This is a genomic window from Seohaeicola saemankumensis (genome assembly GCF_021021435.1).
Classification (GTDB): Bacteria; Pseudomonadota; Alphaproteobacteria; order Rhodobacterales; family Rhodobacteraceae; genus Seohaeicola.
On record NZ_JAINWI010000009.1, the window covers coordinates 1 to 55955 of the forward strand.

Sequence of the window (55955 nt, forward strand, 5' to 3'; positions counted from 1 at the left end):
ATTTTCAGGCGCAATGCCCCAGTCCATATAGCGCTGCCGCAAAAAATCGGACGGCGCCACAAAATGGTCGATCGCGCTGAAATAGCTTTGATACCGGTGCTTTCGAAGCCAGAAATCCTGCGCCGGGATATCCGGAAAACAGCGATGGCAATCAGCAGGCGTTTCCCGAAAACACAGGCGGTTTGTGACAGGTTTGACCATCTGGCCGTTGTTGTAGCAAACCGCCAGAAATTCATGCAGCGTCAACACCAGTTTGATCTCTGGAAATTGGGTTCGAATAATCTGGAAATACTCCAGCCCCATCGGCCAGTAGTGATGCGCGTGCACAACAGTGGGCTGCAAAGCCCGTAGAAGATTTGCAAAATCCTCAAGCGTTCCGTCCGGCTTTGCAGCCCGCCCCATGAAAATGTTGCTCAGGCTCTGGTCCCAGAGAAACTCGTTCTCGCGCCGGATCGAGATCCGGCCCGTCGGCGGTTCTGTCGTCCCGTGTCTTGCCAGAAAAAAAGCCTGCGCCACAGCGGGATGTGCCTGATAGGCCTTATGCAGGTTGTAGGCCGCAATCTCGCCTCCGCCGAGGCTGAAATCCGGATGGGCATGGCTGATCGTCAGAATGCGGTGGGTCATAGTTGCTCACCCGCCAAGGCAGCTATGTCCGCCCCCCAGATCGCATTGAGCCGAGCGGCATTCAAAATCGCTATCTTGTTGTGAAACGCCTTGCCCCGCATGCCCGTCTTAGATGATCTTGATATCTGGGTCAGCATCGCATGCGGCTGCAGAACAACCCTGTGCCCCAATTGCCGAAGCCTCATCGAGAAGTCGAAATCAGCCCCAGTGCCGGGCAGATAGGACGTGTTCCACCCACCAACCTTGTCAAAAAGGTCTCGCGCCACCAACAAGCAGCCAGCACTCAATGCCGCAACAGTCGCCGCTTCAGTTTTGTGACCAAAATCTGCGGGAAGTCCGGCATTTCGAACACGGGGATACCAAATGCTCTCATTGTAAGGGTCCCAAACCTCATACCCATCGTGGCATATACTGCTATCTGTAGACAAAAGCCTCGCACCTACTGCGCCCGCAGTGTCATCACCATCAAGTGTGGCGAACAATGCATCAAGCCAGCCAAATCCCAAAGGGATCACCGAGCTATCCAAAAAAAGAAGATAATCACCTCGTGAATACTCAGAACCAGCATTATTCGCAGCACTTGCCCCACGCCTGTGGGAGTAATAGACAACCTTAAAAGCCACGCCATGAAGCCTGTGGCACAGCTCGGCCTCTTCAAGAAATTCGCTCCGAAGCATTGGATCGTCCAACACAAATATAATCTCTGTTTTTCTTAGAAAACTTTCATCTTTCGAAAACGCCATCAACTGACTTTCGAAGGCATCAAGGTTGCCACTCAGATAGATGACAATCGAGACCTTGGGGTCTTGAACACCTGACCCAAAAAAAATTGTTTTCGGTGATAGCGTTGCCCTACTTTGCTTTTTTTGTATCAGCGGCAAAAGAAGGGGCCAATCTATATCATTTGATCTTTGAGCAAGAAGCCTATCTTCCGTAAGCACATCAAACAATTTCTCAGCAGCCGCTAGTGGATCTTCAGACAACGTTTCCGCAGTATTTATCTCCCCCAGAGTAAAAAGTCCGCTGGCTGTAACTATCCGCAACTTTAACCGCAGCTTCGGGCCAGTATTTGGCAAAAACGCAATAAATCCTGCATCCATACCAGCTGAATGATGCTCCGAAAATGCCGCTATTATGTCACGTCTCTCTCGGCGGAAGGCTTTATCCAGCGGGTAAGTATTTTTTGCATCATCTTCAAACCAAAGGATTGAATCCACAAAATGCAGCGCCCATCCGAATACGACAACTCCCCCTTCGATACTAGCAAAAGCACCTTCTAGAAAACCGTAGCAGCCTATTGGCGGAGTATTACTTTCTGGGAGTTTATCGACAACATCCCACCAATCTTCTTCTCCAATCGATTTGCCGACTAAATCTTCGTACGTTTTAGTCAACAATTCTGGAAGAAGCCTGAATTCCCCATCGGTTAATTCTTCACTTTCAAGCAAAACACCAGTATTGATCTGCGCGCAGCGAGGAAGTGCGACACCGAGTTCAAACGGACTGCTATCAATTTGGGCGTCTGTTACTATAGTAAAGCCCAAGTTTTGATCCGAAGAGACCCCAAGGGCTGAGGCCACATCGTCCCGCCGGTAAAACTTTAATACGAGCGGCCAAACGTTACCATTTTGTCTTAATTCTAGTTTTAGAAGCGGTGACGTGCTCCATCCGAGCAAAACCAAGAGTTCACCTTGCCGCGACACTCTTTCTAGAAATACTTTCTGGATCTGTCCAAATCGATCGACTAACGACAAAATCTCGCTTTGAATTTTGGCTGGACCAAATGAGGTCTGCAGAGCCTCACCAGCAGGCAAAATAACGTCTTCATCTGCCGGCTTTACTTTTATCAGATTCGGGACACCAAACATTTTTCCACTCAACAACACACTTGCTACTATGAACTACGTCCAGATTATCCAGCAACCTGTCAAGGCGGGACAACCAGGGTTAAACCGAGTCGGTTAAAGCTTACGCGTAGGCGCACGACAAGTCACTTGCAAAGCAACCGGGGTCACCCCAAACTCTGGTTAAGAAATTGTGCTTAAGTTAAGATTAACTGCCGGGTAGTACTTGTGGGCCCGACGTCGTTGTTTCCGGCAAAAGGATCGTGGGCTTTGACCGTCCAGAGCATCAAGCAACTGCCGCTGAGGCTTCAGGTGTCGCATAAAAGCGATGTCCGGACCCAGTTTGCTGCTTTGTGCTACAGGATCGTCAAGAACAAGATCGAGATCCTGCTGGTGACAAGCCGCGGTTCGGGACGCTGGATCGTGCCGAAAGGCTGGCCGATGGACGGGATCACCCCTGCCCGCGCAGCCATGACTGAAGCCTGGGAAGAAGCCGGAGTCGAGGGGCGGGCCGATGATATCTGTCTTGGCATGTTCTCCTATTCCAAGGTGCTTGGCCCCGAAACCATGCTGCCTTGCGTCGCGATGGTTTATCCTGTCCGCGTGAGCCAGCTGGCCACGGATTATCCCGAAGCGGGCGCGCGGCGGCGCAAATGGTTCAGCCCCAAGAAGGCTGCCAAGCGCCTGCAGGAACCGGAACTGGCTCAGATCGTCCGCAACTTCGATCCGCGCAAGCTGCGGCGCTGACTTGATTTTGCCCCGCAAGCCGTTATCTGTTACGCACCCGACCCGCATACCATGATCCACAGGCTTCAAGCCGCCGGATTACAATTGCAGACAAGAATGCAGATCAGGCAGCATGATCCAGTTTACGCTCAAATGCAGTAACGACCATCGCTTCGACAGCTGGTTCCATTCGTCGGAAGCCTATGACAAACTTGAGAAATCAGGCCTTGTCACCTGCACAGTCTGCGGTGGCACCTCGATCACCAAGGCGGTGATGGCACCACGTGTGCGCCCTGCGCGCGATGCAGTGCCAAGCACCGGCACCGCTGCGCAAACGGCGCAACAGGGCCAGTTGACAGCACCCGCCTCAACCACAGAACAGGCATTGGCCAAGCTCAAGGCCCATATCGAAGCCACTGCCGACTATGTCGGACGCGATTTTGTTCGTGAGGCGCGCGCCATGCATGACGGCAGCGCGCCGGACCGCGCGATCTATGGCGAGGCGGCCCCCGAAGACGCGCGCCGTCTGATCGAGGACGGCGTGCCCATCGCCCCGCTACCTTTCGTGCCACGGCGCAAATCCAACTGACCCCACCCAAAAAGACAGGACATCGCATGCGTATCGTGATCACCGGCGCAAGCCGCGGCATCGGTCAGGCTATGATGAAAGCCTACCAGCGCGCTGGCCACGAGGTGACAGGCACGGGCAGACAGGCAGGCACGGACCTTTTCCCCCTTGATGTGACCGATCCCGCCAGCCCCGCGGTGCTTGCGGCCCATCTGGGCGCGCGGCCCGTCGATCTGCTGGTCTGCAATGCCGGTATCTATAGCGACAAGGGTCAAAACCTCGAGACGGGGTTTGCCGCCCCGCTCTGGGCCGAGGGTTTTGCCACCAATGTTACCGGAGTGTTCCTGACGATACAGGCCTTGCTACCGCATCTGCTGCGGGCGCCCGCTGCAAAAATCGCCATCATCTCCTCGCAGATGGGCAGCGACACGCGGGCTCCGGGGGGCAGCTATATCTACCGCGCGTCCAAGGCGGCGGCGCTCAATCTGGGGCGGAACCTTGCGGTCGATCTGCGCCCGCGTGGTATCGCCGTAGGGATCTACCATCCCGGCTGGGTGCAGACCGATATGGGCGGCTCTGCGGCTGATATCACGGTAGACGAATCCGCCAGCGGTCTTGTCGCGCGTTTTGCGGCCCTCGGTCTTGAGACAACAGGCTGTTTTGAAACATGGGACGGCCGCCCCCATCCCTTCTGAGCGCAATGGCACGGGCGTGCTGTTTCTTCTTGCCTCAAATATCCTGACGGGCCGCCTGCGTCACCGGACGACCAGATCGGATTTGATCCCGTCCAGATCTGTCCACCAGATCACCAGCCGACTGGCCAAGACCCGCGGCAGGCAGTCTTGAGATCACGGCAAGGTCGCAAACCTGATGGAACCCAAGCGTCTGCTCGCGCAGGCTTGCAAGCGTGTTTGGCCGCGCCGCGCAAACCGCTCAGATACCGGCGCTGATGCGATAGATATTGCGCGTGGCACAGCAAGGGATTACACGCGGGCGAGCTTGCGACCAAGGACAGACCATGCCCGTTCTCGTGATGAAATTCGGCGGCACTTCCGTCGCCAACCTCGACCGGATCAAGCGCGCCGCCAAACGGGTGGGCGTCGAGGTCGCCAAAGGCTATGACGTCATCGTTATTGTCTCGGCCATGTCCGGCAAAACCAATGAATTGGTGGGCTGGGTGCAGGAAATCTCGCCCTTCTATGACGCGCGGGAATATGATGCGGTGGTGTCCTCGGGCGAGAATGTGACAGCAGGCCTGATGGCACTGACGCTTCAGGAAATGGATGTCCCCGCGCGCAGTTGGCAGGGCTGGCAGGTGCCGCTGATCACCAATTCGGCGCATTCATCCGCACGGATCGAGGATATCCCGCCCGCGAATATCACCGCGAAATTTGCCGAAGGTATGAAGGTCGCCGTTGTCGCGGGCTTTCAGGGAATCTCGCCCGAAGGCCGGATCACCACGCTGGGACGTGGCGGATCAGATACAACGGCTGTGGCCTTTGCCGCAGCCTTCAACGCGGAACGGTGCGACATCTACACAGATGTGGACGGGGTCTATACGACCGATCCCCGCGTCAGCCCCAAGGCGCGCAAGCTGGACAAGATCGCCTTTGAAGAGATGCTGGAACTCGCAAGCCTTGGCGCCAAAGTGCTGCAAACCCGCTCGGTCGAGCTGGCGATGCGCTACAACGTCAAGCTGCGCGTGCTCAGCTCGTTTGAAGAACCCACAGATACGGCAGGCACATTGGTCTGCGACGAGGAGCTAATCATGGAATCCAAAGCCGTTTCAGGTATCGCCTTCTCGCGTGACGAGGCCAAACTGACCCTTGTCACCATCGAAGACCGGCCCGGTATCGCCGCAGCGATCTTTGGCCCTTTGGCCGATGCGGGTGTCAACGTGGATATGATCGTGCAGAACGTGTCCGAGACAAACTATCAAGGCCATGCCGGTGGCGTGACCGACATGACCTTCTCTTGCCCCATCGACCAGATGAAACGCGCCGAGAAAGCGCTGAACGACGCCCGCGAAGCAGGCTTGATCAAGTTCGACCGTCTTGAGGCCGATACCGAGGTTGCCAAGGTCTCTGTCGTGGGCATCGGGATGCGGAGCCATGCCGGTGTGGCGGCACGAATGTTCAAAACGCTCTCGGATGAAGGGATCAACATCAAGATCATTGCAACCTCCGAGATAAAAATTTCCGTCCTGATAGACAGGAAATACATGGAACTTGCGGTTCAGGCGCTGCATGATGCCTTCGAGTTGGAGAAATCGGCCTGAGATCAGGCGACCGGTAGCCTGCTTCGGCTGCCAGTCGGACCGGCAGATCGGGGCGCGGGCCAGCGCGTGACAAGGCGGGGGACAAGGCAGGCCAGATGCCCGAACAAACCGAATCCGAAAGCCGCAAACTGCTGCGACGCTTGCGCGACGCCATGGCGGAAGACAGCGCCGGACAGGCGCGGCTGGACAAGATCACGCATCTGACCGCCGATTCGATGGGCACTGAAGTCTGCTCGATCTATCTGTTCCGCGACCCCGAAACGCTCGAGCTTTGCGCCACTGAGGGTCTCAAGGCCGAAGCCGTCCACCAGACACGCATGAAAATGGGCGAGGGCCTTGTCGGGCGCGTTGCCAGATCCGGCAGCATTATCAACACCGCCAATGCACCGCAGGAAAAGGGCTTCCGCTTCATGCCCGAAACCGGTGAGGAGATATATTCCTCCTTCCTTGGTGTGCCGATCCAGCGATTGGGTGAAAAATTGGGCGTTTTGGTCGTCCAGTCCAAAGAGGCCCGCGAATTTTCCGGCGACGAGGTTTATGCGCTGGAAGTGGTCGCCATGGTGCTGGCGGAAATGACAGAACTGGGCGCGTTTCTGGGGGAAGGCGCTGCACTGTCGGCCCGCCATCAACAGCCTGTCCTGATCCGCGGCACCACCGCGCAGGAAGGCGCAGCCGAGGGCCATGTCTGGCTGCACGAACCGCGCGTTGTCGTGACCAATCCGATCTCGGACGATCCGCATAAGGAACTGGAACGCCTGCATGAAGCGGTTGAAACGTTGCGTGTCAGCGTCGACCAGATGCTGGCCGATACGGGCGACAAGGAACAGACGGAGGTGCTGGAAGCCTACCGGATGTTTGCCAATTCCAAAGGCTGGATGCGCCGCATGGAAGAGGATATCGCCCGCGGCCTGACAGCCGAGGCGGCGGTCGAGAAGGAACAATCCACCGCGCGCAACCGGATGGAACAGGTCACCGACGCCTATCTGCGCGAAAGGCTGCATGATCTGGACGACCTGTCTAACCGTCTGCTGCGCATACTGACCGGACAGGGCCGCGAGACAGGGGCGGAACTCCCCCCCGATCCGATCCTTGTTGCGCGCAATATCGGACCTGCGGAATTGCTGGATTACGGGCGCAGCCTGCGCGGCATAGTGCTGGAAGAAGGCTCGGTCGGCTCGCATGCCGCCATCGTGGCCCGCGCGCTGGCGATTCCGCTGGTGATCCGCGCAGGGCGTATCACGACCGAGGCGCTGAACGGCAATCTGATCATGGTCGACGGCGATCAGGGCGTGGTGCATCTACGACCCGATGAAACCGTGGCCTCCGCTTTCCGCGACAAGATCGCGATGCAGGCGCAGGCACAGGAACGCTATACCTCGATCCGCGACAAACAGGCGGAAACGCTATGCGGGCGCACGATAGGGTTGCATATGAACGCAGGTCTGATGGCCGATCTGCCCAGCCTTGCCGGATCAGGTGCCCAAGGCGTCGGCCTGTTCCGCACCGAATTGCAGTTTCTGGTTCGCAACCAGATGCCCAAACGCTCGGAACTTTCCGCGCTCTATTCCCGCGTGCTTGACGCTGCCCAAGGCAAGCGCGTGGTGTTCCGCACGCTGGATATCGGCTCGGACAAGGTGCTGCCCTACATGAAGCCCAATGACGAGCCGAACCCCGCCCTTGGCTGGCGCGCAATCCGCGTGGGTCTCGACAAACCGGGCGTCATGCGGATGCAGTTGCAAGCTCTGATCCGCGCGGCGCATGGCCGCCCGTTGACCGTGATGTTCCCCTTCGTCGCGCAATACGGTGAATACCTTGCCGCCAAGGCCGAGATGGACAAGGCGATGGAGCGCGAGCGGATTCTGGGCCACCCCTTGCCCGCCTCGCTGGAAGTAGGCGCGATGCTGGAAACCCCCAGCCTTGCCTTCGCGCCCGAGCGGTTTTTCGAGGAAGTGCAGTTCCTGTCCATCGGCGGCAACGACCTCAAACAGTTCTTTTTTGCTGCCGACCGCGAGAATGAACGCGTGCGCCGCCGCTATGACACACTGAATGTCAGCTTCCTGACATTTCTGGAAAACATCGTGGACCGGTGCCGCGCCACTAATACCCCGCTCAGTTTCTGCGGCGAGGATGCGGGTCGTCCAGTCGAGGCAGTATGTCTGGCTGCAATCGGGCTGGAAACGCTGTCGATGCGCCCTGCCTCAATCGGTCCGGTCAAGTCGATCCTGCGCCGCACCCATCTGGGCGAGTTGCGCGACGTGATTTACGCTGCCCGCGATCGCGGAGAAGAGACCGTGCGCCCCTCCGTGATGGACTACCTGCAACAGCAGTTATGATCTGCAGCAACAGACCCAAAAAACCGCGGGTGGCCACGCATTGGCAGCCACCCGCAGCAGTCAGGTTTTGCAAAGAGCGACGGATCAGTCGTTGGCGGGTCGCTCTTCTTCGGTATCCGTATCGGATTCCATCGTATCGGACCCGGAGGTGTCGGATGCAGGCGCGTCATCCGTCGTCGGGGCGTCCGTTTCCGGCTCCTCAGTCGCCGGTTCATCCGCCTCAGGAGCATCCGCCTCAGGTGCGTCCGCCTCAGGTGCTTCGGTTGCAGGAGCATCCGTGGCCGGTGCATCCGTAGCCGGTACTGCCACATCAGGTGTGTCGTCCATCAGGGTCGACAACTGCGTGTCGGCCGGCAGGGGTTCGCGGTCAGTGCCATCATATTCCGGCATCGCCTCAAGCTCTTCCCGCGTCAGGCTCACCGAAATAACCTGATCCGCCGCGTTATAGGACAGATCACTCAACGGCAGGGCCACATCATATTGCCCGATACCAAGGAAGCCGCCGATACCGACCACAGCTTCGCCGTCATTGGTTCCCTGAACCACATCCGTGATATTGCCAATCGAGTCGCCGTTGGCGTCCATCACATCCGTGCCGTTCAGATCACCGACCGTCATCTCGGAAAGGCTCTGCGGGGCCATCGTGTCTGTTGCACTGTCACCCGCCATAGGCGCGGTGTTGTCGGCAGGGGCCGTCGTGCTGTCGGTTTGTGCGATAGCCGAAGTTGCCAGCAGAAGGCTCAGGGCCGAAGTCGTCATCAGGGTCTTGATCGTCATGTCATCACCTCTTGGGTTGCGTCGTGTGACAGGACAACTGGGGCCGCGAGTTGCGGTTCCACGCTTTTGCATGGGATCGCGCCACAAACACCGCATGCGGCCTGAACTGGCAGAAATGCGCCTGACCAGAGGAGTGGTTTTCGGCAGTTTCACGCCCATCACCGCCGCAGAGCCTTTGTCAGTGCGACAGGCCAGCCGTGGCAATTCCTGAACACGCAAGACCAAGCCATTGAAATGCTTTGAGGTGCGAAATCTCCCGTCACGGGACATGACCTCGCCCCGCGCATCCATCTTGTGCAAACCATCGCCGTGGTGCATGAGCAGGCGAAACCCAGACAGCCAAGGGCAATGACATGGATTACGGAAAATCGGGCGCAGCCAAGTCGGCCAAGAACATGCCGCGCCACAAGGAACATAACGAAAAGGGGACAGACAAGAACCCCTATGGCAAATCCGCCCCCAAGGCGGAACTGCTGGCACGTATGAAAGCCGCGGCAGAGGCCAAGAAAAAAGGCTGAGCCCGATTTCAGAACGAGAGTGGGCTGCGGTAATCCGCAAGCGCCGACAGAACGCTCATTGCGGCCAGCGCCGATGTGCGCGGATTGTCGGGCAGTGTCTGGCCCGTGATGGAAAACCGCATGGTGCCGAAATCGCCAGCGGCCTCGATCTCGTGGATATTGCCCTGCGTCGCAGGGTCCGCGATCAGGCGCACGCGAGTCTGATCGAAACCCGCCCCTGCCAGTGCCACAGCCGCCGCAACATTGGCGTTCTTGGGATAACCTAGCGCCGCCTGCCGTGCCGATCCCTCGAAATGGGTGACAGGAGCAGAGAGCGGTGCCGAGAGGTCCAGCACCTCTTCTGCCCGCGACCCCACCCAACCGGCGGGCGGTTTGCGCCCCGTATAGGTCACGCTGTCCAGACGCCCCATCCGCGCTGCACGCAGAGCATCCAGCCCGCCCAGCGCACCGCTGCACAGGACCAGACGACTGCCACCGTCGCGGGCGGCCTGTGTCAACGCCGCCTCAAGCTGGCGGTCGGCCAAGGCACCCAGCGAGACCGTGACAAGCGGTATTCCGGCGCGCAGTATGTCCGTACCGTGCTGTGCCAACCCCTGATGACCCGCGCAATCCACCATGATATCGGGGCTATAGCCTTCTATCCCCTTGGACAACGCCACATCCGCGTCAGTGGCGATACGGGCCGCGTCACCACGCCCTTGACGGATCAGCACCAGTTCCAGCCGCCCCCCGATGGCGGGCAACCCCTGCGCCACATAGTGCGCGATTGCGCCCTGCCCGATCAGACCGACCCGCAAAGTCATGGTTCAGCCTTCGACCGGTCGCGCATAATCTTCATCGCTCACATGCTCCAGCCATGTCACAGCCGCGCCGTCCAGCGCCTCCTGCATGGCAAGATGCGTCATGGCCTTGGCGGGTGCCGCCCCGTGCCAGTGCTTTTCACCGGGCGCGAACCAGACGGTATCACCTGGACGGATCACCCGCACAGGTCCGCCCCAGCTTTGCGCAAGGCCTGTGCCGGACAGGACCAGCAGCGTTTGGCCCAACGGATGCGTATGCCACGCAGTGCGCGCCCCGGGTTCGAATGTCACGCGGACAGCGCGCAACCTTGCGGGGTCCGGCGCTGTGATGACAGGCTCCATACGGACGCGACCCGTGAAATACGCCTCCTCGCCCGGCCCTGACGGGCGTGCTCCGTCCGCTGTGATCTCCATGCAAGCGCCTCCCTCAAGCTGCCACCAGTGTTCTGCAGTGCTGCGCGCAAGGCAAGCGCGAATGACCTCAACGCCGGCGGAAGGGTGCGCGCGCCAGCCTGTCGCGCAACCGTTCCGTCAGTTCCGCCTGCGGAACGTCACCGTCAATGGCCAGTTTCCGCAGACCGAACTGAACATGCGCGATTTCCTGATAATAGCTGGTATAGGCGTAATTCGTCGCGGCCCCTGCGACAGCCCCCAGAACCGGCACGGTTTGCGCAGCGAGTTTCTGCCCCAGCACCGTGGCCAGTCGCGGGGCCACGCGGGCAATAATGCTTTGCACCGTCGGACCTGTGACTGCCAGACGTGTCGACACAAAGGCCAGATCGGCCCCGTCGTCGCGCGCCAGCGGACCTGCTGCGGAAAAGACCTGAACGCAATCGAACTGCACATTCTGTGCGGCCGGATCAAAGCCGTTCTCGGCCGCCACGCCTTGAATCGCGCGCAGCAGTATCGTTGTCGTGATCGGCAATTCCGCCATCGCTGAGGGCAGGCCGCCAAAGCCGCCCGCGGCACCCATTGCCGTTGTGACCGCCGTGTTCATCCAGCCCGGCTGATCGCCCACCAGCCCGCGCGAACCCTGTGCCGCGCGCATCGCCCAATGCAGCGCCGCCTCGGTCCCCTCGCCCAGACGGTCGCGGACGGGGGCTGGCAGCCGGTCCAGCAGCGATTCCGCGCGTCCGCCGATCAGGTTCAGAACCTGAATCCCCATCCCGCCCGCGCGGGCATAGCGTTGCGCCAGCCTGTCCAGCTCGGCTTCGACATCGACGGTGATCAGGGGGTTGGCGGTCATGGGCCTATCCTTTGTGCATCCCTGCATAGATTGGATGGCGCGCCGCCGCATTCAAGCGGTCAGGCTGCATTCGATCCTGCCAGTTCAATCCAGCCAGCGCGCCACGGTGCCTGAAACGCCATGCCATGCGCCTTCCGTCAATTCATGGCCCAACACGCGGTCAGGGTTGGTGGGGGGCGGCATCTCAACCCCCTCAAGCTTCCAGAAACCGAAGCGGTTGTAATAGGGCGCATCGCCCACCAGCATAACGCGGCTCCAGCCTGTGTCGCGCGCCCGTTCCAAACTGTCCTGTATCAGCAACGCGCCCAAACCTTCGCCCTGATGGGTGGGATGCACAGCGACCGGCCCCAGCAGCAGCGCGTCCTGCCCGCCCACATGCACCGGCCAGTAGCGGATGGCCCCTGCCAGAATACCCTCGCGGTCCCGCGCCACCAGCGACAAGCCCGGCACGGGCGGGATCTTGTCGCGCAACCGGTAGGATGACAGCGCCTCGCGCCCCGGTGCAAAGCACAGGTCGTAGAGCGCCTCGACCTCCCACCAATCGGCGGCGGACTCCTCGGTCAATTGAAACACCTGTGGCCGTCTCCGCGCGTCAATTCCAGTTTCCGGTGGAAACGCCCCTAGCATGGCGCTAGGTCAGGCACAAACCAAAGCGCGACCGATGACAGCATGGCGCGCAGATATCAGCCAGACACGAGGGTGCAGATGTTCTATCAGCCAAAAGACGGCCACGGCCTGCCGCATAATCCGTTCAACGCTATCGTGACGCCCCGCCCTATCGGATGGATTTCATCACGCGGGCTGGACGGTGTCGACAATCTGGCACCCTATTCCTTTTTCAATGCTGTAGCCTACACGCCGCCACAGGTCATGTTTGCCTCGACCGGCACCAAGGTCGATCGCAACGGCACCAAGGATTCCGTGGCCAATATCATCGAAACCGGTGTTTTCTGCGTAAATATCGTGGAATTCGCGATGCGCGACGCAATGAACGCCTCGTCCAAGACATTGCCCGCAAACCAGTCCGAGTTCGACCACGCAAAGCTGGAGCGCGCAGAATGTGACACCATCGCCTGCGCTCGCGTCGCCGCCGCTCCTGCCGCACTGGAATGCCGCCTGACCCAGATTGTGCCGTTGGAGGGTGAGGGCAACAGTCTGGTGCTGGGTGAGGTCACAGGCGTGCACATGCGCGACGACTGTCTTGTGGACGGAGTGTTCGACGTGACCACCTTCCGCCCGCTATCGCGTCTGGGCTACCGCGACTACGCGGTTATTACCGAGCTTTTCGACCTCAAACGACCCGATGACTGAGGGATAGACCCACTCTGCGCTTGCAGCCCCGTGCTGCTTGGCTAACCTTGTTCAAGATGCGGGCAACACAGGGCAGGCAGAATAATGCAGACGCGGATCGGGATCATCGGAGGTTCGGGCCTTTACCAGTTGGACAGCCTGCAAGAGCCCGAATGGGTCAGCGTGGCGACACCTTGGGGGGATCCCTCGGACCAGATCCTGACCGGCATGCTGTACGGTGTGCCGATGGCCTTTCTGCCGCGTCACGGGCGCGGCCATATCCATGCGCCATCCGATGTGCCCTACCGCGCCAATATCGACGCCCTCAAACGGCTGGGCGTGACCGATGTGATTACCGTCAGCGCCTGCGGCTCGTTCCGCGAAGAGATGGCACCGGGTGATTTCGTTATCGTGGACCAGTTCATCGACCGCACGCGGGGCCGCGTTTCCAGCTTTTTCGGATCGGGCTGCGTGGCCCATGTCAGCCTTGCCCATCCCACCTGCCCGCACCTGTCGGCGGCCTGCGCCACAGCCGCCCGCGGTGCAGGTGTGACCGTGCACGAGGGCGGCACTTATCTGGCCATGGAAGGCCCGCAGTTTTCCACCCTTGCCGAAAGCCGGATGTATCGCGAGGTCTGGGGCTGTGATGTGATCGGCATGACCAATATGCCTGAGGCAAAGCTCGCGCGCGAGGCCGAGCTTTGCTATGCCAGTGTCGCGATGGTGACCGATTATGATTGCTGGCATCCCGACCATGACGAGGTGGATGTGGCCCAAGTGATCGCTACGCTGGGTGCAAATGCCGCCCATGCCCGCGCGCTGGTGGCGGGATTACCGGCGTTGTTGGGGGCAGATCGCGCACCCTGCCCGCATGGTTGCGACCGCGCGCTGGAGCACGCGATCATGACCGCCCCTGACAAACGCGACCCTGCCCTTCTGGCGCGGCTTGATGCGGTGGCTGGCCGCGTTCTATAGCTAGCCCAACCTTTCAACAGCCGGAGCCCCCATGAAAACCGTCAAGGATTATATCCGCACGATCGTCGATTTCCCGCATGAGGGGATTCTCTTCCGCGATGTCACCACGCTTTTTGCCGATCCACGCGGATTTCGCATGGCGGTAGACCAGATGCTGCACCCCTATGCTGGCATGCGGATCGACGCCGTTGTCGGACTTGAGGCGCGGGGTTTCATCCTTGGCGGGGCGATCGCGCATCAGCTTGGCACAGGTTTCGTGCCGATCCGGAAAAAGGGCAAGTTGCCCGGCACGACGATCAGCCAAGATTACAAGCTGGAATATGGCGAGGCGATAGTCGAGATCCATGACGACGCGCTTGACGCCGGACAGCGCGTGCTGGTCGTGGATGACCTGCTGGCCACAGGCGGCACCGCCGAGGCGGGTATCAAGCTGGTTGAACGGCTGGGCGGCGTGATTGTCGGCTGCGCTTTTATTGTCGATCTGCCCGAATTGGGTGGCCGCAAACGGCTTGAGGCATTGGGCATGGATGTGCATGCACTTTGCGATTTCGAAGGTCTGTAAAGGGGGGCTGTCCGCCCCCCCCAACGTCGAACCCCGTTCGACGCCCCCCCGAGGATATTTGCGGCAAGAAGAAACCTAGACTTGGCGCAGCACCGCACCGGGATTGAGGATGCCGTTAGGGTCGAACATATCCTTGATCTGGCGCATCAGCGCCAGTTTGACCGGATCGGCATAACGCTCCAGATCGTCGATCTTGAGGCGGCCTATCCCGTGTTCGGCACTGACCGAGCCGCCCATTTCGTGAACCAGATCATGCAGCGCGTGTTTGACATGGTCGCGCTGGTTCAGATGGTCCGCGACCGTGCGGCCCTTCTGCGGGAATACATTGTAATGCAGGTTGCCATCGCCCAAGTGACCGAAACAGTTGATCCGGAAATCCCCGATACCGGCGATCAGCGCATCCGCACGCGCGATATATTCTGGCACCAGTCCCGTCGGTAGCGAAATGTCATGGCTTGAGACCGATCCCACGCGGCGGTTCGCCTCGGGGATCTGTTCGCGCACTTCCCAAAGCTGGTGGCGCTGCGTCTCGTTCTGGGCGATGATGCCGTCGCTCAGCAATCCGGCCTCGAAACCCCGCTCGAACAGGGTTTCCAGAGTATGAGCCGGATTCAGACCATCTGCCAGACCCACATCAATCAGCACCATCCATTCGGGCGCGGTATCGAAGGGTTGACGGATATCAGGCAAAGTCTCGGTCAGGAAATGCAGGCCGTTGGCATGGATCAACTCGAAGGCGCTGACCCCCTCGCCCATCATGTCGCGCGCCATCGCCAGCATGGTAATGGCAGCGGCGGGGCTGTCGACCACCAGCATCGCCGTGCCCTCGTCCGCGGGACGCGCCACCAGTTTGAGACTGGTCGCCGTGATAATGCCCAATGTCCCCTCGGACCCGATCATCAGGTTACGCAGGTCATAGCCCGTATTGTCCTTGCGCAACCGCGACAGCCCGTTCCAGATGCGGCCATCGGCAAAAACCACTTCGAGCCCCAGACACAGATCGCGCGCATTGCCATAGCGCAGCACATTCACGCCGCCGGCATTGGTCGCAAGGTTGCCGCCGATCCGCGCCGATCCCTTGGCGGCAATGCTGAGAGGGAAAAGACGGTTCACCGCCAGTGCCGCATCATGGATATCCGACAGGATCGCACCAGCCTCGGCGATCAATACATTCTCTTCGGGATAGACCGCGCGGATCGCGGTCATCCGCTCCAGTGACAGCAGCAGCGGCGCAGGCCCGTCCGGCATGATCTGACCGCCCACCAGACCGGTGCCCCCGCCATAGGGCAGCACACCGATGCGCGCGTCATTCGCCGCGCGCATCACGGTTGCGACCTGATCCACCGTTTCGGGGGCAATCACCAGTCCCGCATGGCCCGCCCAGCGGCCGCGCGGCTCTTCCAGATAGGCGGGTGTCACCTCGCGGAAGGCGCGTTCAGGCAGATGGTCGCGCAGCGCGCGGGCGAGGTCGGGTGTGGCGGGATTCAGCGTCATGCGATATGTCTATCACGCCGCTCCGCGCCGTCCAGTGATCACGCGTCAGTCAGCATCGCGCAGCAGTTCGGGACGCAGCACCACGATCGTCGGCTGGCGCGGCAAACTGCGAAGGGACAACTCGATGCTGCTCTCGCCCGCCTCAACGACAGCAAATTCTCCGCGCATCCCCTCGACAAAACGGCGCAGGGTGCTGTCTCCGAACCAGTGCATGGGGATCACCACGGACGACCGCAGCCGCCCGACCACCCGCATCATCGTGTCCAGATCCAGCGTCATACCGCCATCGACGGGCGCCATGACAACATCCAGCCGTCCGATGGCCGCATATTGCTCGGGGTCCGGTTCATGATGCAAATGCCCCAGATGGCCGATGCACAGACCTGCCACCTCGAAGATGAAAATGGAATTACCCCGCGGCTCGACCCCGCCGAAGGACCGGATATCGGTGGGCACATTGCGTACCAGCATCTCGCCCAGATCAAGATGGTGCTCGACACCTGCCCCGAAACTTTCGCCCCAGCCGCGCAGGACATGGGGAATCGCAGGGTCCGGTGCCGAGGTCCAATGCGTGGAATGAGCGTGGTTCATCGTGACCACATCGGGGATCAGATCGACATTGCCGATAAAGCCTGTGAAATCTGTCACCACGTTCAACCCGCCGGTTGTCTGGATCAGGAAAGAGGCGTGATCGAGATAGTTGATCCGCACAGTATGATCCGGCAGCGGATCGCGGAAACTGGCCTTGTGCAGATATTCCAGCCCCGGTGCCGATTGCGCGACAGCGATACAGTGGCTTGGGGTGCGATCCTGTGCGGCAGCGCCCGTTGCCAGCATCGCGAATGACAGGGCAAGGGCAGGTATCATCGGAACCATGGCTTATCCTCCTGCGCACAAGGATAGCGCAAAGGCTTGGTCTGTCACTTCACAGGGCTGTTTCTTCTTGCCCGAAATATCCAAATCGCATCGCTTGCCAGCAAAAACGCCTCTGCTTTGGGCATTCCGTCAGCCGGCATCCGTGCGCCCGCGCCGGTCAGCCCTGAGCGACGCATAGAGCACATGGGTGCGCCAGCGCCCCCCGATTTGCAGGTAGCTTTGCGCGACACCTTCATATTTGAAGCCGCAGCTTTCCAGCAATCCGCGCGAGGGCGTGTTTTCGGGCAGGCAAGCAGCCTCGATCCGGCTGAGGTCAAGCCGCTGGAAAGCGTGATGCACAACCGCCTCGATCGCCTCGCGCATGAAGCCCTGACGGGCGTGGCTGCGGCCCACCCAATAGCCAAGCGTGCCTGCCTGCGCGGGCCCGCGCCGGACATTATCCAGCGTGATCGCGCCCAGAAGCACGTTGTCGGCGCGCCGGATCAGGAACAGCGGCAAGGCCGAGCCGTTGCCGATGGACCGCTGCGCCCAGTAGACGCGGTTGGTAAAGGCTTTGCGGGACAGATGGTCGGCAGCCCAAGTAGGCTCCCACCGTGTCAGGAAATCCTCACTGTCGCGGCGCAGGCTGACCCAGTCGCGAAAATCGGCATGCAAGGGCGGGCGCAGGGTCAGACGCTCGGTCTCGATCCTGATTTTCCGACGCCCCAACAGCATCAGGCGACGCGCCTGTCCTGAACGCTCTGCCAGTCCGGTGCCGTCGCGATCGGGCCATACAGCGCCAGCGCCGAGGGTGCGGTGCTGATCATATGCGCTGCCATCGCGCGCACATCCTGGACCGTGACCGCGTCGATATGGTCAACCACTTCGGACAGCGGCGGAATGCGGCCCCAGACCTGCATCTGCCGCGCCAGACGCTCGGCGCGGTTCGAGGGGCTTTCCAGCCCCATCAGCAGGCCCGCCTTCATCTGCGCCCGCGCGCGCGCCACTTCGGCCTCGGACATGTCGTCGGCGGCGCGTTTCATCTCGTCCAGCGTGATCGTGGTAAGATCACCCAGGTCTTCGGCAGACGTGCCTGCATAGATCGTCATCATGCCGGTATCGGCATGGGCACCGGCCTGCGCGAAGATCGTGTAGCATAGGCCCCGTTTTTCGCGCACTTCCTGAAACAGACGGCTCGACATGCCACCACCAAGAGCCGAGGAATAGATCTGCGCGGTATAGATCGCGGGGTCGGTATAATCCGGTCCCTCGAATGCCAGCGCGAAATGGGCCTGTTCAAGATCCTTCTCGACACGGTGTTCGCCGCCGATGAAATGGGCAGGTGTCGGATGATGCAGCCGTCCTTTGGGCAACGCGCCAAAGATAGTTTCTGCGGCTTTCACGATCGCATCGTGATCCACAGCGCCTGCCGCCGACAGAACCATATTCGCGGGGCTGTAATGCTCGGCCACGAAGCCTTGCAAGTCTTGCCGGTCAAAGGCTTTGATCCGTTCGACTGGCCCCAGAATGGTGCGGCCAAGCGCCTGATCAGGATAGGCTTTTTCCTGCAACCAGTCAAAGATCACATCATCCGGTGTGTCCAGCGCCTGACCGATTTCCTGCAGGATCACACCGCGCTCGACCTCGATTTCGGAGGGATCGAAAATCGGGTTCAGCACGATATCCGAGACAACATCCAACGCCAGCGGCACATCCGCTTCAAGCACGCGGGCGTAATAGGCCGTGGCCTCGCGCGATGTATAGGCGTTGATATAGCCGCCCACATCCTCGATCACCTCGGCGATGTCCAGCGCGGTGCGGCGTTTGGTGCCTTTGAAAGCCATATGTTCCAGAAAATGCGCGATACCGTTCTGTTCGAGGCGCTCGTGGCGTCCGCCGGACAGGACCCAGATACCGATCGCGGCGGATTGCAGCCCGTCCATCCGTTCGGTCACGATACGCAGGCCGTTTTCAAGAGTGTGGGTGCGGACGGTCAATTGGCAATACGCTCTCTGATCAGGGATTCGATGGCGGCAAGGTCGTTGCCGATCCGCGTAACGCGCTCGGGCCGGTCGTAAAGATCGGCCATGCGCGGCGGCAGGGGCGGACGGATGCCTGTGGCCGCCTCGACCGCGTCGGGGAATTTTGCGGGATGCGCGGTGGCCAGCGTGATCATCGGCACGGCAGGATCGCGTAATGCCTCGGCCACATGGACACCCACGGCACTATGCGGGCAAAGCAGTTCACCAGTCGTTTTCAGCGTGCGCCCGATGGTGGCACTGGTCTCGTCCTCGCCGCAGCGGCCGGAATCAAACACTTCGCGCAGCGCTTGCAGCGCGCCCTGGCTGACGCTGAAGCCACCGGCCTTCAACTCGTCCATCAGTTGCGCCACGGCGGCACCGTCCTGATGATAGGCATAAAACAGCGCGCGTTCGAAATTCGAGCTGACCTGAATATCCATCGAGGGGCTGATCGAGGGAATCACCCCGTCAGGGTGGTAGTCTCCCGCCGACAGGCAGCGGTGCAGGATATCGTTATGGTTGGTGGCCACGACCAGACGCTCGATAGGCAGGCCCATGCGTTTCGCAATGTAGCCAGCGAAAATGTCACCAAAATTGCCGGTTGGCACGGTAAAGCTGACCTTGCGGTCAGGTGCACCAAGGCTGACGGCAGACGAAAAGTAATAGACCACCTGCGCCAGCACCCGCGCCCAGTTGATCGAATTGACACCCGCCAGACGCACACCGTCGCGGAAGTCGAAATCGTTAAACATGTCTTTCACGCGGGCCTGCGCATCGTCAAAATGTCCGTCGATGGCCAGCGCGTGGACATTCGCCTCGGCGGGCGTGGTCATCTGGCGGCGCTGCACTTCGGAGACACGACCATGCGGGTAGAGGATGAAAACGTCCACCGCATCCAGCCCTCTGAACGCCTCGATCGCCGCCGATCCGGTGTCGCCGCTGGTGGCCCCCACGATAGTGACCCGCTCACCGGAACGCGCCAGTGCTGTCTGGAACATCTGGCCGATCAATTGCATGGCGAAGTCCTTGAACGCCAGCGTCGGGCCATGGAACAGTTCCAGCAGGTGGTGGTTGCTATCCAGTTGCACCAAAGGCGCGCGGGCGGCATGGCCGAAACCGGCATAGGCGCGTGTGATGATGTCGCCGAATTCCGACTCCGTGAACGTGTCGCCGGTAAAGGGCCGCATGATGCGGAAGGCGACCTCCTCATAGGGCAGGCCCGCCAGCGCGCGTATATCGGCAAGGGACAGGGTGGGGATGCTTTGCGGCAGATAAAGTCCGCCATCACGTGCCAGCCCTGTCAGCATCGCCTGCTCAAAGCTCAGCACGGGGGCCGCGCCACGGGTCGAGATATATTGCACTGTCTTCAGCCTTTCACGGGTTTACGCATGCGCCATAACAGGAATCCGGTCATCACGACCCAGACAATGGCCAGACCGAACCATGTCACGGCATAGCCCAGATGATCGTTCGGGATGCCCGATGTGTCGACAGGCAAAGGTCGCAGGGCAGTGTCGGGCAGATCGGTCTGACGTGCCACGACCAGAACCGGCTCGGTGTCCAGATAGGCCGCCATGCGCGGCAAATCGCGGGCAAACCAGATATCGGCGCCCAGATCGGGTTCGGGTGTATAGCTGTCCACTTCGTCCGGCCAATGCAGGTTGCCCAGAACAGTCACGGGCGCGGCTCCGGCCTCGGGCTGGGCGGCCTGCACCGGAAGAAAGCCCAGATCGACCATCACACGCCGGCCATCAACCTCAAGCGGGCGGATGATACGATAGCCTGCGCCGACCTGCTTCTGGCTGACCAGCACGCGGATCGCGGGTTCCAGCAAAACGCCCGTGACACTGACGGGCAGATACCGGTCCATCTGTGCGTCGGGGGCGGCAGGCAGGGCCACAGGCGCGGCCACGATGCGCGCCTCGATATCGGCAAGGATCGCTTCCTTCCAGTCCAGCCGCTGCACCTGCCAAAGGCCAAGACCGACCAGCACCGCCGTGCCGAGCAGTCCGAATATCAGGGGAAGGATAAGACGCGCCAAAACGGATAGGCCCCTTGAACGTGGAAAGCGCGCGGATGCCGCGCGCTTTGCTTTCTTTCGCTTTGTCCGCCGGAATTCAACCGCTAATGCGCGATTGCGGCCGGACCTGCCGGATCAGCCGCCCCAGACATAGACCGCGGCGAACAGGAACAGCCAGACCACATCGACGAAGTGCCAGTACCATGCAGCGGCCTCGAAACCGACATGCTTTTCCTGACTGAAATGGCCGCGCTGCAGGCGGATCAGACAGACCAGCAGGAAGATCGTACCGATCACCACGTGAAAGCCATGGAACCCAGTCGCCATGAAGAAGTTGGCACCGTAGATGTTGCCTGCAAAGCCGAAGGCCGCGTGGCTGTATTCATAGGCCTGAAAGCCGGTAAAGATCACACCCAGAGCGACCGCAAGGATCAGGCCCCACTTCATGTCTTCACGGTTGTTCTCGTGCACCAGCGCGTGGTGGGCCCACGTCGCCGCCGCGCCCGAGCACAGCAGGATCAGCGTGTTGATCAGCGGCAGGTGCCATGGATCGAATGTCTCGATCCCTGCGGGGGGCCAGATGCCGTCCACGGCAGGGCTAAGCGGGCCCATCGGATACATGGCATGCTTGAAGAAGCTCCAGAACCATGCAGCAAAGAACATCACTTCGGACATGATGAACAGGATGAAGCCATAGCGCAGACCGATCCGCACGACGGGTGTATGATCACCCACCTGGCTTTCGGCTACGACATCGGCCCACCAGCCGAACATGACGTAAAGCACGCCGACAAAGCCTGCGAGGAACATCCAGGGCATCCCCTGCGACATCCACATGACCGCGCCGTACAGCATGACAAAGCCCGCAACGGCCCCAAGCAAAGGCCACAATGACGGGGCCAGGATGTGATAATCGTGATTTTTCTCGTGCGCCATCTCGTTTCCCTCGTTGGAAGGCTTCTTAGTTAAGTGTGGTATCGTTTCCGGCGGGGGCTGCGTCAAGGGCTGCCTGTTCCTCGGGAAGATCTGTTTCGTAGAAAGTGTAAGACAGCGTGATCTGTTTCACATACTGCCCGTCGCGGTCGGTCGCAATCGCGGGATCGACGAAGAACGTTACTGGCATCATCACACGCTCTCCTGGCTGCAAAACCTGCTGCTCGAAGCAGAAACACTGGATCTTGCTGAAGAAACCGCCTGCTTCATAGGGGGTGACGTTATAGCTGGCTGTGCCTGCAATGGCGCGGTCTGTCGGGTTATAGGCCTCATAGAAGGCAAGCCCTGTCTCGCCGATCTTGATCTCCATGCTGCGCTCGACGGGTTTGAACTCCCACGGCATGCCGCGTTCTTTGGAAGCGTCAAAGCGCACGATGATCGTCTGGTCCAGCACCTGTTCTGGTCCGGCTTCCGCGATCATGGTTGTGCCGCCAAATCCTGTGACACGGCAAAACCAATCGTAAAAGGGCACCGATGCCCAGGCCAGGCTGCCCATCACGACAACAAGACCCATGGTCTGGACGACGGTTTTCGATTTGGGGGACAAAGGCATTCTCAGTCTCCTGTAGCCGGGGCTGCTTGGGGTAAAAGATCCGTCCGCGGCGCATGATCAAAAGCCTGCATCGGATCGCCGCTGGTCACCTTGGCGACGGTCAATCCGAAGACGATGGCGATAAAGGCCAGCAGAACCAGTGCAAGACCTATATTGCGACCCGACCGGCGGTGATGCAACTCATGTGTGGCGCGAAAGCTCATCCCCAGCCTCCAAGTCCATAGGGGCGCAACGCCGCTTCGGCCAGAAGCGCGCCGAAATGCAGGAACAGATAAAGCAGGGACAGGCCGAAAAACGACTTCTCGACCTTGTATTTGTCATTCTGCGCGATCTCTTCGTCGCGCCGCCAGATGCGGAACGCACCCAGCAGGAACAGCGCGTTCAACACAACCGCCACTGTCAGATACACCGGCCCACCGATCGAGGTGAAGGCCGTGCCCACGGCCAGCGGCGCCAGCAGCAGCGTGTAGGCCAGAATATGGTTGCGGGTGACGCGGCGGCCGTGCGTGACGGTCAGCATCGGCACCCCGGCTTTTTCGTAATCGGCGTTCATGAACAGCGCCAGCGCCCAGAAATGCGGGGGCGTCCACATGAAGATCAAACCGAACATCAGCACCGATTCCAGCCCGATGCCACCGGTTGCCACGGCCCAGCCGATCATCGGAGGGAAAGCACCTGCCGCCCCGCCGATCACGATGTTCTGCGGCGTCCAGCGCTTGAGCCACATCGTGTACACGACCGCATAGAAAAAGATCGTGAAGGCCAGAAGCCCCGCCGCCACCATGTTGGAGGCCAGTGCCAACATGACAATCGCAAAGCCCGACAGGGCAACGCCTACGGCCAGCGCCTCGCCCGGTTCGACCTTGCCCGCCGGCACAGGGCGCTTGGCTGTGCGCTTCATGACCGCGTCGATATCGGCGTCCCACCACATATTCAACGCGCCCGAGGCCCCTGCCCCCACCGCGATAAACAGGATCGAGGCAAAGCCGACCATCGGATGCACGCCCATCGGTGCGGCCAGAAGACCGACCAATGCCGTAAAGACGACAAGCGACATCACGCGCGGCTTCAGAAGGGCCACGTAATCGCCAAAGCCCGCTTCGGGCTGGACGGTCTGGGTGTTGATGCTTGCGTCTGTCATATCAGGTCCCGTTCGGGGTCAGATCCGGCAGGGGGCACTGGTCGCGCCCCATGCGTGGCGGGGACAGGCTACGCGCCCGCCCCCTTGTGTCGTCAGTCGGCTGCGGCCAGCTTTACATCGCGCGGCGTGCCGGCATATTCCTCGATCGCGCCGTCCAACCATGCTTCATAGGCTTCCTCGCTCACCACTTTGACGGTGATCGGCATGTAGGCATGGTCCTTGCCGCAAAGTTCCGAGCACTGGCCGAAATAGATGCCTTCTTCCTCGGCCGAGAACCACAACTGCGCCAGACGGCCGGGGATACCGTCCTGTTTCACGCCAAAGGCGGGAATGGTCCAGCTATGGATCACGTCGGCTGCGGTGACCTGCATCACGACTGTCTTGCCGACAGGAACGACAACGGCGGTATCGGTCGCCAGCAGGTATTCATCCTGGCTGTAGCCATATTCCTCAAGATCTTCGCGGCCCAGCATGAAGCTTTCAAAGCCGAAATCGTGATCGGTGTATTCATAGCCCCAGTACCACTGGTAGCCTGTCACCTTGATATTGATGTCACCGACAGGGATTTCCTGCTGCTTGAACAGCACCGGCAGCGAGAAGGCACCGATAAAGAACAGGATCACGATGGGCACGATGGTCCATGCGATTTCGACCGGCGTATTATGGGTGAAGGAACCCGGCGTCGGGTTGGCGCGGCGATTGTAGCGCAGAATCACAATGGCCAGCAGGCCGCAGACGAAGATCGTAATGGCGGTGATGATCACCAGCACCATACCATCCAGCCACTGCAGGTCGCGGGCCAGTTCGGTTGCAGCCGGCTGAAAGCCGATGCCACCCGCTTTCGGCGCGCCGATGATTTGCAAAGCCTCCTGCGCCGAGGCAGGAACGGCAAGGAAGGCGGGAATTAGGGCCAGCAGGCTAGTCAGTCGTCGCATATGTCACCCTGATCGGTTGAGGTGTTTCTGGGTCTTTTGTCGGTCGTCCAAGCGGTATGCCATAGAATCCCGTTGTTTTGTCGTCGCGAGAAACCATATTCTGACAGACAAAACAACAACGAGCCTTGCGGCAAACGGACGCGAATTTGATTTAGATCAATTGCACGTGCTGCGAAAGATACAGAAAGCCCCTCATGTCCGATACTCCATTCCGCCCCCTCGAAGACAAGATGGCCCCTGATGCCGCCCTTGCCCTGCTGCGCGAGGCGACCGCAGGTGCCGATGACGGAGAGCTGTTTTTCGAACGTCGCCGCTCGGAAGCACTGGTATTCGACGATGGCCGCGTGAAAACCGCCAGCTATGACGCCTCGGAGGGATTCGGTCTGCGGGCCGTACGCGGCGAGGTGACGGGCTATGCGCATTCCACGGAAATTTCGGAAGCCGCCCTGCGCCGCGCGACGGGCACCGCGCGTCTGGCCGTCGGTCAGGGGGGCGGCACATGGGCCGAGCCCCCCCGCGCCACTAACCGCCACCTGTATACAGAGGACGATCCGATTGCGGGCGTCAGCTTTCCCGTCAAGCTGGACACCCTGCGCGAGATCGACGCTTTCGCCCGCGGTCTTGATCCGCGGGTCGTACAGGTCAGCGCGACTATCGCCGCCTCGATACAGGAGATCGAGATCCTGCGCCCCGACGGTGTCTCGTTCCGGGATGTGCGCCCGATGACCCGCGTCAATGTCAGCGTCATCGTCGATCAGGACGGAAGGCGCGAAAGCGGCACTGCTGGCGGCGGCGGGCGCGTGGGCCTTGACGGTCTGCTGGACCCTGCCGACTGGCAGGCCAAAACTCGCGAGGCGCTCAGGATCGCCACCGTTAATCTGGACGCCGTGCCTGCCCCTGCGGGTGTCATGGATGTCGTGCTTGGCCCGGGCTGGCCCGGCATCCTGCTGCACGAGGCGATAGGCCACGGGCTTGAGGGCGATTTCAACCGCAAGGGTACATCCGCCTTTGCCGGTCTGATGGGGCAACAGATCGCGGCGCGCGGAGTCACCGTGCTGGATGATGGCACGATCCCCGACCGGCGCGGCTCGATCACAATCGACGACGAGGGCACGCCCTCGGCCCGAAATGTGTTGATCCAGGATGGTGTGCTGGTGGGCTATATGCAGGACCGCCAGAATGCGCGCCTGATGGGTGTCGCCCCCACCGGCAACGGACGGCGCGAAAGCTATGCCCATGCGCCGATGCCGCGCATGACTAACACCTATATGCTGGGCGGCGAGACAGATCCCGCCGATATCGTGGCCGATTTGAAAGATGGCATCTATGCCGTGGGCTTTGGCGGCGGTCAGGTGGACATTACCAACGGCAAGTTCGTCTTCTCCTGCACCGAGGCGTACCGCGTCAAGGACGGCAAAATCGGCGCGCCGGTCAAAGGGGCCACGTTAATCGGAGACGGGGCAACCGCGCTGCAAAAGATTCGCGCCATCGGCAATGACATGGCGCTTGATCCCGGCATGGGCAATTGCGGCAAGGCGGGCCAGTGGGTGCCTGTGGGCGTTGGCCAGCCGACCCTGATGATCGGCGGCCTGACCGTGGGCGGCTCGGCAGCCTGACAGAACGGGCGCCGCCACTGCTGCAATACGGAAACGGCGTGCCTTCGGGTGCGCCGTTTGTCTTTGTGGTTTACCCCGAATTAACCAGCGCCGGTCTACACCTGATTCTGCAAGCAGACGGAGTTGTGATGACCTGGGAACCCACTTCTTCCACTCACCCCCCACTCCCACCCACCACGGAAGATGACCGGGTGTCATGGCTTCGTCTCTTGCGCTCGCCCCGTGTGGGGCCTGCGACTTTCTTCAGGCTGATGGCGGAACATGGCAGCGCCCATGCCGCGCTGGATGCCCTGCCCGAAGTCGCCCGCCGCGCTGGTGTGGACGGATATGCGCCCTGCCCGCATGGCGTGGCCTTGGCCGAACTCAGGGCTGCGGCAGGCGCAGGTGCGACTATGCTCTGCGCGGGCGATCCGGCCTATCCGCTGCCGCTGGGTGATCTGTCCGATGCCCCACCCTTTCTGTGGACCATCGGCGATTCCGCCATCCTGTCTCGCCCGATGATTGCGCTGGTCGGCGCGCGCAACGCCTCGTCCCTTGGCACCCGCATGGCAAGGGCCTTGGCCCGCGACCTTGGCGCGGCGGGGTATGTCGTAGTGTCAGGCCTTGCGCGCGGCATTGATACGGCTGCCCACAACGCCACGCTGGATACCGGCACCGTCGCGGTTCTGGCCGGCGGTGTGGACGTGCTGTATCCTGCCGAGAATACAGGCCTGGCCCATGCGATCGCGGCGCGCGGACTGCGCCTGTCGGAACAACCCGTGGGCCTTGTGCCGCAAGCACGGCATTTTCCACGACGCAATCGGATTATTTCCGGCCTGTCCCGCGCTGTTGTGGTGATCGAGGCGGCGGCGAAATCCGGCAGCCTGATCACCGCCCGCTGCGGTCTGGACCAGGGGCGCGAGGTCATGGCCGTTCCGGGCCATCCCTTCGACGCGCGCTCGTCGGGCTGCAACATGCTGATCCGTGATGGCGCGCGGCTGGTCCGCAATGCTGCCGATGTCATCGACGCCTTGCCACCCGTATCGGCCCCGCGACAGCCCTGCCTGCTTGAGGGCGCGATTCCGCCGCGGCCATCGCCCCCGCCCGATCGCCGGTCTCTGCGCGAAACGGCAGCCTTGCACAGCCAGATTCTGCAACGGCTTGGCGCCTCGCCGCTGGCCGAGGACCAGTTGATCCGCGATTTGGACACGCCCGCCCATCACATCACCCCTGCCCTTGTCGACCTGGAACTCGACGGTCAGATCCTGCGCCAGCCGGGCGGACTGTTGTCCCGCGTGACCTAGCCCCGCGCAACATCAAGGCGTATTGTTCAGGTCGCCTCGCCCCCTGCCGTTGACGGCAAGTCAGCCGGATGCTGCGAATTTGCCCGCATTGACAAAGCCCCCTTTCACCCCACATGGTCCGCCGCCATGATGCCGCGGCATGTTTCCGTGCCAAAGCCGTGTCCGAGTCGAAAGGAAGTCCGATGCCCGTCGTCGTTGTGGAATCTCCGGCTAAAGCCAAGACAATCAACAAATATCTGGGCTCTGACTATGTCGTGCTAGCCTCTTATGGTCATGTCCGCGACCTGCCTGCCAAGGATGGATCGGTCGATACCGACAACGGCTTTGATATGACATGGGAAGTCGGCGTCGACAGCCGCAAACATGTAAAAGCCATCGCCGACGCGCTGGCCAAGGACAATTCCCTGATCCTCGCCACCGACCCCGACCGCGAGGGCGAGGCGATCAGCTGGCACCTTGAGGAAACGCTGCGCAAGCGCAAGGCGATCAAGAAAGACACCCCCGTCAGCCGCGTGGTCTTCAACGCGATCACCAAATCAGCCGTGACCGAGGCGATGCAGCACCCCCGTCAGGTCGATGCGCCGCTGGTCGAGGCTTATCTGGCGCGCCGCGCGCTGGACTATCTGGTGGGTTTCAACCTCTCGCCGGTTCTGTGGCGCAAACTGCCCGGATCGCGCAGCGCGGGGCGGGTGCAATCCGTTTGCCTGCGACTGATCGTCGAACGCGAGATGGAGATCGAGGCGTTTCGAGCCCGCGAATACTGGTCGGTTACCGCTCGTCTGGTCACCCCGCGCGGTCAGGAATTCGAGGCGCGCCTGACCCAACTGGCCGGCAAGAAGCTGGATCGTTACGATCTGGAAAACAGCACGCAGGCCGAAATGGCCGTGCAGGCAATCAACTCACGCGAACTGACAGTCACCTCGGTCGAAGCGAAACCGGCCAGCCGCAACCCCTCGGCCCCGTTCATGACCTCGACCCTGCAACAGGAAGCCAGCCGCAAATTCGGCATGGGCGCGCGGCAATGTATGAACGCGGCGCAGCGGCTTTATGAGGCCGGATACATCACCTATATGCGGACCGATGGCATCGACATGGCCGCCGAGGCCGTCACCGCCGCCCGCGACGCGATCAAGGCGCGCTACGGTGCCGAATATGTGCCAGCCAGTCCGCGCATCTACAAAAACAAGGCCAAAAACGCGCAGGAAGCGCATGAATGTATCCGCCCCACCGAACTGGACCGCGATGCCGAAAGCCTGAAAATCAGCGATGCGGACCAGCGCAAGCTTTATGATCTGATCTGGAAACGCACCATCGCCTGCCAGATGGAGGCCGCAAGGTTCGAGCGCACGACCGTCGATATCGGCAGCCGCGACGCGCAAGTGGAACTGCGCGCGACCGGTCAGGTCGTGTTGTTCGACGGTTTCCTCAAGGTCTACGAGGAAGGCCGCGACGATGTGACCGACGAGGACGAGCGCCGCCTGCCCCAGATCATGAAGGGTGAACCCACAGAAAAGCGTGCGGTCACACCCGAGCAGCATTTCACCCAACCGCCCCCCCGCTATACCGAGGCAACTTTGGTCAAGCGGATGGAGGAATTGGGGATCGGTCGCCCCTCGACCTATGCCAGCGTGATCACCACGATTCAGGACCGTGACTATGTCCGCAAGGACAAGAACCGCCTTTTCCCAGAGGATAAGGGCCGGATGGTCACTGTCTTTTTGATGAATTTCTTCCGTAAATACGTGGAATACGACTTTACCGCCGATCTGGAAAACCAGCTCGACGAGGTCAGCGCGGGCGAGATGGATTACAAGGATGTGCTGTCGCGCTTCTGGCGGGATTTCTCGGCGGCCATCGCGGAGACCTCGGAACTCCGGATCACCGAAGTGCTGGACGTGCTGGACGAGGCCCTTGCCCCGCAGCTTTACCCGCCGCGCGCGGATGGCTCCGACCCGCGTGTCTGTCCGCTTTGCGGCACTGGCCAGTTGCATCTGAAAAGCTCCAAAACCGGCGGCTTTGTCGGTTGCGGCAACTATCCCGAATGCCGCTATACCCGCCCGCTGAACGGCGACGCCGACGCGCAGGGCGACCGTGTGCTGGGCACTGATCAGGGCGACGAAATCAGTCTGCGCTCGGGTCGTTTCGGCCCCTATGTGCAGCGTGGCGAGGCTTCGGAGGAGGTCAAGAAACCACCACGGGCCAGCCTGCCCAAGGGCTGGTCGCCAGATGACATGGATCTGGACAAGGCGCTGATGCTGCTGAACCTGCCGCGCGAGATCGGTCCGCATCCCGAGGACGGTGTCATGGTCGAGGCCGGGATCGGGCGGTATGGCCCCTATATCAAGCACGGCTCGGTCTATGCCAACATCAAAGAGGTCGACGAGGTCTTCATCATCGGCATGAACCGCGCGGTCGAGGAACTGGCGGCCAAGGCCGCCCGTGGTCCCGGTGCGGTACGCGCAGCCGCCAAACCGCTGGCCGAACTGGGCGAGCATCCGACTGAAGGCGGTCCTGTTCAGGTCATGGATGGCCGCTATGGACCTTATGTCAAGTGGGGCAAGATCAACGCGACCCTGCCCAAAGGTGTCGAGGCTGCGGCGCTCACGATGGATGAGGCTGTCGTGTTGATCGCCGAGAAAGCCGCCAAATCCGGCGGCAAGAAGGCGGGCGCGAGAAAGGCGGCTGCCAAACCCAAAGCGGCAGCCGCCAAAAAGCCTGCCGCGAAAAAGGCGACAGCGGCAAAAGCCGGCGCGACAAAGGCAAGCACCAAGGCCACTGCGAAAAAAGCTCCCTCCAAGAAGACGGGAAGCTGAACAGGGGTCGCTTGGCCTCTGCACTGCGGCATATGATTGACTCTTGCCATTACCGGCGGCAAACAAGGCCGCAACGGTGAAGCGAGGGAGAGATCAATGAAGAAAGTCTATGCAAACGCGACCGAGGCGTTGGACGGCCTGCTGTTCGACGGCATGTTCATCGCGGCGGGCGGTTTCGGCCTCTGCGGTATCCCCGAATTGTTGCTGCAGGCCATTAAAGAGGCCGGCACCAAGGATCTGACTTTCGCGTCGAACAACGCGGGCGTGGATGATTTCGGAATCGGCATCTTGTTGCAGACCCGTCAGGTGAAAAAGATGATCTCTTCCTATGTGGGCGAGAATGCCGAATTCATGCGCCAGTATCTGAGCGGAGAGCTGGAGCTGGAGTTCAACCCGCAGGGCACTCTGGCGGAACGCATGCGCGCTGGTGGCGCAGGTATTCCCGGCTTCTACACCAAGACCGGCGTCGGCACCGTGATTGCCGAGGGCAAGGAGCTCAAAGAGTTCAACGGCGAGACCTATGTGCTGGAACGCGGCATCTTCGCCGATCTTGCCATCGTCAAGGCGTGGAAAGCGGATGCCACCGGCAACCTCGTGTTCCGCAAAACCGCGCGCAACTTCAACCCGCCCGCAGCCATGTGCGGCAAGGTCTGTGTCGTTGAGGTCGAAGAGATCGTGCCGACCGGCAGCCTTGACCCCGATCACATCCACCTGCCCGGTATCTATGTGCACCGCATCATTCAAGGGCAGCACGAGAAACGCATCGAACAACGCACGGTTCGTCAAAGGGAGACCGCATAATGCCTTGGGATCGGAACCAGATGGCCGCACGCGCGGCACAGGAACTGCAAGACGGCTGGTATGTGAACCTCGGCATCGGGATTCCCACGCTGGTCAGCAACTACATCCCCGAGGGCGTGGAAGTTACCCTGCAGTCCGAGAACGGCATGCTGGGCATGGGCGCATTCCCTTATGCAGGCGATGAAGACCCCGACCTGATCAACGCGGGCAAGCAGACGATCACCGAATTGCCGCAAACGGCATTTTTCGACAGCGCGATGTCTTTCGGTATGATCCGTGGCGGCAAGATCGCCATGGCGATCCTCGGCGCGATGGAAGTTTCCGAGGAAGGCGATCTGGCGAACTGGATGATTCCCGGCAAGCTGGTCAAGGGCATGGGCGGCGCGATGGATCTGGTCGCGGGCGTCAAGCGCGTAGTCGTCGTGATGGATCACACCAACAAGGCAGGCGAAAGCAAGGTGCTGCCCGCCTGCACGTTGCCGCTGACCGGCAAGGCCGTCGTGAACCGGATCATCACCAATCTGGGCGTTTTGGACGTGGTCGAGGGCGGTCTGAAAATCGTCGAATGCGCCGATGGCGTCACCGAGGACGAACTGCGCGCGGCAACGCTGGCGAAGATCGTCAACTGAACCCTCCGATCTGACAGATAAAAGGCCCGCGTGTCATCCGCGGGCCTTTTGCGTTTCTTCTTGCTGGAAATATCCATGCACCCGCACCCGCCTTGGATGTGGCGGAAAGATGGCTCACCCCTCGCCGAGGTTGAAAACGCATCCATCCGAGATCAGCATTGGCGGCGTCTTGCACAGATTGCGCGCCACGGCAAAAGCGGCCAAAACTTTTGGAACATAATCGCGGGTTTCGGCATAGGGTGGCACACCGCCATGCCGTTTCACCGCATTCTCGCCCGCGTTGTAGCCCGCCAACGCCAAAATCGGATCGCCGCCGAATTCCGCCAGCAACCAATCCAGATAGGCGACACCACCCTTGATATTCTGTCCCGCATTCAGGCTGTCCACGACGCCAAAGCGCGATGCTGTAGCAGGGATCAACTGCATCAACCCGACTGCCCCAGCCGAACTGACCGCATCGGCACGCCCGCTGGATTCCACAGCGATCACCGCCAGCACCAGTGCAGGCGACACGCCTGTCCCAACCGTATTGAGCAACAGATCCGCGCGATGAGCGCGGGCAATCCCCAGCAAGTCGGTCAGGCGCGGGGCCGCGATCTGCTGGCCCGCCGCAGCATTGGCAATCTGGATCAAGGCCGGTTCCAACCGGCCGGGTCCACTTTCGTCCAGCGCGGGCGACACGCCTTGCCAGAACCAGTCATACCGCCCGATCGCTTCCGCAACCCCTTCCGACGGCAATTGTGGCACGGAAGGGCGCGCCACTGCGACGGGTTGCGGTTCGATCTGCACGGTAATCCTGCGCCCCGTGCTGCCAGCCGCGGGCGGCTTGACCCGTTTGAATGTGAAATCGGGATAGGCTGGCGGCTCTTGCGCGGCCAGAGCACAGGGTAAGGCGAGAGCCACGCACAGGATCGCAGCGCCGGAAAACCGTCGCGCATACGCCGCAAGGCGCGGACTCGCCTGTCGATCCAAACGGTGGGATCGTATCATCGCGGATTTGCCTGCCTGTGATTTGTGTATCACGCTCGATTATCTTTGCCCATTTATCCCAGAAATTCGCCCAGATAGCCAGAACTTCATGAAATACGCTGCCTTGAGTTCGCCCCGTCTGCCTCAATCCCCAAGGGTAAAATCACGTATTTTGTATCAAAAGATAAATTTCTTTTGTTTAATTTCATATACTTGATACGCCTTGATGCAGAAAAAGTGGAAAAAGATAAAACGCACGATTTCGGCCAAACTGTTGCCCCAATCCGCTGGCTATATCTGCTCATACCGAAACGGAGACGGGCCAAGAGAGAGACAGCCCAGACAGTCACCGGCGCGGTTGTGCAACAGAGCAACTGATCCTTTGGAGGGATACAAAATGATTAACTTCTTCAAGAACTTCAGCAAAGACGAATCCGGCGCCGTGACTGTTGACTGGGTCGTTCTGACCGCAGCCGTTGTCGGTCTGGCCGTGGCCGCCTATTCCTCGATCGAAACCGGTGCAACCGGCCTGACAGCTTCGACCAACACCTTCATGGGCGAGCAGGCACCCGGCGCAGTTGGCGGCGGCGAAGGCGGCGGCGAAGAAGGCTGATCTCTTTCTGAGACAAGCATGATTTTGGCCGCACCCGCCCGGTCGGGTGCGGCCTTTTCAGTGTAAGAACCGTGCCGGCGCGTTTCTGTATTTTTGATGCGTAATGCCGGCTGGAGATACTGCCATGACATTCTTCAAGCTCCGTAACCCGATCAAACATTTCGCCCGCGACACCAATGGCGCGATCACGGCGGACTGGGTTGTGCTGACCGCTCTTGCAGTCACCCTACTGGCGGCTGGCTGGGGATCTCTGCGCGATGGCACCACGACTCTGGCCTCGGATACAAGTGATTATATGACCACCTATCGGGACTGATCCCGAACCCAGCCTGTGATTGATATCCGGGTACCACGTTAGACTGCTAGCAAGCCTGACATGACGGGTCACCACCCCACCAAATCGCCGCTCTCCCCATGCAGATTTCAGCCGATGTGCTGCTTGTGGCGTTGCGGGCCGGCCCGCGCTGCCCTAAAACTCTGGCATGATCCACAAACGTCTGACCCCTAGCGTTCTTGCCTTTTTGCTGGCTGCACCCGCAGCGCAGGCCCATCCGCATGTGTTCGTGCAAACCGGATTGCAACTTGTCGCCGATGACAGCGGCAAGCTTGTCGGGGTCGAGGTCAGTTGGACCTATGACGATTTCTATTCCCTGCTACTGCTAGAAGACATGGGGCTGGACAATGATGCCGACGGCGTTTTGACGCCCTCCGAACTGGCGCGTCTGGACGGCTTCGATCTGAACTGGATCGAGGGATTTCAGGGCGACCTGTACATCACAGCCGATGACGCCCCCGTCGTATTAGGCCCACCGGAGGGGCGCGGCACGGATGTCGTCCAAGGCCAGATCGTGACGCGCCATTTCCGTGCCTTTGCGCCGCAATCAGGGCCTGTGATCCTGCGCGCCTATGATCCCAGCTTTTACACCGCCTATGATCTGGATGGCGGCGTCAAGGTGCCCGACGGGTGCAAGCTGACGATCCAACCCGCCGATCTGGACCGCGCCTATACGCTGGTGGAAGAGGCACTCTATGCCAACCCCGCGATGCCGGACGATGAATACCCCGAAGTCGGCGATGCCTTTGCCGATATCGTCGAGGTGACATGCAACGCGTGATCCGCTCCCCGCTGGCCTTGTTGACCCTTGGGCTGATCACGACCCTTGCCGTCTGGCTGTGGGGCATGAACGGCATGGCAATTCTCGAGCGTTGGGCCGCCGATGGACAGCGCGACACACAAAACGCGATGGCAGGATTGTTGCGGCGATTGAAGTCGGGGGATGGTGCAGCGCTCTTTGCCTTGTTGGGGTTCTGCTTTGCCTACGGATTTTTCCACGCCGCAGGCCCCGGTCACGGCAAGGTGCTGATCGGTGGCTACGGGTTGGGACGCAGGGTGCCCTTGGGCCGGCTTGCGGGTCTTGCCCTTGCGTCCAGCCTTGCACAGGCGGCGACGGCCGTGGCGCTGGTCTATGGCGGCGTGTTCGTGCTGGACTGGTCGCGCGAGCGACTGGTCGCCACGGCCGAGGCATGGCTTGCCCCGCTCAGCTATGTCCTGATCGGGATGGTGGGGCTATGGCTATTGCTGCGCGGCCTACGCAAGTTGTGGACACAGCGCGCCAGTCCCGCAGGACAAGAGAGCGGCGAGCACGCACCCAGCCATGCCGCGCACAACCATGACCATGACAACAGCCACGCACACCACCATGCAGACGCGGCCTGCGCCTCTTGCGGGCATAAACACGGCCCCACGTTTGAGGAAGCCGCCGAGGTGCGGTCACTGCGCGATGCCCTGGTGTTGATCGGTGCTGTTGCGGTGCGGCCCTGCACGGGGGCGCTGTTTTTGCTGATCCTGACATGGCGCATGGGTATTGATGCGATTGGCATCGCAGGAGCTTTTGTCATGGGGCTTGGCACCGCCAGCATCACCGTTCTGGTGGCTGTTCTGTCGGTAACCGCCCGCGAAAGCACGCTGGCCCAGATCGCCAGCGGCCCGGCGACCTTGCGGGCGATGTCATTGATCGAGATTGCAGCGGGCTTGCTGGTGGTGCTGGTCGCCGCGCAATTGGTCTCTAGCGCGATATGAGCTGCAAAGCGGGGTAACACTCCGCAGCCCTCGCGGGCTTTGTCGCCTGCGCTACTTCACGATCACCTCGTCGCGCACGAACATGTTGGACCAGGCGCGATCGACCAGAGCAGGGCTCATCTGGTTGGGAATGCCCTCGAACTGACAGATCGAGATCATCTGGTCGATCAGAAAGACCGGTTGGTAATTCGCATAGACATTGTTGATCGTCGGGTATTTCACCTTCAAGAGATGCACCAATGTCGCCTCGTCCAGCGGCATGCCCTTCTTGCGCGCGACAAGCGCGAAAATCTTGAGGAAGTTTTCCTGATTGGGTCCGTCAATCTTGATCTTGTAGAAAATCCGGCGCAACGCCGCCTGATCGAAAATCTCGTTCGGATGGAAGTTGGTCGAGAACACCACCAGCGTATCGAAAGGCACCTCGAACTTCTCGCCCGATTGCAGCGCCAGAATATCCTTGCTTTCCTCCAGCGGCACGATCCAGCGGTTGACCAGAGATTGCGGCGGTTCAGCCTGACGGCCAAGGTCGTCAACGATGAAGATGCCGCCGGTGGCTTTCAGTTGCAAAGGTGCCTGATAGGTGCGCGCGGTCGGGTTATAGACCAGATCCAGCATCGACAGGCTCAACTCACCCCCCGTGATCACCGTGGGCCGCTCGCAACGGACATAGCGCGTGTCGAAACTGCGCCTGCGCCGCAGTGATCCCGGCTCGTCGGTTTCGACCTCGGCCGAGGAATGCACGATCGGATCATAAACGGTAATCACCTGCCCCGCATATTCGATGGCGCGCGGCACATAGACTTTGTCGCCCATCGCATCGCGGATTCCGTTCGAGATCGAGGATTTGCCGTTGCCCGGCGGTCCGTACATCAGGATCGAGCGCCCCGAACTGACCGCAGGACCAAGATTGGACAGCAGATCATCCGGTAGGATCAGATGGCCCATCGCATTGGTCAATTGGGCGCGGGTGATCTGCACATCGCGGATCGACTGGCGCTTGACCTGTTCGGCATAAACCGACAGAGGCACCGGCATCGCACCGAAATATTCCGATTGCGACAGGGCATCCAGCGCGCGCGCCTTGCCTCCGTCTGTCAGCTGATAGGCCATCTCGCTGCCCGAATTGGCATTCAGCGTGCCCGTCGCCTCAAGCAGGCGCTGCTCACGCGCCATGTCGATCAGTTCCTGCGTGACCCTGAGCGGCAGGCAAATCGCCTCGGCTACATCAGTGACAGTGTTCACGTTCTTGCGGAAAATCGTCTTGAGCAGGATATCCCGCATCATCACCACCGGCAGGCGCATCTCTTCGATACTTGAGGGCGGCGGGGGGGCTGTCACGCGGGTCTGTGTCGGGGTGATCTGCATATTCATGGGCTGGCCTGTCCGTTATGCGGGTCGGGTGCCGAATGGCTGGGCCAAGATGTGCCGCGTCAAAGTGGCAAAATAATGGAAAGGCAAAGAAATTGCTGCAAAGGCAGGAAGAGACCCCCGCATATTGGCCCGCAAGGTGTGTCTCAGCTCCCGTAAAGGGCGGCCAAACCGAGATAGATCGACAGCGTGCTGCCAAGCGACAGGCCCATCGGAAAATCCTTCTTGCGTTCCCAGCTTTCCCAGCCGGGTGCCAGTTTCCGCAGCGGGGTGCGGCCTGCCACGCGGTGCGTGATCATGGATGCCAGCAGGTTCAGGGCCAGCAGCATCAGCACGAATGTAACATCCCCCAGCATCACGAAAGGGGCCGCAGCGGCGGCAAATTTCGCATCGCCCGCACCGAACACAGACGCGGCATTCAGCACGATCCCCACAAGCAGCATCACCACCATCTGCACAAGCTGCGTGGCGATCACCGGCAAGGGCAAAACCCAGACCCCGACCAGCAGGAAAACGGCGACAAGGGCGATGACCGCCTTGTTGGGAATACGCATCGCCCGCAGATCGCTGAGCATCACCCAGAAACAGATGGGCAGGCTTGCGATAAAAAACCACAGACCAGCCCGCGCGGGAAGCGCGATGCCTGCGCCCGTGATCGAAAAACCGGTGGCAAAGTCTTGCAACATCGGGCGCGACCGGATCAGCCGCGCACGTTGTTTTCAAGGGCCGCAAGACTGCGAACCGCTTCGTCGAAATGTTGTGGATGGGTCTGGACCGCGTCACGCAACAGGCCTTTGGCGGTTTCGACATCGCCCTGCTTGACCGCGCTAAGCCCCAGCGTGTGCAGCAGTTGCGCTCTTTCAAGCTGGGTCATCGGCATCACCGGCAAGGTGTAGTTGCGTTGCGCGGCGCGCGCCAGAACAAGGTTGTTCTTGGCCGTGAACATCGCGTTATCCTGCCGGATGGCATCTGTGAACAGACGTTCGGCCTCGGGATAGGCGCCGCGTGTCAGCTTGGAAAAGCCCCAGTTGTTCATCACACCGGCGGGGCGCGTGGTCAGCCCCATTGCGATTTCATAAAAACTGTCGGCGCGTTTCCAGTCCTTGTTGGCATCGGCCACCATCGCTTCCAGGCGGTAACGCTTGAAGGTTTCATAGGTTGGCGGAACCGAATTGAGCGCGGTCTTGGCCCCTTCCCAATCACTGGCACGGATCAAGGCATCGGCCAGTTCGACCTTGTCCTCATGCGTGGATTCGGGATGTTTGGTGACGGTGCGCCATGCGGCGGCTGCCTCGACAGGGCGCTGAGCACGCACCAGCGATTGCGCGAGGCCCCGTTGCAGATCGACCCTGTCGGGCTGTTCTGCTGATGTACGTGTGAAATAGACGACCGCCTCGTTGGGGTCGGCCACGGTCAACATGATGTCGCCAAGATTGCTTTCGTCAACGACGTTCACGGCCTGCATGGCCCGGTCTACACTGTCATTGCCTGCGTCCTGGCAAGCCGCCAGACCAAAAGCCCCTGTCAGACACAGGGTCAGGAAAATGGGGTGGCGCATTTTTGCGTCCTTTATTGCTGCTCTGCCGTCTAGTTTATCCGCCGCAGCAGGAAGTCGCTCGTGCCGCGCCGGACCATTTTGTAGTCTTGTTCCACCACATCATAGTCCGGATTTTCATTTTTTGCGAGTGCCAAGCGAAGATTGTCACGAATTGAGTCACTTTCGCCATTGTCCAGCGCATAGGCCCTGCGGAAAATTTGCTCGGCCTCGGCGGTCTCGCCTTTCTCCATCAGCACGACACCAAGGTTGTTCCATGTCTGGGGGATCGCCTCATCGGTGGCGATGGCGCGGCGCAACAGCGTTTCGGCCTGCCCCAACCGGCCAAGGCCCAGATTGGCGCTGCCAAGGGCGGATAACACATCGACGGTCAACCCGTCCTGCGCCGCCGCACGTGTAAACGCCTTAAGCGCCAGTTCGAATTCGCCTGCATCCATCAAGCGGTGACCGACGATCAACCCATCCTCGGCCTCGGCGCCCGGACGGATACCGGGCGCATAGGGGCTGTCACGCGACGCACCAAGGCCGCCTGACGAGCAGGCGGCCAGGGTCAGGATGATCCCCAATGTGAATGCGGAGCGAATTCCGCGCGGGCGTGATGCCATGATAGACTTACATATTCCCCAGATTCTGGATCCCCACCACCGAAGGTCCGACCAGAATGATCAGCAGCGGCGGCACGGTCAGCATCATAGTGACAAGTGTCATCTTGGTAGGCAACTTGTTTGCCTTTTCTTCGGCACGCATCACGCGTTTGTCACGCATTTCCTCGGCATAGACCCGCAGCGCGTCGGCAATCGAGGTACCGAAAGTGGCCGATTGCACCAGCACGGTCACGAAACTGGAAATATCGCTGACGCCACACCGTTCGCCCATATCGGCCAGAACGGAGGGTTTATCCTTGCCGGCCTTGATCTCGTAGCTGACGATCTCGAACTCGTCCGAAAGCGAGGGATAGGAAGCGCGCAATTCCCGCGAGACACGGATGATCGATTGGTCAAGCGATTGGCCCGCCTCGACGCAGACCAGCATCATGTCAAGCGCATCGGGAAAGCCCGATGTGATCTCTTCCTGACGCGTTTGCTGCCGCTTGGTGACCCAGTATTTCGGGATCATATAGCCCACGACACCCGGCCCCAGAATATACATCATGGCGTCCTGTGTGGTCGTGTCGGGCTTTCCGGCAAGGTTCAGCAGGTAGTAGATCACGCCACCGATCAGGAACAGGACTCCAAGAGCAAATTGCGCGAAATGGAAAGCTCGCACAGCTTCCTTGCTTCGATAGCCAGCCTGCATCAACTTCATGCGAATTGCAGAATATTCGGTCTCGTCCTGCGGCTCCAGAAATGTCGAGTATTTCTGCAGCTTGTCATTGCCCTTGGAAGTCCGCAACGCCTTGCCGGTTGCCGCCGTGTTCCGGGCCGCATTGGCACTTTCGCGCAACTTGTCCAACGGGTCCTTGCGCGGGGACAGCATCATCGGAATGGTGGCAAGGATCAGCACAAGACCCAAGCCTCCGACCAGGATCATCGGCCCCATTTCGCCGAACTGCGCGGTCATGAGGTTCATGATTGCATCCATGGTGTTCTCCTCAAACCTTGATGTCGGTCAGCATACGCATGACGATCAGGTTGGCGGCAAGAAACAACCCGACAGCAATACAGGCGGGAATGAACCACGGGTGGTCCAGTACGGCGTCATAATAGTTGGGGTCCATCACATTGATCGCGATGAGTGCGAAAATCGGAAAGCCGGACAGGAACTTGCCCGACCATTGCGCCTCGGCGGTGATGGCTTTGACGCGCCGGAACAGACGGAACCGCGCGCGGATCACGCGGCTCAGGCCAGCCAGAATCTCTGCAAGGTTACCGCCCGACTGTTGCTGGATCGTCACCGCGACCGCCAGAAAGCGCAGATCCTGCATATCCAGACGCTCTGCCATGTCCTTGAGCGCCTCGCCGATATCGCGCCCATAAGCGGATTCGTCGGCGATAATCCCGAATTCGGTCGCCAGCGGGTCGGCTACTTCCTTGGCGACGATCTGGATCGCGGACGAGAACGGATGCCCGACGCGCAACGAGCGCACCATCAGTTCGACCGCATCCGGCAATTGCTCCTCGATCATCGAGATACGTTTCTTGGCTTTGGAGTTGACCCAGAAATAGACGCCCCCTACTCCCATTCCGACCGACAGAAGCGCACGCACCGGCGCTTCGGAGGCGGTGCCGATTGTCAGCCCCAAAAACGATACGACGCTGACAGCAACCATGATCATGATCAACTGGATCGGCGTGAAGGCAATGGCCGCTTTCTGGGCCCGATCCGCCAGCATGGAATAGAGCGGGATAGAGCGCGAATTCATATGCTGGCGCATTTCCTTGCGCAGCGTTTCCATCACCTCTTCGCGGCGCGTGCCCTTCTCAAGCATTTCCAGACGCCGGTTCACACGGCTGTTCAGGCTAATCGACTTGCCAAAAACGACAAGATACAGACCCTCGACAAGCACCAGAACGCCAAAGAAAATCAGACCGTAGATAAGCGGTTCGATACTGATGGTCATTGGGTCTACTCCGCTGCGATAGGTTCAAAGATGGATGCGGGCAGATCGTATCCCCACAGGCGGAAGCGTTCCGAGAAGTGGCTGCGCACACCTGTGGCCGTGAAATGGCCGATGATCTTGTTTTCGGGCGTAAGGCCCACGCGCTGGAACTTGAACACTTCCTGCATCGAGATCACCTCGCCCTCCATCCCCGTAATCTCGGTGATCGAGGTCATGCGGCGACTACCGTCCTGCAGGCGGTTGACCTGCACGATCAGGTTAACAGCGCTGGCGATCTGGCTGCGGACCGCCTTGATGGGCATTTCGATCCCCGCCATTGCAATCATGTTTTCCAGACGGCTGACACCGTCGCGGGCCGAGTTGGCGTGGATCGTCGTCATTGACCCGTCATGGCCGGTGTTCATGGCCTGCAACATGTCGATCACTTCCTCGCCGCGGGTTTCGCCGACGATAATCCGGTCAGGACGCATCCGCAGGGCGTTGCGCAAGCAATCGCGCTGCGTGACTGCGCCTTTGCCCTCGACGTTGGGCGGGCGGCTTTCCATCCGGCCCACATGGACCTGCTGCAACTGGAGTTCGGCCGTATCCTCAATCGTCAGGATGCGTTCGGCATTGTCGATGAAGGATGACAGGGCGTTCAGGGTTGTCGTCTTACCCGAACCCGTACCACCCGACACGATGATATTCAGGCGCGTCGCAACAGCCGCTTGCAAGTAGGCGGCCATTTCTTCGGAAAAGGCCCCGAAACGGACCAGATCGTCAATTGCCAGCTTTTCCTTTTTGAATTTACGGATAGAGACCAGCGATCCGTCCACCGCCACAGGCGGCACCATCGCGTTGAAACGCGAACCATCGGCCAGACGGGCGTCAACATAGGGGTTGGATTCGTCCACGCGGCGGCCCACGGCAGACACGATCTTGTCGATGATCCGCAAAAGGTGCTTTTCATCCTTGAAGGTAATGTCCGTCAATTCCAGCTTGCCCGCGCGTTCTACAAAAATACGGCGCGGGCCGTTGACCAGAATATCGTTGACGCTGTCATCCTTGAGCAGCGTTTCCAGCGGGCCCAGCCCTTTGACCTCGTCATAAAGCTCCTGCGTGAGCTGCGTGCGATCCTCGCGGTTCAGCACGATGCCCTTTTCCTCAAGTACTTCCGAGGCAATCGAGGTGATTTCTGCCCGCAGATCGGATTCGCTGGCCGTATCCAGCGCGCTGAGGTTCAGGTTGTCCAGCAACGAACGGTGCAGTTCCAGCTTGATCTCGCCAAGCCGTTCACGCCGCTTGCGGTCGCGGTCCATCGCCTGGGTCTGTTCCGGCGCAACGGCCAAAGCCCGCCGGATCGAGGCAGGCTGGCTGGCAAGAGCGGCATCGGCGGGACGTGTGACAGGCTTTGCAACCGAGTTGCCAATCTGTGTCGGACTTTTCGCTGCGCCATCAGCCGCACCGGTCTTTTTGTAGCGTGAAAACATCTATGTCTCCCCCATGTTCCGGTTCAGGCCGCGTCTGCTTCGCTTTGGCCAAGCTCGTGCAAGGACAACGCAAGTTTGGCGATCTCTTTGCGGAGCGGGTTTTTGGCAGCACTCAGTGCCAGCGGCATCCCGTGATCTGCCCCTTGTGTGACCTGCTTGCCGCCATCGGGCAGCATCAGATCAATCGAGATACCAAGACTCTCGGCCATCCGCTTGACGCGGCTTTTGCCGCTCAGGTCGGTAAAGCCGGGGGCGCGGTTCAGCGCGAAACGCAGCTTCTGGAACGGCAGGTCTTCGGCTTGCAACGCGCGTTTGAGGCGCAGCGCGTTCTGGGCCGAGCGCATATCGAGTTCCAACAATGCAAAATAGATATGGGCGCTGTTCAACACGGCCTCGGTCCACTGGACCAGCGTGCGTGGCATGTCGATCACGACATAGTCGAAATGCTGGCGGGCCATCGCAATAAGCCGGTTGATATCGTCCGACCCGATCAGATCAAGCGGCAACATATCGGTGGGCGAGGTCAGAACCTGCAGCTTTTCCTCAAAGCCGATCATGGCCGCAGTAAAGCTGTCGCCATCCATTGATTCGGTGTCCGACAGCAGTTCGAACACAGACTCGCGGCGTGGCAGATCAAGGAAGGTCGAGACAGACCCGTATTGCAGGTCCAGATCAAGCAGACAGACGCGCGGGTTTGCCTTGCCCTTCTTGGCGACATTGCACAACTCCCACGCCAGATTGACGGCGAATGTAGTGGCACCGGTGCCGCCGGCAATGCCTTGCACCGCCATCACAACGCCTTCACGGTCATGGGTGGATTTACGAGCCGTTGCCGTCGAACGTTCGTCAACTTCCGGCAGGATAGGTGCGGGTTCAGGCGCACGGATACGCTGGATCGCGGCCTCAAGCTCGTTCTCGGGCAAGGGATAGGGCACAAATTCGTCCGCGCCCTGACGCAAAAGCTGGTGTAGGGCTGCGGGGCTTACATCCTCGGCAATCAGGATCACACGGATATTGCGGCTGCGCGCCTGATGGATGATCTCGCCCAACAGCACAAGATCGTCCTCGTCTTCCTGATCCATCGCGATGGCCACGAACTCCAAAGCCTCGGCATCGGGTTGCGTGAAAAAGGCCAGCGCTTCGCCAAAACCGAGATCGCCCCAGCTCTCACCAAGTGCGGCTTCCATGTCCTCGATCAGAAGGTCGAAGTTCTGCACATCCCGACTGATCGTGCAGGCCACAATCGGCGCAGGTTCCTGAGAATGGTGCACATTGCTACTCATCTTGCCTCAATCCTTTGACTTCGGGGGCCGTCGTCTGGCAAGGCAGGCACATATAGAACCTCTGGCGGGTTCATTCCTGTTCCGGCATCCGACCACCCGTGCCCGGCACCTGCCGGACAAAGCTATCCCATTGCAGGCAAGGTCGCGGAAAATCTAGGCAACATTAGGGCCAAAACATCGTAATTGTACGGTATCATTGGACGATCAAATCCGCGTGACAGCCATTGCCGGACCATTGCACAGCAATGAAACCCAATCGTGGCAATCAAGGGGCGGGCAAGCGCGTGTGGATCTAGGGAGCGGATCTCTGCACCGCGCCAGCGCAAAAGCGGCAGGGCCTGTCGGCCCTGCCAGGTCGTGCAAATTCTGCACTAGAGCCGGTTATTCCTGTGCATCACTCCGGATCGAAACACCGGTCAGACCGCTTACAGGTGTCGCGCTGTTGATATACTCGCGGTAGACGACGCGGGCGTATTTGCCGTCCAACTCGCTGGCGCGTTTCTCGAAGACGCCCGAAACCTCGGTCACTGTGCGCCGGTTGCGGACCTCGCGGCCTTCCGTCACAATCAGCGGTTGGGTCTTGCCGAAGGATACCACGGCTTCAAGCCGTGCGCGGCTGATCCCCTGACTTGTCAGATAGGCCACAACCGCATGCGCGCGGCGCAAGCCCAGCGCCTTGTTATAGGCATCAGAGCCGACCAGATCGGTGTGACCATAGACGCGGAAGCGCACTTCGGGGAATTGCCTGATCCAGTTGGCCTGCTCGCGCAGCGTGTCGCGTGCAGCCGCATCCAGCTCGGCCGAGTTGAAGGCGAAATTCACCATCGGTGACACTTCCTGCGAAAAGCGGCGCGACATGTCGATGATGAAACCCTGCCGGTCTGTCATCGCCATGCTGTTGTTCATCGTTGCATTGCCGAATGAACCGCTGTCGATCGTCGATCCAGCCTCGTTGTTGAAGTTGCGGTAGATCGGATCATCGCTGGAACAGGCACTGGTTGCCAACAGGCCGATCACTGCAAGTGTCTTGTACATGTTCCCAGTCATCCGATCAGTCCATCACATAGCCATAGGAGCCGTTGAAATCCTGTTTGGCAACCTCGCCGGCAGCACCGCGCAGGGCAGGCTGACCTTCGCGTGCAACGCGGCCGAACAGGAACAGGTCACGCTCGCTTGGCGGGCGGATCCGGTCGGTGGGCAGGGCCAGAGCCTCGCCACGGGTCGGGGTTACCAGATGCGCGGTCACGATAATGACGAGTTCCGATTGGGCACGGCGATAGTCCGAACTGCGAAACAGCGCCCCCAGAACCGGAATGTCACCAAGCCAGGGCACCTGACTGGCCGTATCGCGGAAGTCGTCCTGCAACAGACCGGCCACGGCAAAACTTTCGCCATCGCGCAATTCAACCGTCGTCGATGTCTCGCGACGCTGGAACGCGTCGATGCGGAAAGCGTTCAACTGGATACCGTTGGAAGGGTCCAAGGACGACACAGCGGCCATCATTTCAAGGTTGATCAGATCGCCATCGACAACACGTGGCACGAAATTCAACTCGATCCCGAAGGGTTTGAACTCGATCGTGATTGTGCCGCCATCCTGTGCGATCGGCACAGGATATTCACCACCCGCAAGAAACTTGGCTTCCTGTCCGGACAGGGCCACAAGGTTAGGTTCGGCCAAAGTGCGCACAGCACCTTTGTTTTCAAGGGCTTCCAGAAGAATGCCGACCTCGACAGCCCCTGCACCGAAGCCAAGAAGCATCGCACCGTTATTCGTATTCGCAGGCGGAATACTCCCGGCAAGACCCGAAGACTGCGCTGCGAGGTTGTTCAAAGAGTTGCTGCCCCCGGACAGGCCCAGATCGTTACTGAAAGCACTGCCGTTCAGCGCCAGCGAGGCGCTGAGGGATTTGGATACGCTGCGCTGCATCTCGGCAAAGCGCACCTTTAGCATCACCTGCTGTACGCCGCCCACAGACATCAGGTTTGAAACGCGTTCGGGCGCGTAGCGCTCCGCCAGATCAATGGCGCGCTGCAGTCGGGCCGCGCTTGAGACTGTCCCCGACAGCACGATACCGTCATTGGCGGTGCGGACTTCGATCTTCTCACCGGGCAGGATCTGCCCCAATCTTTCCTTGAACTCGCTGATATCAGCGGCCACACGCACGTCGACGTTTGTGATCAACTGCCCGCTCGCATCCAGCAGCGTCAGGGTCGTCGTGCCGGGGGCCTTGCCAAGTACATAGATCGTGCGCTCGGACAAAGACGAGATATCCGCAATGGCAGGGTTGGCAATCGACAACTCTGCAAACGGCGTCTCGCTTTCAACCACAACCGCGCGGTTCATCGGCACTTCAAGACTGGCAGAACGATTGTCCTGCAAAACACGCACGGTCTGCGCCATAGCGCTAGGGGCGACCAAAATCTGGCCAACCGCAAGGGCCAACCCGAACAGGGTGCCCTTCAAAATTCTATCCGTTTTCATGTGACCTGCCTTTCCGATCACGCCTCTGTTGCGGGTCTTTGGCGCCCGCCTTTGCCGCAACCATGTGCGATTTCCGTATTTATTGCAAGAATCAATAGCTTCAGGCGCGTTGGTTATGTGGATAAACAGCAACAGAGCCTAAAACACGTCTGCAGACTGCCAAACCTGATCGCCGATCTGAATCAAAAAGGCAGGCTCTGTAACAAGCCTGCCTTTTGCATTTCTTTCCCCGATGGCTGTCAAACCGGGTGGGTCGATCACGACAACGGTAATCCGTCGGCGATCAGTTGGTGCAGGGGATACGCAACACCACAACCTCGGCCCCGCGGCGCACGCGTGTCGAGCAAACGACTTCCTCCTCGACCTGGACAGGCTCCGGGGCTTCGGCACGGACCAGCCCCAGAAGCGCGCGCTGGTCGATTTCGATCGCTTCTGCCACGGTATCGTCCTTGACGCCGACCAGAGCCAGTGAAAGCCGTCCGGTGGATTGCGCCTGCGCCAACGCCGCCACCTGATCGGGGCGCACGGATACTGTTACCGTGCGGGCAATCGACGCCTCAGAATTGTCATCATTGGCGCTTTGGTCCACAGCGATCAGGCGCACATTGGCCTCGATCAGCTTGGTGATATCGCCGCGCAACTCGGCGCCCAGATCACCCGAGACCATACCAGTCCAGTAGACATCCACGCGGTCACCAGGACGCAGGAAACCCGACACACCCGATGCCACATCGACCTTGATCGCAAAAGCACGCATCCCGCGCTCAATCCGCGCATTCAGACCAGCATCCTCGCCGGGCAAGCTGACCTTGGTGGCCAGGAGCGCCTCGTCCTTCTCGATAACGCGCAGCACGAAACGGGGTGCTCTTTCGTTGTCGGGGAAGATATCTTTCAACGTAGCAAAGCTGCCTTCGGGTATTGCATTGGCAGGCCACTTCACCGCGCGCACATCCGCTTCTTTCAGGACATCGCCGTAATTCAGAAGTTTCTTTGCAACAAATACCTCCACCGTCGGGATAACTTCACCCTGCTGGCTTTGCGCTTGGGCAAGCTGCTGTTGATAGGCATCAAACTGCTTTTTCGCCATCATGACGGCAAAACCGGCCAAACCCAGACCGGCGATCAGCACGAGGCCAAAAACTGCGCGCATTGTGCTTCCTTTCCTGTTTCATGTCCCGCTGCCCCATCAGGGCAAGGAACGTTTTTCCCGCTGTTGAACAGGCAGATATCGAAAGATTATGGCCAAATCTGGGAGGTCCTGCGATTTTGCCGTGTCGCATGAACTGCAGCGTGTCCTGCAAGACACAGCCCCGCACACGCTGGACTGACGCAACGACAGTTACCGCAACCGTTGCGCCAAAGGCTTGCGCGGGGTCCAATACACTCACCCAGAGGAGGAGAGACCCATGACCCCGCTCAAAACCACGGCGCTGGCATTGGCGCTGCTTGCCAGCCCCATTGTTTCAGGTCCAGTATCCGCGCAAATGACAGCCCATAACCCGATTGACCAGACCCGCCCCGACGCCCCTGCACTGGCCGCTTTCGGCGACCAGGTGATCGGGGTACGGACATTGACCTTCACCCATGCCGACCAGATCGACATTCTGAACGTGACCGATGCGGATACACCGACCTATGACCGCCCCCTGACGGTCGAGGTCTGGTATCCCGCCGCCGACGGGACCGAGGCAGGCACGACCTACGAGACCGTCATCCGCGACGGGCGCACCCCAACGACCCTGTCAGGCCGCGCCGCCCGCGATGCAGCCGCCGCAGAAGGGACATTCCCGCTGGTCATCATCAGCCACGGCTATCCCGGCAACCGCTTTTTGTTGTCGCATATGGCCGAAAACCTTGCCTCCAAAGGCTATGTCGTGGCCTCGATCGACCATACCGACAGCACCTATTCGGATCAGGCGGCATTTGGATCGACCTTGCTGAACCGACCCCGCGACCAGCAATTCGTACTGGACCGGATGGCAGGGCTTGGCGACATAGCCCCCGATCTGGCCGCGATCATCGACGCGGACAACACGGGCGTGATCGGCTATTCGATGGGCGGCTATGGCGCATTGATCTTCGGCGGCGCGGGCGTCACGCAGGCGGCGGTCGACCTGTCTTGGGGCACACCCAAAGGATTGCTGGCCGCGAACCTTGCCGGATCGGACAGCCATGAGGCTCTCCTGGACGACCGCGTCAAAGCGATCATCGCGATTGGCCCGTGGGGCCGACAGCACGGCTTCTGGGACGAGTCTGGACTGGCCGGATTACGCGCGCCGACGATGATCATGGCCGGCTCGGTCGATGATGTGTCGATCTATCCAGCGATGCGCCAGATATTCGAGCAGGCCAGTGGCATCACGCGCCACCTGCTGACATTCGAGAACGCCAACCATAACGCGGCAGCCCCGATGCCCGCGCCTGTGGAAAGCTGGCAAGCGGTTGAGGGACTGGATTTCATCCCCTTCGACCATTACGCCGATCCTGTCTGGGACACGCTGCGGATGAACAACATCGCACAGCATTTCGCGACAGGTTTCATGGACCTGCACCTGAAAGGCGATACCGACAAGGCCGCCTTTTTTGATCTGGTCCCAAATGCCGCTGACGGAGTCGTGGCGCTGAACGAGGATGGCACTGAAAAGCCCGAGCATAGCTACTGGCGCGGCTTTGCCCCCCGCACAGCCATGGGCCTGCGATTCGAGACCCTGCAGCCCGAATAAGAACGACATGGCCGTCCTGCAAAGGGCGGTCTTCAAAGGGAAACAGCCATGCAAAGCCATCACATCACCCTGAACGACCAGCCTTTCCACTATCTGGAATGGGGCGCCAAGGATGCCCCGATCATGCTGATGCTGCACGGCTTTCCCGAATATTCCGGCGCTTGGGTGGAACTGGCTGAACGCCTGTCCGACAGGTTCCGCTGCATCGCGCCCGATCAGCGCGGCTATGGTCAAAGCTGGGCACCGTCCCATGTGGCGGATTATGCGACCGGCAAACTGGTCGGCGATATGGTGGCCTTGATCGACCATCTGGGTGGTGGGTCTGTTACGGTAGTCGGCCATGATTGGGGCGCATCTGTCGCCTATGTGCTGGCCGCACGCCAGCCCGAACAGGTCAGCCGCCTGATCATCCTGAACGGCGTGCATCCGGTGCCGTTCCAGCGCGAGATGGCGGCGGGCGGCGCGCAGTCGGATGCATCGCAATATATCCTTTGGCTCAGGCGGGAAGGGTCCGAGGGTTTGCTGGCCAAGGACGATTTCGCCAAACTGATGGATCTGTTTTCCGCCAAAATGGATCTGTCTTGGATGACGCCCGCCAAACTGACCGCTTACAAGACCGAATGGGCGCGCCCCGGTCGGATGCGCGGGATGGTCAACTGGTATCGCGCCTCGCCCCTGCAAGTGGCACCACCGGGGCAGCCGCTGACCGATCTGCCCGCCCTGCCCCGCGACGCCCTGCATGTGCCGCAACCGCATCTGCTGGTCTGGGGCACCGGCGACACGGCGCTGCTGACGCAGTGTCTGGACGGGCTTGAGGACCATGCCAGCGACCTGACCATACACCGCATAAACGGGGCAGATCACTGGATCTGTCACCAGAAACCGGACGAGGTCGCCGCGATCATCCGCGATTGGATCGGCTAATATCTCTGCTGCATTCGATTATTTGCGGCAGGATGAAGGTAACGCCTGTCTGTTCATCTTACCGGAAATACCCATCTGCTCCGGAAAAAGCGATCACCACCATTCGGGTGCAGCAAACCGTCAAGACCGCTTTCCCCTGACGCTTCCGTCTGACATACTGCGGTCCAACCCATAAAAAGAAGCAGTATGCATGGCCAACGATCTTTTGACCGGAACCGCCCCCGACGACTACAACGCCTCCTCCATCGAAGTCCTTGAAGGGCTGGAGCCCGTCCGCAAACGCCCCGGCATGTATATCGGCGGCACGGACGAGCGTGCGCTGCATCATCTGGTGGCCGAGGTGCTGGACAACTCGATGGACGAGGCGGTGGCAGGCCATGCCAACCGTATCGAGGTGGAGTTGCTTGAGGATTACAGCGTCACCATCCGCGACAACGGGCGCGGGATTCCCATCGACCCGCATCCCAAGTTTCCCGACAAAAGCGCGCTTGAGGTGATCCTGTGCACGTTGCACGCAGGCGGCAAGTTTTCCGGCAAGGCCTACCAGACCTCGGGTGGTCTGCACGGGGTGGGCGCGTCGGTCGTGAACGCACTATCGGATTCCATGGTGGTGCAGGTCGCGCGCAACAAGGAATTGTACGAGCAGCGTTTCTCGCGCGGCATCCCGCAAGGTCCGATCCGGAAGATCGGTGCCGCCCCCAACCGGCGTGGCACGACAGTCACCTTTCACGCGGATGAGCAGATTTTCGGTTCGCATCGTTTCAAGCCGGCGCGGCTGTTCAAGTCCATCCGCTCCAAGGCCTATCTGTTTTCTGGCGTGGAAATCCGCTGGAAATCCGCGATCAATGATGGCGAGACCCCGCAAGAGGCCGTGTTCCACTTTCCGGGCGGACTGTCCGATTACCTGAACGAAACACTTGGCAAAGCCTCGACCTATGCGGATCGGCCCTTTGCGGGCACGGTCGAATTTTCCGAGAAATTCAATGTGCCGGGCAAGGTGGAATGGGCGATCAACTGGACCCCGTCCCGCGACGGCTTCATCCAGTCTTATTGCAACACCGTGCCTACGCCCGAGGGCGGCACGCATGAGGCAGGGTTCTGGGCAGCGATCCTCAAGGGCATCCGCGCCTATGGCGAGTTGGTGAACAACCGAAAGGCCAAGGAAATCACCCGCGAGGATCTTGTGACAGGCGGCTGCGCGCTGGTCAGTTGTTTTATCCGCGAGCCGGAATTCGTAGGCCAGACCAAGGATCGTCTGGCCACGATGGAGGCCGCGCGTCTTGTCGAGAACTCGGTGCGCGACCATTTCGACAACTGGCTGGCCGCCGATACGAAATCCGCAGGCGCGATCCTTGATTTCATGGTGCTGCGCGCCGAGGAACGCCTGCGCCGCCGTCAGGAGAAAGAGACCCAGCGCAAGACCGCCACCAAAAAGTTGCGCCTGCCCGGCAAGTTGGTCGATTGCACATCCTCGACCCGCGAGGGGACGGAACTGTTCATCGTCGAGGGCGACTCGGCCGGTGGGTCGGCCAAGATGGCGCGCGACCGCAAGACCCAAGCCCTGCTGCCCTTGCGCGGCAAGATCCTGAACGTGCTGGGTGCTGCCTCGGGCAAGTTGGGGTCCAATCAGGAGATCAGCGATCTGACACAGGCGCTTGGCGTCAGTCTGGGGTCGAAATTCAACATCGACGATCTGCGCTATGACCGCATCATCATTATGACGGATGCCGATGTGGACGGCGCGCATATCGCGGCGCTCTTGATGACCTTCTTCTTCACCCAGATGCGGCCAATGATCGACACGGGCCATCTGTATCTGGCCTGCCCGCCCCTGTTTCGCCTGACCCAAGGCGCCAAGCGCGTCTATTGTCTGGACGAGGCAGAAAAAGCGCTCTGGCTGGAAAAGGGGCTGGGCGGCAAGGGCAAGATCGACGTCAGCCGCTTCAAGGGTCTAGGCGAGATGGACGCAAAAGACCTCAAAGAAACCACGATGGACCCTGCCAGCCGCAAGCTGATCCGCGTCACGATTGACGAGGATGAACCTGGCGAGACCGGCGATCTGGTCGAGCGTCTGATGGGCAAGAAACCGGAATTGCGGTTCCAGTATATCTCGGAGAATGCGCGGTTCGTCGAAGAACTGGACGTCTGAAAGGACGCGCGCCCTACCCAAGCGGTGCTGATGCCCTATTGTTTCGAGTATGCGCTGTTTGATCCTTGCCCTGACCCTGTCCATCGCCGCCCTGCCCGCCATGGCGCAGGACACCGATCTGGAACTGGTCCTGATGGCCGATGCCTCGGGGTCGATTGATCCGGAAGAATTGCGCCTGCAACGACAGGGCTATGCCGTGGCGATGACCGATCCCGATGTAATCGCAGCGATCCGCAACACCGCCTATGGCAGTATCGCCGTCACCTATGTGGAATGGGCGGCTAATCAGGCTGTTGTCGTGGACTGGATGCGGATCGACGGCCCCGCAGCAGCAGCGGCTTTTGCGGGGCAACTGGACAGTCCCGTGCGCCGCGCAATGGGGCGCAATGCAATCGGCTCGGCACTGCTGCGCGGAATGCAACTGATCGAGGAAAACGACATCAACGGCTGGCGTCGCGTGATCGACTTTTCGGGCGACAGCATCAACAACTGGTCCGGGCCCTCGATCAGCGAGGCACGTGACACGGTGCTGGCGGCAGGGATCACCGTCAATGGCTTACCTCTGATGCTGAATGACGACATGGGCCGCGCCGCCACGCTGGAAGATGCCTATCGCAACCAGATTATCGGTGGTCCCAACGCCTTTACCCTGCCCACCACCAGCCGCGATGATTTCGCGGCGGCCGTCAAGCGCAAGCTGATCCTCGAAATATCCGGTCTGACGCCGGAAACGGTGCTGGCCGCCACAGAGTAGTCAGCGCTGGATGCTTTCCAGATAGACCAGCAGCGCCGCCAAGGGGCGCGGGACGGGTGACAGGGTTCCGTCTTCCAGCACAACCGGCACAGTCTCGCCCTGCAACAGAAGTCCGAATTCGGGCATGTTCTCTTCGGGGCTTTTGCGGGTATAACCGTCGATCACCGACAAGACGCGTGTGCGCGGGAACACGTCGCGCGCGCGGAAGGTGATCCGCGTCAGATCGGGCGGCGCGGGATCAAGATTTTCCGCGATCAGCCCGTCACCTTGCCCCGAGGGACCATGACAGATCGCACAGTTCTGATCGAAAACGATCTGCCCCTCGGCCGGTTCCGGCATGTCGACGGTGGCGCAGGCCCCGACGATGGCCAAGCCTGCAAGGGCTGAGGCGATCAATACCTGTCTCATTTCTGGATCTCCTGTAAGTAAAGCACCAGATCGGCCACAGAGCGGCCCATCAGCACCGGTTGTCCGGATGGCGTCTTGAGCGCGACATCATCACCCTGAAAGATCGCGCCGTAAACCGGCATCTCGCTTCCGTGACTGACAAGGGGATCGCGCCCATCAATCCGTTGCATCACGCGCACAATCGGAAAGACCCCGCCCGATGCGGCGCTCAACCCTGTCAGATCGGTTGGTTGCACCAGAAGAACGGGGGCCATCGGACCTGCGCCATTCGCGCCGATCCCGTGGCAACTGGCACAATACCACTGATAAAGCGCGGCACCTTCCTCTGCATTCTGGGCACTGGCCTGCGCGGTTGGCAATGCAAGACCCAGCATCAGGCCAAGGGTAGCGAGAGGGGCAGTTTTCATCAACGGGCTCCTTGCGAAATGCGACAGGTTATGGACGTTGCAGACTTTGTAGATAGACCAGCATTTCAGCCAACCGCTGCGGGACGGGTTGCGCGCGCCCTTCGGCGTCGTTCAGAACGGTTTCGGGTCCGTCCAGTAGCGCCGTAAATTCGGGCATCAGATCAAGATCATGTTTGCCCGCATAGCCATAGACACTGTCGGCCACCTCACGCAGCGGAAACACACCGCCATTGCGGGCACTGATCTGCGTCAGATCGGGCGGCGGCACCGCAAGTCTATCGGCCAGTTCTCCATCCCCTTTGGCGCGGGGGCCGTGGCAGATGGCGCAATAATCCTGATAGGCCTGCGCCCCCGGTTCGGGTGGAGGTGCAGGCATGCAGCCGGACAGCACCAGACCGCCCGATATTAACATAGCACCTGCTTTCAAGCGCCGCAGGGATCGCGTTTCGGGTTTTTGCATCAAGGGCCTCCTCTGCCGTGGGTTGAGTTTGCCAGCAACGCATGAAGCGCGCCTTGATCTGGATCAGAGGTTGCAAATCCCGTAGGGCGCTGCAATCTGCATGGGCACACGAAAAAGGGATCAGTAGATGTTCAAACCGGTTGATGCGCAGAATTTTCTGGCAGATGCCTTTGCGCCATGGGTTCAGGCGCTGGATCTGACCGTGGATGAAGTCGACCCCGCAGGGCATGTGGTTCTGTCCATGCCGGTCACGGATGCCGTGGCCCGCATGGGCGGCATCGTGTGCGGACAAGCCCTTGCGACGCTGGCCGATACAACGATGGTTCTGTGCACAGCCGCGCATTTCGGCAAACCGCGCGACGTGGCCACGACCAATCTGGACACCCAGTTCCTGAACGCGGGACGCGGCAGCCATATCCGCTGCAGCGGGCGCATCACCCGTGCCGGTCGCGCGTTGATCTTCGCGCAGGCCGAGTTGGTCGCGCTGCCCGATATGCGCCCTGTGGCCAGCGCATCCGCCACGTTTTTTGTCCCCGAGGAGAAGGCCAGATGATGCCGCCCACAACCGCCTATGCATTGACCATGCTGGCCGCAGGGATCGGAATTCCGATTCTGGCCGCTTTGAACGCAGGCCTGGGCACAAGGCTCGGCTCGCCAGTCGCGGCCGCAGCAATCCTGTTTGTCGTGGCGCTTGGCACGACGCTGCTGATTCTGGCGCTGAAAGGGGTCCCCTCCCTTGCCGTTGTGATCACCGCGCCGAAACACCTGTTTCTGGCGGGGCTTCTGGTGGCATTCTACATCCTGTCGATCACCTTCATCGCGCCCAAGTTCGGTGTCGGAAATGCTGTGTTCTTCGTGCTGCTGGGCCAATTGGTCAGCGCCGCCCTGATCGACCATTTCGGCCTGTTCGGGGCGCGCATCAGCCCACTCTCTCTGACACGCAGCGCTGGGATCGCATTGATGGCGGCGGGCGTTTTCCTGACCCAGCAGGCCTAGCGCAGCACCATGTCGCTGACCCGCGCGCGGATGGCGCTTTGCGTGTCGTCACTATCGGCCGAGACAGCGACCCCCACAAGCGCCGCGGGGGCGCTGCCGAAAATGCGGGCATAGTCTGCCGCCAGATCGACCGTTTCCGCATGCGCGCCTGTGCCTGCACCGCGCAGGATCAGCGTCTTTCCGCGCGCTTCAAGATAGGGGCTGTCCAGCACCTCGCCGCGACTGTGATCCCCGCCCCAGACATAGACCAGCATCCGCGCATTGCGATTGCCCAAGAGACTTCGCAAACGTGGATTGGGACCGGCGCGGCGGGCCGATTCTGTATCCATGAAGACAAAATACAATGAGATATTGCGATCATCTCCACCCTTGCGCCGCAGGTCGGTGGGCGGCACGGATTGCTCTACCCGCCATGTCCAGTTGGCATCCCGCGCGGACCAGCGGCTTTCGGGCAGGGCTGTAAAGATCACCGACACCGCCTGATCCGAGACAATATCCAGCCGTGTTCCCTGCGCAGCATAGCGGTTCGGTGTCAGACGCGGAAAATTCTGCTCGCGCCAGTCGGGAGTAAAGTTCAGGGGTTCGGCCTGTGAGGGTGCAGGCGCATACAGGGCAAGCGCGCCTGCAAGGGCGAAGCATGATAGAAAGGACGGGCGTGGTCGCAACATCGGGGCACCTCGGCAGGAAAGTCCTTGCCTTGGTAGCGCAGTTGCCAATCACCTGCGCGACACGTCTGCGTGAGACAGGGCCTTACAGCCCCTCGGTCAGCCGTCCAGTATCAAGCCGCAGCACCCTGTCCATCCGTGCGGCCAAATCAAGGTTATGGGTCGCGATCAACGCCGAAAGACCTGTGCTGCGCACCAGTTCCATCAAGGTGCCGAACACCTGATCCGAGGTCGCCGGATCAAGGTTTCCGGTCGGCTCGTCCGCCAGCAACAGGCGCGGCGCATTGGCCAATGCACGACAAAAGGCAACGCGCTGTTGTTCCCCACCAGACAGGGCGGCAGGGCGATGATCGGCGCGCGGCGCAATCCCGACGCGGTTCAGCAGATCATAA

60 protein-coding genes (1 of these 60 running past the window's edge) are annotated in these 55955 nt (G+C 60.4%); 25 read left to right on the forward strand and 35 right to left on the reverse strand.

Going from position 1 to position 55955, the window contains the following annotated elements:
• Positions 1–624: glycosyltransferase (locus tag K7H22_RS05290; protein ID WP_230799692.1), on the reverse strand; the 624-nt coding region annotated here is incomplete at its 3' end.
• A complete protein-coding gene (locus K7H22_RS05295; RefSeq protein ID WP_230799693.1) occupies positions 621–2504 on the reverse strand; it encodes a glycosyltransferase family 2 protein in 1884 nt (627 codons plus the stop codon). The genes K7H22_RS05290 and K7H22_RS05295, both read right to left, overlap by 4 nt.
• A 234-nt stretch (positions 2505–2738) precedes the next feature.
• Here K7H22_RS05295 and K7H22_RS05300 point away from each other — a divergent pair, with 234 nt between their 5' ends.
• From K7H22_RS05300 to ptsP, 5 genes are all read left to right on the forward strand, one after another.
• Positions 2739–3215, forward strand: coding sequence for an NUDIX hydrolase (locus K7H22_RS05300; protein ID WP_230799694.1), 477 nt, complete (start codon positions 2739–2741; stop codon positions 3213–3215).
• Positions 3216–3327: 112 nt separating this feature from the next.
• A complete protein-coding gene (locus K7H22_RS05305; RefSeq protein ID WP_230799695.1) occupies positions 3328–3783 on the forward strand; it encodes a DUF1178 family protein in 456 nt (151 codons plus the stop codon).
• Positions 3784–3809: 26 nt separating this feature from the next.
• Positions 3810–4457 (forward strand): SDR family oxidoreductase, encoded by a 648-nt coding sequence (locus K7H22_RS05310; RefSeq protein WP_230799696.1) that lies wholly within the window; start codon positions 3810–3812, stop codon positions 4455–4457.
• Positions 4458–4780: 323 nt separating this feature from the next.
• The gene (locus tag K7H22_RS05315; RefSeq protein ID WP_230799697.1) at positions 4781–6040 is read left to right on the forward strand and encodes an aspartate kinase; all 1260 of its coding nucleotides are present in this window, start codon (positions 4781–4783) and stop codon (positions 6038–6040) included.
• Between the two features lie 95 nt (positions 6041–6135).
• Entirely contained in the window at positions 6136–8373 is a 2238-nt protein-coding gene (ptsP, locus tag K7H22_RS05320) for a phosphoenolpyruvate--protein phosphotransferase (protein ID WP_230799698.1), read from the forward strand.
• A gap of 84 nt (positions 8374–8457) precedes the next feature.
• Here the strand turns inward: ptsP and K7H22_RS05325 are convergent, their stop codons facing one another.
• Entirely contained in the window at positions 8458–9150 is a 693-nt protein-coding gene (locus tag K7H22_RS05325; protein WP_230799699.1) for a PRC-barrel domain-containing protein, read from the reverse strand.
• On the opposite strand from K7H22_RS05325, the gene K7H22_RS05330 reads away from it, so the two are divergent.
• Entirely contained in the window at positions 9149–9361 is a 213-nt protein-coding gene (locus tag K7H22_RS05330) for a hypothetical protein (RefSeq protein ID WP_230799700.1), read from the forward strand. The genes K7H22_RS05325 and K7H22_RS05330 overlap by 2 nt on opposite strands.
• Before the next feature lie 142 nt (positions 9362–9503).
• On the forward strand, positions 9504–9668 hold the full coding sequence (locus K7H22_RS05335) for a hypothetical protein (RefSeq protein WP_230799701.1): 165 nt from the start codon (positions 9504–9506) through the stop codon (positions 9666–9668).
• Between the two features lie 8 nt (positions 9669–9676).
• On the opposite strand, the gene K7H22_RS05340 is transcribed toward K7H22_RS05335, so the two are convergent.
• From K7H22_RS05340 to K7H22_RS05355, 4 genes are all read right to left on the reverse strand, one after another.
• The gene (locus K7H22_RS05340; RefSeq protein ID WP_230799966.1) at positions 9677–10465 is read right to left on the reverse strand and encodes an aspartate dehydrogenase; all 789 of its coding nucleotides are present in this window, start codon (positions 10463–10465) and stop codon (positions 9677–9679) included.
• Positions 10466–10474: 9 nt separating this feature from the next.
• The gene (locus K7H22_RS05345; protein WP_230799702.1) at positions 10475–10882 is read right to left on the reverse strand and encodes a cupin domain-containing protein; all 408 of its coding nucleotides are present in this window, start codon (positions 10880–10882) and stop codon (positions 10475–10477) included.
• A gap of 67 nt (positions 10883–10949) precedes the next feature.
• Positions 10950–11714 (reverse strand): EcsC family protein, encoded by a 765-nt coding sequence (locus tag K7H22_RS05350; RefSeq protein WP_230799703.1) that lies wholly within the window; start codon positions 11712–11714, stop codon positions 10950–10952.
• 84 nt (positions 11715–11798) lie between these two features.
• Positions 11799–12287 (reverse strand): GNAT family N-acetyltransferase, encoded by a 489-nt coding sequence (locus tag K7H22_RS05355; RefSeq protein WP_230799704.1) that lies wholly within the window; start codon positions 12285–12287, stop codon positions 11799–11801.
• Positions 12288–12419: 132 nt separating this feature from the next.
• On the opposite strand from K7H22_RS05355, the gene K7H22_RS05360 reads away from it, so the two are divergent.
• The 3 genes from K7H22_RS05360 to K7H22_RS05370 all read left to right on the forward strand — a co-directional run bounded on the left by K7H22_RS05360 (position 12420) and on the right by K7H22_RS05370 (position 14541).
• Entirely contained in the window at positions 12420–13025 is a 606-nt protein-coding gene (locus K7H22_RS05360) for a flavin reductase family protein (RefSeq protein WP_230799705.1), read from the forward strand.
• A gap of 84 nt (positions 13026–13109) precedes the next feature.
• Positions 13110–13979 (forward strand): S-methyl-5'-thioadenosine phosphorylase, encoded by an 870-nt coding sequence (locus K7H22_RS05365; protein WP_230799706.1) that lies wholly within the window; start codon positions 13110–13112, stop codon positions 13977–13979.
• A gap of 31 nt (positions 13980–14010) precedes the next feature.
• Positions 14011–14541 carry an adenine phosphoribosyltransferase gene (locus tag K7H22_RS05370; protein WP_230799707.1) on the forward strand — a complete coding sequence of 177 codons (531 nt, stop codon included), beginning with the start codon at positions 14011–14013 and terminating at the stop codon, positions 14539–14541.
• Positions 14542–14616: 75 nt separating this feature from the next.
• Here K7H22_RS05370 and K7H22_RS05375 read toward each other — a convergent pair whose 3' ends face one another.
• From K7H22_RS05375 to coxB, 11 genes are all read right to left on the reverse strand, one after another.
• Positions 14617–16035 (reverse strand): FAD-binding oxidoreductase, encoded by a 1419-nt coding sequence (locus K7H22_RS05375; RefSeq protein WP_230799708.1) that lies wholly within the window; start codon positions 16033–16035, stop codon positions 14617–14619.
• A gap of 45 nt (positions 16036–16080) precedes the next feature.
• Entirely contained in the window at positions 16081–16911 is an 831-nt protein-coding gene (locus K7H22_RS05380) for an MBL fold metallo-hydrolase (RefSeq protein WP_230799709.1), read from the reverse strand.
• 129 nt (positions 16912–17040) lie between these two features.
• A complete protein-coding gene (locus K7H22_RS05385) occupies positions 17041–17625 on the reverse strand; it encodes a GNAT family N-acetyltransferase (RefSeq protein WP_230799710.1) in 585 nt (194 codons plus the stop codon).
• On the reverse strand, positions 17625–18887 hold the full coding sequence (locus K7H22_RS05390; protein ID WP_230799711.1) for a M16 family metallopeptidase: 1263 nt from the start codon (positions 18885–18887) through the stop codon (positions 17625–17627). Before K7H22_RS05390 ends, K7H22_RS05385 begins: the two co-directional genes overlap by 1 nt.
• Positions 18884–20272 (reverse strand): threonine synthase, encoded by a 1389-nt coding sequence (thrC, locus tag K7H22_RS05395; protein WP_230799712.1) that lies wholly within the window; start codon positions 20270–20272, stop codon positions 18884–18886. The genes K7H22_RS05390 and thrC overlap by 4 nt, the downstream gene beginning before the upstream one ends.
• 5 nt (positions 20273–20277) lie before the next feature.
• Complete coding sequence (locus K7H22_RS05400) at positions 20278–20952, reverse strand: SURF1 family protein (protein ID WP_230799713.1); 675 nt, start codon at positions 20950–20952, stop codon at positions 20278–20280.
• Between the two features lie 114 nt (positions 20953–21066).
• Complete coding sequence (locus K7H22_RS05405; protein WP_230799714.1) at positions 21067–21867, reverse strand: cytochrome c oxidase subunit 3; 801 nt, start codon at positions 21865–21867, stop codon at positions 21067–21069.
• Between the two features lie 25 nt (positions 21868–21892).
• Positions 21893–22477, reverse strand: a complete 585-nt coding sequence (locus tag K7H22_RS05410) for a cytochrome c oxidase assembly protein (RefSeq protein ID WP_230799715.1) — start codon at positions 22475–22477, stop codon at positions 21893–21895.
• A gap of 2 nt (positions 22478–22479) precedes the next feature.
• Entirely contained in the window at positions 22480–22680 is a 201-nt protein-coding gene (locus K7H22_RS05415; RefSeq protein ID WP_230799716.1) for a hypothetical protein, read from the reverse strand.
• Positions 22677–23618, reverse strand: a complete 942-nt coding sequence (gene cyoE / locus K7H22_RS05420; protein ID WP_230799717.1) for a heme o synthase — start codon at positions 23616–23618, stop codon at positions 22677–22679. The genes K7H22_RS05415 and cyoE overlap by 4 nt, the downstream gene beginning before the upstream one ends.
• Positions 23619–23710: 92 nt before the next feature.
• Positions 23711–24553 (reverse strand): cytochrome c oxidase subunit II, encoded by an 843-nt coding sequence (coxB, locus tag K7H22_RS05425; RefSeq protein ID WP_230799718.1) that lies wholly within the window; start codon positions 24551–24553, stop codon positions 23711–23713.
• Positions 24554–24747: 194 nt separating this feature from the next.
• Between coxB and tldD the strand changes: the two genes are divergently transcribed.
• The 5 genes from tldD to K7H22_RS05450 all read left to right on the forward strand — a co-directional run bounded on the left by tldD (position 24748) and on the right by K7H22_RS05450 (position 31695).
• Positions 24748–26169 (forward strand): metalloprotease TldD, encoded by a 1422-nt coding sequence (gene tldD, locus K7H22_RS05430; protein ID WP_230799719.1) that lies wholly within the window; start codon positions 24748–24750, stop codon positions 26167–26169.
• A gap of 128 nt (positions 26170–26297) precedes the next feature.
• Entirely contained in the window at positions 26298–27452 is a 1155-nt protein-coding gene (dprA, locus tag K7H22_RS05435; RefSeq protein WP_230799720.1) for a DNA-processing protein DprA, read from the forward strand.
• A gap of 182 nt (positions 27453–27634) precedes the next feature.
• Complete coding sequence (gene topA / locus K7H22_RS05440) at positions 27635–30265, forward strand: type I DNA topoisomerase (protein WP_230799721.1); 2631 nt, start codon at positions 27635–27637, stop codon at positions 30263–30265.
• Positions 30266–30361: 96 nt separating this feature from the next.
• Positions 30362–31066: a CoA transferase subunit A gene (locus tag K7H22_RS05445; protein WP_230799722.1), complete on the forward strand. Its 705-nt coding sequence runs from the start codon at positions 30362–30364 to the stop codon at positions 31064–31066.
• Positions 31066–31695 carry a 3-oxoacid CoA-transferase subunit B gene (locus tag K7H22_RS05450; RefSeq protein ID WP_230799723.1) on the forward strand — a complete coding sequence of 210 codons (630 nt, stop codon included), beginning with the start codon at positions 31066–31068 and terminating at the stop codon, positions 31693–31695. Before K7H22_RS05445 ends, K7H22_RS05450 begins: the two co-directional genes overlap by 1 nt.
• A 114-nt stretch (positions 31696–31809) precedes the next feature.
• Here the strand turns inward: K7H22_RS05450 and K7H22_RS05455 are convergent, their stop codons facing one another.
• Positions 31810–32685: a lytic transglycosylase domain-containing protein gene (locus K7H22_RS05455; protein ID WP_230799724.1), complete on the reverse strand. Its 876-nt coding sequence runs from the start codon at positions 32683–32685 to the stop codon at positions 31810–31812.
• A 376-nt stretch (positions 32686–33061) separates the two neighbouring features.
• Here K7H22_RS05455 and K7H22_RS05460 point away from each other — a divergent pair, with 376 nt between their 5' ends.
• The 4 genes from K7H22_RS05460 (at position 33062) to K7H22_RS05475 (ending at position 35357) form a co-directional block, all read left to right on the forward strand.
• On the forward strand, positions 33062–33277 hold the full coding sequence (locus K7H22_RS05460; protein WP_230799725.1) for a hypothetical protein: 216 nt from the start codon (positions 33062–33064) through the stop codon (positions 33275–33277).
• Between the two features lie 124 nt (positions 33278–33401).
• The gene (locus tag K7H22_RS05465; protein ID WP_230799726.1) at positions 33402–33593 is read left to right on the forward strand and encodes a hypothetical protein; all 192 of its coding nucleotides are present in this window, start codon (positions 33402–33404) and stop codon (positions 33591–33593) included.
• Between the two features lie 166 nt (positions 33594–33759).
• On the forward strand, positions 33760–34392 hold the full coding sequence (locus K7H22_RS05470; RefSeq protein WP_230799727.1) for a DUF1007 family protein: 633 nt from the start codon (positions 33760–33762) through the stop codon (positions 34390–34392).
• Complete coding sequence (locus tag K7H22_RS05475) at positions 34380–35357, forward strand: nickel/cobalt transporter (protein ID WP_230799728.1); 978 nt, start codon at positions 34380–34382, stop codon at positions 35355–35357. The genes K7H22_RS05470 and K7H22_RS05475 overlap by 13 nt, the downstream gene beginning before the upstream one ends.
• A gap of 51 nt (positions 35358–35408) precedes the next feature.
• Here K7H22_RS05475 and K7H22_RS05480 read toward each other — a convergent pair whose 3' ends face one another.
• From K7H22_RS05480 to cpaB, 11 genes are all read right to left on the reverse strand, one after another.
• Positions 35409–36728, reverse strand: coding sequence for an ATPase (locus tag K7H22_RS05480; RefSeq protein WP_230799729.1), 1320 nt, complete (start codon positions 36726–36728; stop codon positions 35409–35411).
• Positions 36729–36871: 143 nt separating this feature from the next.
• Positions 36872–37411, reverse strand: a complete 540-nt coding sequence (locus K7H22_RS05485) for a prepilin peptidase (protein ID WP_230799730.1) — start codon at positions 37409–37411, stop codon at positions 36872–36874.
• Between the two features lie 14 nt (positions 37412–37425).
• A complete protein-coding gene (locus tag K7H22_RS05490) occupies positions 37426–38283 on the reverse strand; it encodes a tetratricopeptide repeat protein (RefSeq protein ID WP_230799731.1) in 858 nt (285 codons plus the stop codon).
• 29 nt (positions 38284–38312) lie between these two features.
• Complete coding sequence (locus tag K7H22_RS05495) at positions 38313–38885, reverse strand: tetratricopeptide repeat protein (protein ID WP_230799732.1); 573 nt, start codon at positions 38883–38885, stop codon at positions 38313–38315.
• A 7-nt stretch (positions 38886–38892) separates the two neighbouring features.
• Positions 38893–39849, reverse strand: coding sequence for a type II secretion system F family protein (locus K7H22_RS05500; protein WP_419248152.1), 957 nt, complete (start codon positions 39847–39849; stop codon positions 38893–38895).
• Positions 39850–39871: 22 nt separating this feature from the next.
• Positions 39872–40840, reverse strand: coding sequence for a type II secretion system F family protein (locus K7H22_RS05505; RefSeq protein WP_230799734.1), 969 nt, complete (start codon positions 40838–40840; stop codon positions 39872–39874).
• Positions 40841–40845: 5 nt separating this feature from the next.
• A complete protein-coding gene (locus K7H22_RS05510) occupies positions 40846–42309 on the reverse strand; it encodes a CpaF family protein (RefSeq protein WP_230799735.1) in 1464 nt (487 codons plus the stop codon).
• A 23-nt stretch (positions 42310–42332) separates the two neighbouring features.
• Positions 42333–43592: an AAA family ATPase gene (locus K7H22_RS05515; RefSeq protein WP_230799736.1), complete on the reverse strand. Its 1260-nt coding sequence runs from the start codon at positions 43590–43592 to the stop codon at positions 42333–42335.
• A gap of 381 nt (positions 43593–43973) precedes the next feature.
• Complete coding sequence (locus K7H22_RS05520; protein WP_230799737.1) at positions 43974–44639, reverse strand: OmpA family protein; 666 nt, start codon at positions 44637–44639, stop codon at positions 43974–43976.
• 4 nt (positions 44640–44643) lie between these two features.
• The gene (locus tag K7H22_RS05525; RefSeq protein WP_230799738.1) at positions 44644–46077 is read right to left on the reverse strand and encodes a type II and III secretion system protein family protein; all 1434 of its coding nucleotides are present in this window, start codon (positions 46075–46077) and stop codon (positions 44644–44646) included.
• 283 nt (positions 46078–46360) lie between these two features.
• A complete protein-coding gene (cpaB, locus tag K7H22_RS05530; RefSeq protein WP_230799739.1) occupies positions 46361–47227 on the reverse strand; it encodes a Flp pilus assembly protein CpaB in 867 nt (288 codons plus the stop codon).
• A 256-nt stretch (positions 47228–47483) separates the two neighbouring features.
• Here cpaB and K7H22_RS05535 point away from each other — a divergent pair, with 256 nt between their 5' ends.
• From K7H22_RS05535 to K7H22_RS05550, 4 genes are all read left to right on the forward strand, one after another.
• On the forward strand, positions 47484–48800 hold the full coding sequence (locus tag K7H22_RS05535) for an alpha/beta hydrolase family protein (RefSeq protein ID WP_230799740.1): 1317 nt from the start codon (positions 47484–47486) through the stop codon (positions 48798–48800).
• 48 nt (positions 48801–48848) lie between these two features.
• Positions 48849–49724, forward strand: coding sequence for an alpha/beta fold hydrolase (locus tag K7H22_RS05540; protein WP_230799741.1), 876 nt, complete (start codon positions 48849–48851; stop codon positions 49722–49724).
• Between the two features lie 190 nt (positions 49725–49914).
• On the forward strand, positions 49915–51873 hold the full coding sequence (gene parE / locus K7H22_RS05545; RefSeq protein ID WP_230799742.1) for a DNA topoisomerase IV subunit B: 1959 nt from the start codon (positions 49915–49917) through the stop codon (positions 51871–51873).
• A 49-nt stretch (positions 51874–51922) separates the two neighbouring features.
• A complete protein-coding gene (locus tag K7H22_RS05550; RefSeq protein WP_230799743.1) occupies positions 51923–52627 on the forward strand; it encodes a DUF1194 domain-containing protein in 705 nt (234 codons plus the stop codon).
• Here the strand turns inward: K7H22_RS05550 and K7H22_RS05555 are convergent, their stop codons facing one another.
• The 3 genes from K7H22_RS05555 to K7H22_RS05565 are packed head-to-tail and all read right to left on the reverse strand — an operon-like array spanning position 52628 to position 53902.
• A complete protein-coding gene (locus K7H22_RS05555) occupies positions 52628–53035 on the reverse strand; it encodes a c-type cytochrome (protein WP_230799744.1) in 408 nt (135 codons plus the stop codon).
• Positions 53032–53442, reverse strand: a complete 411-nt coding sequence (locus K7H22_RS05560) for a c-type cytochrome (protein ID WP_230799745.1) — start codon at positions 53440–53442, stop codon at positions 53032–53034. The genes K7H22_RS05555 and K7H22_RS05560 overlap by 4 nt, the downstream gene beginning before the upstream one ends.
• Positions 53443–53470: 28 nt before the next feature.
• Positions 53471–53902 carry a c-type cytochrome gene (locus K7H22_RS05565; RefSeq protein ID WP_230799746.1) on the reverse strand — a complete coding sequence of 144 codons (432 nt, stop codon included), beginning with the start codon at positions 53900–53902 and terminating at the stop codon, positions 53471–53473.
• A 127-nt stretch (positions 53903–54029) separates the two neighbouring features.
• Here K7H22_RS05565 and K7H22_RS05570 point away from each other — a divergent pair, with 127 nt between their 5' ends.
• Entirely contained in the window at positions 54030–54455 is a 426-nt protein-coding gene (locus K7H22_RS05570) for a PaaI family thioesterase (RefSeq protein ID WP_230799747.1), read from the forward strand.
• The gene (locus K7H22_RS05575) at positions 54455–54898 is read left to right on the forward strand and encodes a DMT family transporter (RefSeq protein WP_230799967.1); all 444 of its coding nucleotides are present in this window, start codon (positions 54455–54457) and stop codon (positions 54896–54898) included. Before K7H22_RS05570 ends, K7H22_RS05575 begins: the two co-directional genes overlap by 1 nt.
• On the opposite strand, the gene K7H22_RS05580 is transcribed toward K7H22_RS05575, so the two are convergent.
• Positions 54895–55566 (reverse strand): DUF3047 domain-containing protein, encoded by a 672-nt coding sequence (locus K7H22_RS05580; protein ID WP_230799748.1) that lies wholly within the window; start codon positions 55564–55566, stop codon positions 54895–54897. The genes K7H22_RS05575 and K7H22_RS05580 overlap by 4 nt on opposite strands.
• 82 nt (positions 55567–55648) lie before the next feature.
• Positions 55649–55955: the final stretch of an ABC transporter ATP-binding protein gene (locus tag K7H22_RS05585; protein WP_230799749.1), read on the reverse strand. It continues 380 nt past the right edge of the window; only the last 307 of its 687 coding nucleotides appear in the window; its start codon lies beyond the right edge, outside the window; its stop codon occupies positions 55649–55651.

Bases quoted from the DNA above. Each gene is read 5' to 3' on its own strand.
- K7H22_RS05305 (WP_230799695.1), top strand. From the start codon at position 3,328: ATGATCCAGTTTACGCTCAAATGCAGTAACGACCATCGCTTCGACAGC.
- K7H22_RS05310 (WP_230799696.1), top strand. From the start codon at position 3,810: ATGCGTATCGTGATCACCGGCGCAAGCCGCGGCATCGGTCAGGCTATG.
- K7H22_RS05315 (WP_230799697.1), top strand. From the start codon at position 4,781: ATGCCCGTTCTCGTGATGAAATTCGGCGGCACTTCCGTCGCCAACCTC.
- ptsP (WP_230799698.1), top strand. From the start codon at position 6,136: ATGCCCGAACAAACCGAATCCGAAAGCCGCAAACTGCTGCGACGCTTG.
- K7H22_RS05330 (WP_230799700.1), top strand. From the start codon at position 9,149: ATGTCATCACCTCTTGGGTTGCGTCGTGTGACAGGACAACTGGGGCCG.
- K7H22_RS05325 (WP_230799699.1), bottom strand. From the start codon at position 9,150: ATGACGATCAAGACCCTGATGACGACTTCGGCCCTGAGCCTTCTGCTG.
- K7H22_RS05335 (WP_230799701.1), top strand. From the start codon at position 9,504: ATGGATTACGGAAAATCGGGCGCAGCCAAGTCGGCCAAGAACATGCCG.
- K7H22_RS05345 (WP_230799702.1), bottom strand. From the start codon at position 10,882: ATGGAGATCACAGCGGACGGAGCACGCCCGTCAGGGCCGGGCGAGGAG.
- K7H22_RS05350 (WP_230799703.1), bottom strand. From the start codon at position 11,714: ATGACCGCCAACCCCCTGATCACCGTCGATGTCGAAGCCGAGCTGGAC.
- K7H22_RS05360 (WP_230799705.1), top strand. From the start codon at position 12,420: ATGTTCTATCAGCCAAAAGACGGCCACGGCCTGCCGCATAATCCGTTC.
- K7H22_RS05365 (WP_230799706.1), top strand. From the start codon at position 13,110: ATGCAGACGCGGATCGGGATCATCGGAGGTTCGGGCCTTTACCAGTTG.
- K7H22_RS05370 (WP_230799707.1), top strand. From the start codon at position 14,011: ATGAAAACCGTCAAGGATTATATCCGCACGATCGTCGATTTCCCGCAT.
- K7H22_RS05375 (WP_230799708.1), bottom strand. From the start codon at position 16,035: ATGACGCTGAATCCCGCCACACCCGACCTCGCCCGCGCGCTGCGCGAC.
- K7H22_RS05380 (WP_230799709.1), bottom strand. From the start codon at position 16,911: ATGGTTCCGATGATACCTGCCCTTGCCCTGTCATTCGCGATGCTGGCA.
- K7H22_RS05385 (WP_230799710.1), bottom strand. From the start codon at position 17,625: ATGCTGTTGGGGCGTCGGAAAATCAGGATCGAGACCGAGCGTCTGACC.
- K7H22_RS05405 (WP_230799714.1), bottom strand. From the start codon at position 21,867: ATGGCGCACGAGAAAAATCACGATTATCACATCCTGGCCCCGTCATTG.
- K7H22_RS05410 (WP_230799715.1), bottom strand. From the start codon at position 22,477: ATGCCTTTGTCCCCCAAATCGAAAACCGTCGTCCAGACCATGGGTCTT.
- K7H22_RS05415 (WP_230799716.1), bottom strand. From the start codon at position 22,680: ATGAGCTTTCGCGCCACACATGAGTTGCATCACCGCCGGTCGGGTCGC.
- cyoE (WP_230799717.1), bottom strand. From the start codon at position 23,618: ATGACAGACGCAAGCATCAACACCCAGACCGTCCAGCCCGAAGCGGGC.
- coxB (WP_230799718.1), bottom strand. From the start codon at position 24,553: ATGCGACGACTGACTAGCCTGCTGGCCCTAATTCCCGCCTTCCTTGCC.
- tldD (WP_230799719.1), top strand. From the start codon at position 24,748: ATGTCCGATACTCCATTCCGCCCCCTCGAAGACAAGATGGCCCCTGAT.
- dprA (WP_230799720.1), top strand. From the start codon at position 26,298: ATGACCTGGGAACCCACTTCTTCCACTCACCCCCCACTCCCACCCACC.
- topA (WP_230799721.1), top strand. From the start codon at position 27,635: ATGCCCGTCGTCGTTGTGGAATCTCCGGCTAAAGCCAAGACAATCAAC.
- K7H22_RS05445 (WP_230799722.1), top strand. From the start codon at position 30,362: ATGAAGAAAGTCTATGCAAACGCGACCGAGGCGTTGGACGGCCTGCTG.
- K7H22_RS05450 (WP_230799723.1), top strand. From the start codon at position 31,066: ATGCCTTGGGATCGGAACCAGATGGCCGCACGCGCGGCACAGGAACTG.
- K7H22_RS05455 (WP_230799724.1), bottom strand. From the start codon at position 32,685: ATGATACGATCCCACCGTTTGGATCGACAGGCGAGTCCGCGCCTTGCG.
- K7H22_RS05460 (WP_230799725.1), top strand. From the start codon at position 33,062: ATGATTAACTTCTTCAAGAACTTCAGCAAAGACGAATCCGGCGCCGTG.
- K7H22_RS05465 (WP_230799726.1), top strand. From the start codon at position 33,402: ATGACATTCTTCAAGCTCCGTAACCCGATCAAACATTTCGCCCGCGAC.
- K7H22_RS05470 (WP_230799727.1), top strand. From the start codon at position 33,760: ATGATCCACAAACGTCTGACCCCTAGCGTTCTTGCCTTTTTGCTGGCT.
- K7H22_RS05475 (WP_230799728.1), top strand. From the start codon at position 34,380: ATGCAACGCGTGATCCGCTCCCCGCTGGCCTTGTTGACCCTTGGGCTG.
- K7H22_RS05480 (WP_230799729.1), bottom strand. From the start codon at position 36,728: ATGAATATGCAGATCACCCCGACACAGACCCGCGTGACAGCCCCCCCG.
- K7H22_RS05485 (WP_230799730.1), bottom strand. From the start codon at position 37,411: ATGTTGCAAGACTTTGCCACCGGTTTTTCGATCACGGGCGCAGGCATC.
- K7H22_RS05490 (WP_230799731.1), bottom strand. From the start codon at position 38,283: ATGCGCCACCCCATTTTCCTGACCCTGTGTCTGACAGGGGCTTTTGGT.
- K7H22_RS05495 (WP_230799732.1), bottom strand. From the start codon at position 38,885: ATGGCATCACGCCCGCGCGGAATTCGCTCCGCATTCACATTGGGGATC.
- K7H22_RS05500 (WP_419248152.1), bottom strand. From the start codon at position 39,849: ATGAACCTCATGACCGCGCAGTTCGGCGAAATGGGGCCGATGATCCTG.
- K7H22_RS05505 (WP_230799734.1), bottom strand. From the start codon at position 40,840: ATGACCATCAGTATCGAACCGCTTATCTACGGTCTGATTTTCTTTGGC.
- K7H22_RS05510 (WP_230799735.1), bottom strand. From the start codon at position 42,309: ATGTTTTCACGCTACAAAAAGACCGGTGCGGCTGATGGCGCAGCGAAA.
- K7H22_RS05515 (WP_230799736.1), bottom strand. From the start codon at position 43,592: ATGAGTAGCAATGTGCACCATTCTCAGGAACCTGCGCCGATTGTGGCC.
- K7H22_RS05520 (WP_230799737.1), bottom strand. From the start codon at position 44,639: ATGACTGGGAACATGTACAAGACACTTGCAGTGATCGGCCTGTTGGCA.
- K7H22_RS05525 (WP_230799738.1), bottom strand. From the start codon at position 46,077: ATGAAAACGGATAGAATTTTGAAGGGCACCCTGTTCGGGTTGGCCCTT.
- cpaB (WP_230799739.1), bottom strand. From the start codon at position 47,227: ATGCGCGCAGTTTTTGGCCTCGTGCTGATCGCCGGTCTGGGTTTGGCC.
- K7H22_RS05535 (WP_230799740.1), top strand. From the start codon at position 47,484: ATGACCCCGCTCAAAACCACGGCGCTGGCATTGGCGCTGCTTGCCAGC.
- K7H22_RS05540 (WP_230799741.1), top strand. From the start codon at position 48,849: ATGCAAAGCCATCACATCACCCTGAACGACCAGCCTTTCCACTATCTG.
- parE (WP_230799742.1), top strand. From the start codon at position 49,915: ATGGCCAACGATCTTTTGACCGGAACCGCCCCCGACGACTACAACGCC.
- K7H22_RS05550 (WP_230799743.1), top strand. From the start codon at position 51,923: ATGCGCTGTTTGATCCTTGCCCTGACCCTGTCCATCGCCGCCCTGCCC.
- K7H22_RS05555 (WP_230799744.1), bottom strand. From the start codon at position 53,035: ATGAGACAGGTATTGATCGCCTCAGCCCTTGCAGGCTTGGCCATCGTC.
- K7H22_RS05560 (WP_230799745.1), bottom strand. From the start codon at position 53,442: ATGAAAACTGCCCCTCTCGCTACCCTTGGCCTGATGCTGGGTCTTGCA.
- K7H22_RS05565 (WP_230799746.1), bottom strand. From the start codon at position 53,902: ATGCAAAAACCCGAAACGCGATCCCTGCGGCGCTTGAAAGCAGGTGCT.
- K7H22_RS05570 (WP_230799747.1), top strand. From the start codon at position 54,030: ATGTTCAAACCGGTTGATGCGCAGAATTTTCTGGCAGATGCCTTTGCG.
- K7H22_RS05575 (WP_230799967.1), top strand. From the start codon at position 54,455: ATGCCGCCCACAACCGCCTATGCATTGACCATGCTGGCCGCAGGGATC.
- K7H22_RS05580 (WP_230799748.1), bottom strand. From the start codon at position 55,566: ATGTTGCGACCACGCCCGTCCTTTCTATCATGCTTCGCCCTTGCAGGC.